The sequence below is a fragment of the Kitasatospora sp. NPDC096077 genome, from assembly GCF_040303245.1.
In the GTDB taxonomy this organism is placed as follows: domain Bacteria; phylum Actinomycetota; class Actinomycetes; order Streptomycetales; family Streptomycetaceae; genus Kitasatospora.
The window spans coordinates 169,062-219,657 of the sequence record NZ_JBEOSV010000008.1 but is presented as its reverse complement, the minus strand read 5'-3'; the positions used below and the strand labels follow the sequence as shown (position 1 = coordinate 219,657).

Annotated in this window: 43 protein-coding genes, 1 rRNA gene and 3 riboswitches (1 of these 47 running past the window's edge); of the genes, 28 read left to right on the top strand and 16 right to left on the bottom strand. The window is 72.9% G+C overall.

Translation table 11 applies throughout. From position 1 onward, the window contains the following. The 12 genes from rrf to ABTZ03_RS11260 form a co-directional block, all read left to right on the top strand. A 5S ribosomal RNA gene (gene rrf, locus ABTZ03_RS11315) occupies window positions 1–92 on the top strand; the annotation flags it as partial. 97 nt (window positions 93–189) lie between these two features. After that, window positions 190–807, top strand: coding sequence for a cardiolipin synthase ClsA (clsA, locus tag ABTZ03_RS11310; RefSeq protein WP_350512649.1), 618 nt, complete (start codon window positions 190–192; stop codon window positions 805–807). A gap of 123 nt (window positions 808–930) precedes the next feature. Next, window positions 931–3,426: a sugar phosphate nucleotidyltransferase gene (locus ABTZ03_RS11305; RefSeq protein WP_350512648.1), complete on the top strand. Its 2,496-nt coding sequence runs from the start codon at window positions 931–933 to the stop codon at window positions 3,424–3,426. Window positions 3,427–3,617: 191 nt separating this feature from the next. Then, entirely contained in the window at window positions 3,618–4,670 is a 1,053-nt protein-coding gene (locus ABTZ03_RS11300; RefSeq protein WP_350512647.1) for a DUF881 domain-containing protein, read from the top strand. After that, a complete protein-coding gene (locus ABTZ03_RS11295) occupies window positions 4,667–4,999 on the top strand; it encodes a small basic family protein (protein ID WP_030062488.1) in 333 nt (110 codons plus the stop codon). Before ABTZ03_RS11300 ends, ABTZ03_RS11295 begins: the two co-directional genes overlap by 4 nt. After that, window positions 4,992–6,128 carry a DUF881 domain-containing protein gene (locus tag ABTZ03_RS11290; protein ID WP_350512646.1) on the top strand — a complete coding sequence of 379 codons (1,137 nt, stop codon included), beginning with the start codon at window positions 4,992–4,994 and terminating at the stop codon, window positions 6,126–6,128. The genes ABTZ03_RS11295 and ABTZ03_RS11290 overlap by 8 nt, the downstream gene beginning before the upstream one ends. 226 nt (window positions 6,129–6,354) lie before the next feature. Further along, window positions 6,355–7,236: a double zinc ribbon and FHA domain-containing protein gene (locus ABTZ03_RS44230; protein ID WP_502894434.1), complete on the top strand. Its 882-nt coding sequence runs from the start codon at window positions 6,355–6,357 to the stop codon at window positions 7,234–7,236. 191 nt (window positions 7,237–7,427) lie between these two features. Continuing rightward, on the top strand, window positions 7,428–8,123 hold the full coding sequence (ftsR, locus tag ABTZ03_RS11280; RefSeq protein ID WP_350512659.1) for a transcriptional regulator FtsR: 696 nt from the start codon (window positions 7,428–7,430) through the stop codon (window positions 8,121–8,123). 97 nt (window positions 8,124–8,220) lie between these two features. Then, window positions 8,221–8,697: a bifunctional nuclease family protein gene (locus tag ABTZ03_RS11275; RefSeq protein ID WP_030062493.1), complete on the top strand. Its 477-nt coding sequence runs from the start codon at window positions 8,221–8,223 to the stop codon at window positions 8,695–8,697. Window positions 8,698–8,921: 224 nt separating this feature from the next. Further along, window positions 8,922–9,566, top strand: a complete 645-nt coding sequence (locus ABTZ03_RS11270; RefSeq protein WP_350512644.1) for a MerR family transcriptional regulator — start codon at window positions 8,922–8,924, stop codon at window positions 9,564–9,566. 103 nt (window positions 9,567–9,669) lie between these two features. Continuing rightward, window positions 9,670–10,392 carry a SanA/YdcF family protein gene (locus ABTZ03_RS11265; RefSeq protein ID WP_350512643.1) on the top strand — a complete coding sequence of 241 codons (723 nt, stop codon included), beginning with the start codon at window positions 9,670–9,672 and terminating at the stop codon, window positions 10,390–10,392. A gap of 72 nt (window positions 10,393–10,464) precedes the next feature. After that, window positions 10,465–11,850: a DNA polymerase IV gene (locus tag ABTZ03_RS11260; protein WP_350512642.1), complete on the top strand. Its 1,386-nt coding sequence runs from the start codon at window positions 10,465–10,467 to the stop codon at window positions 11,848–11,850. A 154-nt stretch (window positions 11,851–12,004) separates the two neighbouring features. Here ABTZ03_RS11260 and ABTZ03_RS11255 read toward each other — a convergent pair whose 3' ends face one another. Both ABTZ03_RS11255 and ABTZ03_RS11250 read right to left on the bottom strand, forming a co-directional pair. Next, complete coding sequence (locus ABTZ03_RS11255; protein WP_350512641.1) at window positions 12,005–13,498, bottom strand: MFS transporter; 1,494 nt, start codon at window positions 13,496–13,498, stop codon at window positions 12,005–12,007. Window positions 13,499–13,690: 192 nt separating this feature from the next. Then, window positions 13,691–14,788 carry a PRC and DUF2382 domain-containing protein gene (locus ABTZ03_RS11250; protein WP_350512640.1) on the bottom strand — a complete coding sequence of 366 codons (1,098 nt, stop codon included), beginning with the start codon at window positions 14,786–14,788 and terminating at the stop codon, window positions 13,691–13,693. Between the two features lie 223 nt (window positions 14,789–15,011). Then, window positions 15,012–15,115, top strand: a riboswitch (glycine riboswitch). A 1-nt stretch (window position 15,116) separates the two neighbouring features. Continuing rightward, window positions 15,117–15,248, top strand: a riboswitch (glycine riboswitch). 104 nt (window positions 15,249–15,352) lie between these two features. Between ABTZ03_RS11250 and gcvP the strand changes: the two genes are divergently transcribed. Then, window positions 15,353–18,253 carry an aminomethyl-transferring glycine dehydrogenase gene (gene gcvP / locus ABTZ03_RS11245; RefSeq protein ID WP_350512639.1) on the top strand — a complete coding sequence of 967 codons (2,901 nt, stop codon included), beginning with the start codon at window positions 15,353–15,355 and terminating at the stop codon, window positions 18,251–18,253. 149 nt (window positions 18,254–18,402) lie between these two features. Here gcvP and ABTZ03_RS11240 read toward each other — a convergent pair whose 3' ends face one another. Together ABTZ03_RS11240 and ABTZ03_RS11235 are read right to left on the bottom strand one after the other, a co-directional pair. After that, window positions 18,403–18,594, bottom strand: coding sequence for a DUF5999 family protein (locus ABTZ03_RS11240; protein WP_350512638.1), 192 nt, complete (start codon window positions 18,592–18,594; stop codon window positions 18,403–18,405). 435 nt (window positions 18,595–19,029) lie between these two features. Beyond that, window positions 19,030–19,602, bottom strand: coding sequence for a hypothetical protein (locus tag ABTZ03_RS11235; protein ID WP_350512637.1), 573 nt, complete (start codon window positions 19,600–19,602; stop codon window positions 19,030–19,032). 377 nt (window positions 19,603–19,979) lie between these two features. On the opposite strand from ABTZ03_RS11235, the gene ABTZ03_RS11230 reads away from it, so the two are divergent. Together ABTZ03_RS11230 and ABTZ03_RS11225 are read left to right on the top strand one after the other, a co-directional pair. Beyond that, the gene (locus ABTZ03_RS11230) at window positions 19,980–21,494 is read left to right on the top strand and encodes a glutamate-cysteine ligase family protein (protein ID WP_350512636.1); all 1,515 of its coding nucleotides are present in this window, start codon (window positions 19,980–19,982) and stop codon (window positions 21,492–21,494) included. A 96-nt stretch (window positions 21,495–21,590) separates the two neighbouring features. Then, window positions 21,591–22,379 carry a CPBP family intramembrane glutamic endopeptidase gene (locus ABTZ03_RS11225; protein ID WP_350512635.1) on the top strand — a complete coding sequence of 263 codons (789 nt, stop codon included), beginning with the start codon at window positions 21,591–21,593 and terminating at the stop codon, window positions 22,377–22,379. Here the strand turns inward: ABTZ03_RS11225 and ABTZ03_RS11220 are convergent. The 6 genes from ABTZ03_RS11220 to ABTZ03_RS11195 all read right to left on the bottom strand — a co-directional run bounded on the left by ABTZ03_RS11220 (window position 22,369) and on the right by ABTZ03_RS11195 (window position 28,024). Continuing rightward, on the bottom strand, window positions 22,369–22,899 hold the full coding sequence (locus ABTZ03_RS11220) for an HAD domain-containing protein (RefSeq protein ID WP_350512634.1): 531 nt from the start codon (window positions 22,897–22,899) through the stop codon (window positions 22,369–22,371). The two genes, ABTZ03_RS11225 and ABTZ03_RS11220, sit on opposite strands and share 11 nt — an antisense overlap. Window positions 22,900–22,999: 100 nt before the next feature. Beyond that, the gene (locus tag ABTZ03_RS11215) at window positions 23,000–24,283 is read right to left on the bottom strand and encodes an MFS transporter (protein ID WP_350512633.1); all 1,284 of its coding nucleotides are present in this window, start codon (window positions 24,281–24,283) and stop codon (window positions 23,000–23,002) included. Window positions 24,284–24,389: 106 nt separating this feature from the next. Then, a complete protein-coding gene (locus tag ABTZ03_RS11210; protein WP_350512632.1) occupies window positions 24,390–25,091 on the bottom strand; it encodes a dienelactone hydrolase family protein in 702 nt (233 codons plus the stop codon). A gap of 57 nt (window positions 25,092–25,148) precedes the next feature. Then, window positions 25,149–26,561 carry a sugar porter family MFS transporter gene (locus tag ABTZ03_RS11205; protein ID WP_350512631.1) on the bottom strand — a complete coding sequence of 471 codons (1,413 nt, stop codon included), beginning with the start codon at window positions 26,559–26,561 and terminating at the stop codon, window positions 25,149–25,151. Between the two features lie 115 nt (window positions 26,562–26,676). Next, on the bottom strand, window positions 26,677–27,336 hold the full coding sequence (locus ABTZ03_RS11200) for an FMN-binding negative transcriptional regulator (protein WP_350512630.1): 660 nt from the start codon (window positions 27,334–27,336) through the stop codon (window positions 26,677–26,679). 13 nt (window positions 27,337–27,349) lie between these two features. Next, window positions 27,350–28,024: a pyridoxamine 5'-phosphate oxidase family protein gene (locus ABTZ03_RS11195; RefSeq protein ID WP_350512629.1), complete on the bottom strand. Its 675-nt coding sequence runs from the start codon at window positions 28,022–28,024 to the stop codon at window positions 27,350–27,352. 34 nt (window positions 28,025–28,058) lie between these two features. Between ABTZ03_RS11195 and ABTZ03_RS11190 the strand changes: the two genes are divergently transcribed. Both ABTZ03_RS11190 and ABTZ03_RS11185 read left to right on the top strand, forming a co-directional pair. Continuing rightward, window positions 28,059–29,396, top strand: a complete 1,338-nt coding sequence (locus tag ABTZ03_RS11190; RefSeq protein WP_350512628.1) for an aminotransferase class I/II-fold pyridoxal phosphate-dependent enzyme — start codon at window positions 28,059–28,061, stop codon at window positions 29,394–29,396. A 159-nt stretch (window positions 29,397–29,555) separates the two neighbouring features. Continuing rightward, window positions 29,556–30,767, top strand: coding sequence for a GDSL-type esterase/lipase family protein (locus tag ABTZ03_RS11185; protein ID WP_350512627.1), 1,212 nt, complete (start codon window positions 29,556–29,558; stop codon window positions 30,765–30,767). A 58-nt stretch (window positions 30,768–30,825) separates the two neighbouring features. On the opposite strand, the gene ABTZ03_RS11180 is transcribed toward ABTZ03_RS11185, so the two are convergent. After that, the gene (locus ABTZ03_RS11180; protein ID WP_350512626.1) at window positions 30,826–32,184 is read right to left on the bottom strand and encodes an NAD(P)/FAD-dependent oxidoreductase; all 1,359 of its coding nucleotides are present in this window, start codon (window positions 32,182–32,184) and stop codon (window positions 30,826–30,828) included. Window positions 32,185–32,414: 230 nt separating this feature from the next. Here ABTZ03_RS11180 and ABTZ03_RS11175 point away from each other — a divergent pair, with 230 nt between their 5' ends. From ABTZ03_RS11175 to purB, 4 genes are all read left to right on the top strand, one after another. Further along, complete coding sequence (locus ABTZ03_RS11175; protein ID WP_350512625.1) at window positions 32,415–33,170, top strand: HipA family kinase; 756 nt, start codon at window positions 32,415–32,417, stop codon at window positions 33,168–33,170. Next, window positions 33,167–33,583 carry a DUF3037 domain-containing protein gene (locus tag ABTZ03_RS11170; protein ID WP_350512624.1) on the top strand — a complete coding sequence of 139 codons (417 nt, stop codon included), beginning with the start codon at window positions 33,167–33,169 and terminating at the stop codon, window positions 33,581–33,583. The genes ABTZ03_RS11175 and ABTZ03_RS11170 overlap by 4 nt, the downstream gene beginning before the upstream one ends. Window positions 33,584–33,691: 108 nt before the next feature. Next, window positions 33,692–34,147, top strand: a complete 456-nt coding sequence (locus ABTZ03_RS11165) for a MarR family winged helix-turn-helix transcriptional regulator (protein WP_350512623.1) — start codon at window positions 33,692–33,694, stop codon at window positions 34,145–34,147. Window positions 34,148–34,284: 137 nt separating this feature from the next. Further along, window positions 34,285–35,715, top strand: a complete 1,431-nt coding sequence (purB, locus tag ABTZ03_RS11160) for an adenylosuccinate lyase (protein WP_350512622.1) — start codon at window positions 34,285–34,287, stop codon at window positions 35,713–35,715. A gap of 17 nt (window positions 35,716–35,732) precedes the next feature. Here purB and ABTZ03_RS11155 read toward each other — a convergent pair whose 3' ends face one another. Next, on the bottom strand, window positions 35,733–37,496 hold the full coding sequence (locus tag ABTZ03_RS11155; protein ID WP_502894433.1) for an MFS transporter: 1,764 nt from the start codon (window positions 37,494–37,496) through the stop codon (window positions 35,733–35,735). A gap of 98 nt (window positions 37,497–37,594) precedes the next feature. Next, window positions 37,595–37,769: riboswitch (cyclic di-AMP (ydaO/yuaA leader) on the top strand. 2 nt (window positions 37,770–37,771) lie between these two features. Between ABTZ03_RS11155 and ABTZ03_RS11150 the strand changes: the two genes are divergently transcribed. Together ABTZ03_RS11150 and ABTZ03_RS11145 are read left to right on the top strand one after the other, a co-directional pair. Next, entirely contained in the window at window positions 37,772–38,395 is a 624-nt protein-coding gene (locus ABTZ03_RS11150; protein ID WP_350512620.1) for a M23 family metallopeptidase, read from the top strand. A 544-nt stretch (window positions 38,396–38,939) separates the two neighbouring features. Beyond that, window positions 38,940–40,475: an APC family permease gene (locus ABTZ03_RS11145; RefSeq protein ID WP_350512619.1), complete on the top strand. Its 1,536-nt coding sequence runs from the start codon at window positions 38,940–38,942 to the stop codon at window positions 40,473–40,475. A gap of 28 nt (window positions 40,476–40,503) precedes the next feature. On the opposite strand, the gene ABTZ03_RS11140 is transcribed toward ABTZ03_RS11145, so the two are convergent. From ABTZ03_RS11140 to ABTZ03_RS11125, 4 genes are all read right to left on the bottom strand, one after another. Further along, window positions 40,504–41,223 (bottom strand): DUF2470 domain-containing protein, encoded by a 720-nt coding sequence (locus ABTZ03_RS11140; RefSeq protein ID WP_350512618.1) that lies wholly within the window; start codon window positions 41,221–41,223, stop codon window positions 40,504–40,506. Between the two features lie 141 nt (window positions 41,224–41,364). Further along, the gene (locus tag ABTZ03_RS11135; RefSeq protein WP_350512617.1) at window positions 41,365–41,784 is read right to left on the bottom strand and encodes a RidA family protein; all 420 of its coding nucleotides are present in this window, start codon (window positions 41,782–41,784) and stop codon (window positions 41,365–41,367) included. A 32-nt stretch (window positions 41,785–41,816) separates the two neighbouring features. Further along, on the bottom strand, window positions 41,817–42,566 hold the full coding sequence (locus tag ABTZ03_RS11130) for an IclR family transcriptional regulator (RefSeq protein ID WP_350512616.1): 750 nt from the start codon (window positions 42,564–42,566) through the stop codon (window positions 41,817–41,819). A 37-nt stretch (window positions 42,567–42,603) separates the two neighbouring features. Continuing rightward, window positions 42,604–43,737, bottom strand: a complete 1,134-nt coding sequence (locus tag ABTZ03_RS11125; protein ID WP_350512615.1) for a sugar kinase — start codon at window positions 43,735–43,737, stop codon at window positions 42,604–42,606. Between the two features lie 185 nt (window positions 43,738–43,922). On the opposite strand from ABTZ03_RS11125, the gene ABTZ03_RS11120 reads away from it, so the two are divergent. The 5 genes from ABTZ03_RS11120 to ABTZ03_RS11100 form a co-directional block, all read left to right on the top strand. Then, window positions 43,923–45,305, top strand: a complete 1,383-nt coding sequence (locus tag ABTZ03_RS11120) for a type III PLP-dependent enzyme domain-containing protein (RefSeq protein ID WP_350512614.1) — start codon at window positions 43,923–43,925, stop codon at window positions 45,303–45,305. Next, a complete protein-coding gene (locus ABTZ03_RS11115; protein WP_350512613.1) occupies window positions 45,305–46,936 on the top strand; it encodes an N-acyl-D-amino-acid deacylase family protein in 1,632 nt (543 codons plus the stop codon). Before ABTZ03_RS11120 ends, ABTZ03_RS11115 begins: the two co-directional genes overlap by 1 nt. Further along, window positions 46,933–47,604 (top strand): bifunctional 4-hydroxy-2-oxoglutarate aldolase/2-dehydro-3-deoxy-phosphogluconate aldolase, encoded by a 672-nt coding sequence (locus ABTZ03_RS11110; protein ID WP_350512612.1) that lies wholly within the window; start codon window positions 46,933–46,935, stop codon window positions 47,602–47,604. The genes ABTZ03_RS11115 and ABTZ03_RS11110 overlap by 4 nt, the downstream gene beginning before the upstream one ends. Window positions 47,605–47,837: 233 nt before the next feature. Next, entirely contained in the window at window positions 47,838–49,430 is a 1,593-nt protein-coding gene (locus ABTZ03_RS11105; RefSeq protein ID WP_350512611.1) for an alpha-amylase family glycosyl hydrolase, read from the top strand. Window positions 49,431–49,584: 154 nt separating this feature from the next. Continuing rightward, on the top strand, window positions 49,585–50,596 hold the 5' portion of the coding sequence (locus tag ABTZ03_RS11100; RefSeq protein WP_350512610.1) for a hypothetical protein. 65 nt of this gene lie beyond the right edge of the window; 1,012 of the gene's 1,077 nt are visible here — the first part of the coding sequence; it begins with the start codon at window positions 49,585–49,587; its stop codon lies beyond the right edge, outside the window.

Here is a 50,596-nt window from a genome sequence, read left to right as displayed (position 1 = left end):
CGCCCGGTTACATTCCGAACCCGGAAGCTAAGCCTCACAGCGCCGATGGTACTGCAGGGGGGACCCTGTGGGAGAGTAGGACGCCGCCGAACAATCATTCAAGAGAAGCCCCCGCCGGGTGAACCGGGCGGGGGCTTTTCTGTTGTAAGGTCAACGTGCATTGTCGTGACACAGGACAGGAGGCCCCGGGTGGAGGTCCAGGAGACGCGGGTCCAGACCGATCGGGTCTTCACGATTCCCAATCTGCTGAGCATGGCCCGGTTGGTCGGCGTTCCGCTCTTTCTCTGGCTCATCCTGTGGCCGGCCTTCGGCGGGCCGAAGAACGACGGTTGGGCGCTGCTGATCCTGATGCTGAGCGGGATCAGTGACTACCTGGACGGAAAACTCGCCAGGCGGTGGGGGCAGATCAGTCGGGTGGGACAGCTGCTGGACCCGCTGGCGGACCGGCTCTATGTGCTGTCCACGCTCGTCGGATTGACGTGGCGTGAGTTCCTGCCGTGGTGGGTGACGGCGATTCTGATCGCTCGGGAACTCTTTATCGCCTCGCTGCTGCCCCTGCTGAACAGGCACGGTTACGGGCCGCTCCAGACGAGTTTCCTGGGGAAGGCCGCGACCTTCAACCTGATGTACGCGTTTCCGCTTCTGCTGCTCGGCGGTATCGACAGCTGGATCGCGCGGCCGGCCGAGGTCGTGAGCTGGGCCTTCATCTGGTGGGGGACCACGCTGTACTGGTGGTCGGCGATTCTTTACGCGGTTCAGGCACGGCAGATCATCAAGGGCTCCGCGGGCTCGGCGTCCACAGCCTGAGACGTGATCTGAGAGAAGTCCCACGCCGCCCCGGTGCGTCGGACGATACCTTCCGGGTAGAGAACCCTCTGGAACGGTTTGATGGACCTGTAGGTCCACACCGCGAAGGAGGACGCACCCGTAATGAAAGCCGTAGTAATGGCAGGGGGCGAGGGCACCCGACTCCGCCCGATGACCTCCAGCATGCCGAAGCCGCTGCTTCCGGTCGCCAATATGCCGATCATGGAGCACGTGCTTCGGCTGCTGAAGCGGCACGGCCTCTCCGACACCGTCGTCACCGTGCAGTTCCTGGCGTCACTCGTCAAGAACTACTTCGGTGACGGCGAGGAACTGGGCATGCACCTCACGTATGCCCATGAGGAGACGCCGCTCGGCACTGCGGGGAGTGTCAAGAACGCCGAGGACGCGCTCCGGGACGATTCCTTTCTGGTGATCTCCGGTGACGCGCTGACCGACTTCAATCTCTCCGAATTGATCGACTTTCACCGCAGTAAGAACGCACTGGTCACGGTCTGTCTCACCAGGGTGCCGAATCCCCTGGAGTTCGGTATCACGATCACGGACGAGGACGGGCGGGTCGAACGCTTCCTGGAGAAGCCGACCTGGGGGCAGGTCTTCTCCGACACGGTGAACACCGGTATCTACGTGATGGAGCCGGAGGTCTTCGACTACGTCGCGGCGGGTGAGTCCGTCGACTGGTCGAGCGACGTCTTCCCACAACTCCTGAAGGAGGGCAAGCGGGTCTACGGCTACGTCGCCGAGGGCTACTGGGAGGACGTGGGCACCCACGAGAGCTACGGCAAGGCCCAGGCGGACGTCCTGGAGGGCAAGGTCGAGGTCGAACTCGACGGTTTCGAGATCTCGCCGGGCGTCTGGGTGGCCGAGGGTGCGGAGGTGGACCCGGAGGCGGTGCTGCGCGGGCCGCTGTACATCGGGGACTACGCCAAGGTCGAGGCCGGCGTCGAGATCCGCGAGCACACCGTGCTCGGCAGCAACGTCGTGGTCAAGCGCGGCGCGTTCCTGCACCGGGCGGTGGTGCACGACAACGTGTACGTCGGGCCGCAGAGCAATCTCCGCGGCTGTGTGGTCGGCAAGAACACCGACGTGATGCGGGCCGCTCGGATCGAGGACGGCGCGGTGATCGGCGACGAGTGCCTGGTCGGCGAGGAGTCGATCATCGGGGCGAACGTCCGGGTCTACCCGTTCAAGACCATCGAGGCCGGCGCCGTCGTCAACACCTCGGTGATCTGGGAGTCGCGCGGCCAGGAGCATCTGTTCGGCGTCCGTGGCGTCTCGGGCATCCTGAACGTCGAGATCACCCCGGAGCTGGCCGTGCGGCTGGCGGGCGCGTACGCGACGACCTTGAAGAAGGGTGCCACCGTCACCATCGCGCGTGACCACTCGCGTGGTGCTCGTGCGCTCAAACGGGCGATGATTTCGGCGCTGCAGACCTCCGCGATCGATGTCCGCGACCTGGAGAACGTGCCGATGCCGGTGGCCCGGCAGCACACCGCGCGGGGGAGTGCGGGCGGGATCTTCCTGCGGACCACGCCGGGGGTGCCGGACTCGCTGGACATCCTGTTCTTCGACGAGCGCGGGGCGGACCTCTCGCAGGCCGGGCAGCGCAAGCTCGACCGGGTCTACGCCCGCCAGGAGTACCGGCGGGCCTTCCCCGGCGAGATCGGGGACCTGACCTTCCCGTCGAGTGTGTTCGACTCCTACGCGGGCAACCTGCTGCGGACGGTGGACACCACCGGGGTCCGGGAGGCCGGACTGAAGGTCGTGGTGGACACCGCGCACGGTAGCGCCGGGCTCGTGCTCCCCAGCATCCTCGGTCGGCTCGGGGTGGAGGCGCTCACCGTCTCCGGCGGGCTGGACGAGGCGCGGCCGACCGAGGACGCGGAGACCCGGCGGGCCGGGCTGGCCAGGCTGGGTGAGCTGGTGGCCTCCTCGCGGGCGGCCTTCGGGGTGCGGTTCGACCCGGTCGGCGAGCGGGTCGCGTTCGTGGACGAGCTGGGCCGGGTGATCGACGACGACCGGGCGCTGCTGGTGCTGCTGGACCTGGTCGCGGCCGAGCGACGCAGTGGCCAGGTGGCGCTGCCGGTGACCACGACCCGGATCGCCGAGCAGGTCGCCGCGTACCACGGCACCCAGGTCATCTGGACCACGACGACGCCGGACGACCTGGCGAAGGCGGCCTCCGCCGAGGGCACGGTGTTCGGCGGTGACGGGCGCGGCGGCTTCGTGGTGCCCGAGTTCAGCGGGGTGCTGGACGGTGCTGCGGCCTTCGTCCGGCTGGTCGGCCTGGTGGCCCGGACCCAGCTCACGCTGAGCCAGATCGACGCGCGGATCCCGCAGGCGCACATCCGGCGCCGGGACATCGCGACGCCCTGGGCGGCGAAGGGCATGGTCATGCGCTCGGTGGTGGAGGCGGCCGGCAGTCGGCGGCTGGACACCACCGACGGCGTCCGGGTGGTCGAGGCGGACGGTCGGTGGACCCTGGTGCTGCCGGACCCGGCCGAGGCGATCACCCATCTGTGGGCCGAGGGCCCGGACGACGAGGCCACCGACGCGCTGCTGGACGAGTGGGCGTCGGTGGTCGAGGGTGCGGGGCGATGATGCTCTGACCGGATCGGTCCGCTGATCGGACCGATCCCCGAACGGCGGGGCGTGCGGCTTGGTCCGTACGCCCCGCTGTCCGTTTTCACGTCATTCGGAGCGGTCCTGCACCATTCGTCGATGTGTGCGACGTGTGTGCAGCTCAGGGGCCGTGCGCCGGGGGCCTCCGGCGTCATGGGACGATGGTCCGCATGCCAGCGACGCCGACGCCGAGTGCCCCGAACGGACGGTACAACCGCCCGGACGCCTCGATGTCCCTGCTGACCAATGTGATGGACCACAGCCTGGACGAGGGGTACGCCGAGGCGGCCGCGGCCCGGGGCGGTGCACAGGACAGTCGGATACCCGGGACGCTGAAGGGCCTGCTGACGCTGGGTGCCGGGTTGGCGCTGGTCGGGGCGGTGGTGACGGTGGGCGCGGTGAACGCGCACAAGGCCGAGCCGACGCTGGCCAAGGAACGGGACGCGCTGATCCACCGGATCAACGACAGCAACGGCGCGGCGGACCTCCTGCAGAAGGAGGTCCAGGACCTGCGGCGCAAGGTCGACGACACTCAGCAGCAGGCGCTGGCCTCGGGTGACGGCGGGTCCGTCGCGCTGACCGGTGACGTGGGGCTGGGGGAGGTCACCGGGCCCGGTGTGAAGCTGGTCCTGGAGGACGCGGCGGGGACGGGCGGCGGGGGTAACGTCGACCCGCGGGCCGGGCAGGGCTTCTCCAACAGCGGCCGGCTGCGCGACCGGGACCTGCAACTGGTGGTGAACGGTCTGTGGGGATCCGGCGCGGAGGCGGTCTCGATCAACGGGCAGCGGCTGACCGCGCTCTCCGCGATCAGGGCCGCCGGTGAGGCGGTGCTGGTGGACAACCGGCCGCTGGTTCCGCCGTACAACATCCAGGCGATCGGGGACGGGCCCAAGCTCCTGACCGCCTTCGAGAACGACATGGCCGGGCAGTACCTGCGGCTGCTGGAGGAGAAGTACGGCATCAAGTCGACGCTCTCCGCGCAGAAGAGCCTGACCCTGTCGGCGGCGGTGGGCGTGACGCTGCGGACCGCCCAGCCGGTCACGCCCGAGCCCTCGCCCTCGGCGAGCCCCTCGGTCACCCCGGGCGGGAGCCCGTCGGCCGGCCCGGGAACCTCGCAGAGCCCCAGCGCGTCCGTTTCACCGTCCGCGACCAGCGGTCCGCCCGCGAAGCGGCGGCCGACCGGCGGATCCGCCAAGACCACGACAGGAGCAGCTAGACCGTGATTGCCGTACTGGGTCTCGTGATCGGGGTGGTCGTCGGCCTCTTCGTCCAACCCGAGGTGCCCGACGCCGTGGTGCCCTACCTGCCGATCGCGGTGGTGGCGGCGCTGGACGCGGTGTTCGGTGGCGTCCGGGCGATGCTGGACGGGATCTTCAACGACAAGGTCTTCATCGTCTCGTTCCTGTCGAACGTGGTGGTCGCGGCGCTGATCGTCTTCCTTGGTGACCAGCTGGGCGTCGGCTCGCAGCTGTCCACGGGCGTGGTCGTCGTCCTCGGCATCCGCATCTTCTCCAACGCGGCGGCGATCCGGCGCCATGTCTTCCGTGCCTGAGCCGGGCCGCGAGGAGGCGGCGAAGGACGGGGGGAGGAAGGCGGCGGAGCCGGTGGTCGGGGCGACCGGGACCGACCAGGAGTCCGAAGCCGTGGTCGAGGCCGCGTCGGCGCCGGTGGAGTCTGACGCTGAGGCTGAGCTTGAGGCCCGGGCGGAGGAGCCGGAGCCCTCCGAGCCGTCGACGCCGGTGAAGCCGTCCGAGCCGTCCGAGCCGTCCGCGCTGTCCGAGTCGTCGGAGCTGACGGTGCGGCTGACCAAGGCGGCCGTTCCCGTGCCCCCGCCCGCGCCGGAGCGGGAGCCGGGGCACGAGGCGGTACCGAGCTCTGAGGCTGAGGTTGAGGCCGACGAGCCGTCGGAGGGCGCCGGACCGGAGGCCGTCGAGGAGCCGCCCGCCGCGGACCGGAGCGCCGGTCGGCGGCGGTTGAAGGCGGCGCTGTGGCCGCCGAGGCTGTCGCGCGGCCAACTCGTGGTGGCGCTGCTGCTGTTCTCGCTCGGCCTGGGGCTGGCGATCCAGGTGCGCTCGACCAACGACCACCACAACCAGCTGCGCGGGGCCCGGCAGGAGGACCTGGTCCGGATCCTCGACGAACTGGACAGTCGTCAGCAGCGTCTGCAGCAGGAGAAGGCCGAGCTGGAGCAGTCCCTGGGCAAGTTGGAGAACAGCTCCAACCAGGCCAAGGAGGCCCAGGAGCAGACCAGGAAGAAGATGACGGAACTGGGTGTGCTGGCCGGTACGGTCAAAGCCACAGGTCCGGGCATCGTACTCACGGTCGATGATCCCCAAGGGCAGGTGAAGGCAGATATGCTGCTGGACACCCTGCAGGAACTTCGAGCGGCGGGGGCGGAGGCGATTCAGATCAACGATGTGCGCGTGGTGGTCAACACCTACTTCACCGACCTCTCGGGCGGCGGGGTGCAGATCGACGGGAAGAAGGTCTCGCAGCCCTATCGGTTCACCGTCGTGGGGAACCCGCAGGATCTGACGCCCGCGCTGAACATCCCGGGGGGCGTCGTCCGTACCCTGGAGAGCCACCAGGCGCGGGCGACGATCGCCCAGCAGCAGAAGGTGGTCGTCGACGCCCTCGTCGATCTGAAGACGCCGCAGTACGCCAAGCCGGCTTCGAAGTGACGGGGCGCTCGACGAACGGCCCGTCACGGGCGGGCGGCACCCGGTGCGGGGTGTCGTCGTCGCTTAGGGGAGACTGGTTCGCACCAGTACGCTCCGTAGCAGCAAACGCCGCACCAACCGTCGGAGTACCACTCCAGCAGGCCCGGGCCGCAACCGGGCCCGCCGCCTGTCCGAGGTTCTCACCCTGCCCCGCGGGCGGGTCTGTCACACGCAAGGGGATTCGCCCGTGAGTTTCTTCTCGAAGTTGTTCGGTCGCAACAAGGGTCGCGACGCGGCCGCCGTCGAGGCGCCCACCGCGCGGCACCGCCGGTCGGACGACGAGCCCGCCGTGCCGGGCATGCGCCCCGCTCCCGAGGCCGGGCCGTACGCCGGACAGCAGCTGTACCGGGACGGTGCCGCCGCCCAGTACGCGGGCAATCCGGCGGGCTACGGCGCGTCGGTTGACCCCTCCGGCGACCCGCGCATAGGTTTCCCGTCAGGACCCTCAACCTCTGGTGGAGGGTTTGCCCCGGACCCGTACGCCGGGCACAACCCGTCGGGTGTGCCGCGCCAGGAGGCTGTGAACATGGCTGGCCCCACTCCGTGCCCCAGGTGCGGCAACCAGAACCCGGCCGCGGCCCGCTTCTGTTCCAACTGCGGTACCGCGCTGCGTGGGGGTCTGCTGCCGGAGGGGGCGGTGGAGACCACCTCGACGATCTCGATCTCCGGCCTGGAGTCGTACGACCCGTCCGCCACGACCGGCACCGGTACCACGCCGGCGCTGTCGGCCGAGGTGCTGTCGGCGATCGACGCGCTGCCGCCGGGCTCGGCCCTGCTGATCGTCCAGCGCGGCCCGAACTCGGGCAGCCGGTTCCTGCTGGACTCCGACGTCACCACGGCGGGTCGTCACCCGCAGGGTGACATCTTCCTGGACGACGTCACGGTGTCCCGGCGGCACGTGGAGTTCCGCCGCACCCCGGCCGGCTTCAGCGTCGCGGACGTGGGCAGCCTGAACGGCACCTACGTTAACCGGGAGCGGATCGACGAGGTGGCGCTGAACAACGGCGACGAGGTGCAGATCGGGAAGTACCGGCTGGTGTTCTTCGCCGGCCACAACCGGGGGTACTGAAACCAACGTCGGCAGGAGCCCGAGTGAATACGAATACCCCTTCCTCTTCTCTCGGGGCGACCAACCCTGCGTCGTCGTCCGGTCCGCAGGCGGACCGCGGCGGGCGCGGGGTGGTCGCGGGCCCCAGGCAGCCGGTCCGGCCGGTCCGGCCGGACCGGCCCGCCGGGCGGCGGCGCGGCGCCGACGAACTGCTGAGCATCGGCGCGGTGCTGGCCTTCCTGCGCGACGACTTCCCCGAGGTGACCATCTCCAAGATCCGCTTCCTGGAGGCGGAGGGGCTGGTCGAGCCGCAGCGCACCCCGTCGGGGTACCGCAAGTTCAGCCCGTCCGACGTGGAACGGCTGGCCTACGTGCTGCGGATGCAGCGCGACCACTACCTGCCGCTGCGGGTGATCCGCGAGCACCTGGACGCGATCGAGCGCGGTGAGGCCCCGCCCGCGCTGCCGTCCGCGGCCGACACCCGGCCCGGGCCGCTGGAGGAGGCCGACCGCGAGCTGGTGGCCTCGGCCGAGGTCCCGCCCGGGGTCCGGCTGGGCCGGGCCGAGCTGCTGGCCGCCGCCGAGGCGGGCGAGCCGGAGCTGGCGGAGTGGGAGTCGTACGGGCTGGTCGTGCCGGGTCCGGACGGCGGGTACGACGGGGAGGCGCTGCAGGTGGCCCGGTTGGTCGCCGAGCTCGGCCGGTACGGCCTGGAGCCGCGGCACCTGAGGGCGATGAAGGCGGCGGCGGACCGCGAGATCGCGTTGGTGGAGCAGGTGGTGGCGCCGCTGCGGCGGCACCGGAACCCGCAGACCCGGGCGCACGCGGAGGCCACCGCGAGGGAGCTGGCGACGCTGTCGGTACGGCTGCACGCGGCCATGGTCCAGGCCGGTCTGCGCAGCCGTGGATAGTCTCCGAAGCGTCCCCGGCCGGACCGGTGCACCGCGCTGACCAGCGGCGTCGGTCCTGCGCTTTCATATCCGGGGTCGGAGCCATAGGGTTGCCTGTGTGAATGAGCTCGACGTCGTGGGTGTCCGAGTGGAGATGCCTTCCAACCAGCCGATCGTGCTGCTGCGGGAGGTCGGGGGGGATCGATACCTGCCGATCTGGATCGGCCCCGGCGAGGCGACCGCGATCGCCTTCGCCCAGCAGGGCATGACTCCGGTGCGCCCGCTGACGCACGACCTGTTCAAGGACGTCCTGGAAGCGCTCGGCCAGCAGCTCACCGAGGTCCGGATCACCGACCTGCGGGAGGGCGTCTTCTACGCCGAGCTGGTGTTCGCCGGCGGGGTCGAGGTGAGTGCCCGGCCGTCCGACGCGATAGCACTCGCGCTGCGCACCGGCACGCCGATCTACGGGAGCGAGGAGGTGCTCGCCGAGGCGGGCATCGCCATCCCGGACGAGCAGGAGGACGAGGTCGAGAAGTTCCGCGAGTTCCTCGACCAGGTGTCGCCCGAGGACTTCGGCGGCGGCGGTCCGCAGTAGTGCGGACGGGGCCGGTCGGCCCTCGCGCGTGGCGTTTTGCCAAAAACCGTCCACTTACCCACACTAGGGGCACGAAAAACCACTCTCCTGAGTGATGTGGTTTGTCTGGCCCGGCGTGGCGATCGTTGACGGGTCATAGGGGACTGCCTACCGTCAGGAGTGGCTGTCCGGGTGACCGATGCCCGCAGTCGGGTTGCCCGCAGCACGAGTGGACGGAGGTAGGCATGAGCAGCACCGGCGATGACGCGGCCGTGGGAGGCCTGTGCGCCGTGCACATGCCGCGCACCGCTCACAGCGTGTCGGACCTGCCCAGGGTGGGCCGGTTCCCGGCCGTGCAGCCGGGACAGCCCGCGATCGAGCGACTGGCCCCGACATCCGAACTGGTCGGCTTCCGCGGCCCGACGGCCTGTGCGGCGGCCGGCATCACCTACCGCCAGTTGGACTACTGGGCCCGCACCGGACTGCTGGAGCCCAGCGTCCGGACCGCGTACCCGGCGACCAGTCAGCGGCTCTACAGCTTCCGTGACGTCCTGCTGCTCAAGATCGTCAAGCGGCTGCTCGACGCCGGCGTCTCGCTGCAGAACATCCGGGTGGCCGTCGCCCATCTGCAGGCCGCCGAGCAGGCCGATCTGACCGGGCTGACGCTGATGTCCGACGGTGCGACGGTGTACGAGTGCACCACGGCGCAGCAGGTGGTCGATCTGCTGAAGGGTGGTCAGGGGGTGTTCGGCATCGCGGTGGGAGCGGTCTGGCAGGAGCTGGAGCTGACCCTCGGTCGGCTGCACGCGGAGCGGACCGACACCGGCGAGACGCTGGTCGGCAGCGACCCGGCGGACGAGCTGGCGCAGCGGCGCAACCGGGCGGTCTGACCGGCCGGACGATCGTTTCGACGGGGCCGCGGGCCCGGACGGGGAACCGTTCCGGCCCGCGGCCTCGTCGTGTTGCCTGGTGAAACGATCGAGGGAGGGGCACGTGGGGGTCGGCACCGGGATATCGGAGCTGCTGCGACGCCGGGCCGGGGGGATCCGGGCGCGGTTGCGGGAGCGCCGGACGCAGCGCCGGGTCTTCCAGGCGACGACGCTGCTGTGCTCGTTGGCGCTGGCGCCGAGCGCCTGGCTGTGGTGCGCGGCGGGGGACCGGGTGGGCACGGTGGAGAGTGCGCCGTCGGCGCCGGTGGCGGTGGTCTTCGGGGCCGGGCTGGACCAGGGCAAGCCCTCGCCGTACCTGGAGCACCGGCTGGTGGCGGCGCTGGACCTGTACCGGGAGGGCAAGGTGAAGGCGATCCTGGTGACCGGGGACAACGGGCGGGTCCAGTACGACGAGCCGGACGCGATGTACCGCTACCTGACCGAGCACGGGGTCCCGGCGGACCGGGTGGTCCGGGACTACGCCGGCTTCGACACCTGGAACTCCTGCACCCGGGCGCACCGGGTCTTCGGGGTGGACCGCGCGGTGCTGGTCAGTCAGGACTTCCACGTCCGGCGGGCGCTGGCGCTGTGCGAGGCGGCGGGCATCCGCTCGTACGCGGTCGGGGTGCCGGAAGCGCACGACTCCACCTGGCTGTACGGCGGGCTGCGGGAGGTCGCCGGGGCGGGCAAGGCGGCGGTCAACATGGTGCTGCGGCCGGACCCGGTGTTCCTCGGGCCCAAGGAGGACGGCATCCCGAAGGCGCTGGCGGAGGCGGCGAAGCAGTAGCGGCGGGCGGCCGACCCCCGGGCGACGGCCGGGTTCGTACGCACTGTCGGACCCGTGCGCGATGATCGGCGGGTGCGATCTCTGCCGAGCATCATCCACCTCGACATGGACGCCTTCTTCGCCGCGGTGGAGCAGGCGGCCAAGCCGAGCCTGCGCGGCAAGCCGGTGATCGTCGGAGGGCTGGGCGGGCGCGGGGTGGTCTCCACGGCCTCGTACGAGGCGCGCAGGTTCGGGGTGCACTCGGCGATGCCGATGGCGCAGGCGCGCCGGTTGTGCCCCAACGCGGCCTTCCTGTCCGGGCGGTTCGAGGCGTACCGGCAGAACAGCGAGATCGTGATGGGGCTGCTGCGCGGGCTGTCGCCGCTGGTGCAGCCGCTGAGCCTGGACGAGGCCTTCGTCGACCTGGAGGCCGGTCCGTACGGTCCGGTGCTGGCGGAGGCGGACCACGAGACCGGGGAGCGGCTGGTGCTGGCCCTCGCGGAGGACCTGCGGGCGGACATCCACCGGTTCACCGGTCTGACCGGCTCGGTGGGGGCGGCGGGCTCCAAGCTGATGGCGAAGATCGCCTCGGAGCAGGCGAAACCGGACGGACTGGTGCTGGTCGAGCCCGGGCAGGAGCGGGCCGTGCTGGGGCCGATGCCGGTGCGGGCGCTGCCCGGGATCGGGCCGGCCACCGAGCAGGTGCTGCGGCGGGCCGGGCTGAGCACGGTGGCCGACCTGGCGGATGCCGGTGAGGCCGAGCTGGTGCAGCTGCTGGGGCGGGCGCACGGCGCCGGGATCTTCCAGATGTCGATAGGGCTGGACGAGCGGCCGGTGGTGGCCGATCAGGACGCCAAGTCGGTCTCGGTGGAGGACACCTACGAGGTGGACCTGGCCGACCGGGACCGGGTGCTGCGCGAGGTGGACGCCCTGGCCGGCCGCTGTGTGCGGCGGCTGCGGGCGGCCGGGCGCTCGGGGCGGACGGTGGTGCTCAAGGTGCGGCGGTTCGACTTCTCGACGCTGACCCGCTCGGAGACCCTGGGCGGGCCCACCGACGACGAGGCGGTGATCACCGCGACGGCGCGGCGGCTAGCCGAGCAGGTGGACATCACCGGCGGGGTGCGGCTGCTCGGGGTGGGCGTGGCCCAACTGGCGGACTACACCCAGGAGGACCTGTTCGCGCAGGCGCTGCGGGAGGAGGCGGCGGAGCACGCCGAGGAGGTCGAGGCGGCGGTGGCCGAGGAGGAGCCGGAGGAGCCCGTGGTGCGCCGCTGGATGCCCGGCCAGGACGTCCGGCACAGCGAGTGGGGGCCGGGCTGGGTGCAGGGCAGCGGGGTGGGACGGGTGACCGTGCGGTTCGAGACGCCGTGGAGCGGGCCGGGCCGGGTGCGGACCTTCGGGGTGGACGATCCCGCGCTGGAGCCGGCCCGGCCGCTGCCGCTGCGGCAGGTCGAGGATCCCGGTGGGGCGGGGGAGTGAGGCGGGGCGGGGAACGCGGAACGGCCCCACCCGGTGGGAAGTACCGGGTGGGGCCGCATACCGTGCCGGACCCCGGACGGTCGTGATGCCCTCGCGACCGAGTGGGGGCCGGGCCCGCGCGTCCTGTCCCTGAGCGCGCGGGCCGGACGCCTCGTCAGGCGTCGGTCTTGGCCAGCTCGGGGCTGGAGTCCTGCCGGGCCGGGCCGCCGGTGACGGCGGTGACGGCGGGCTTGGCGGTGCGGATCAGGAAGGGGACGACGCCGGCGATGATGCAGACGACGGCCGTGGTCCAGAACGCGTGCTTGTAGGCGTCCAGGGTCGGGATCTGCACCGGGAGCTTGATCGGGAACTTCATGGTGTCGCCGGTCAGGATGGCGGTCATCACGGCGGTGCCGATCGCGCCGCCGACGGTGCGGAGCACGGAGTTCATGCCGTTGGCGATGCCGCTCTGCTCGACCGGGACCGCGCCGTTGATGAAGGCGGGCATCGCGGCGAAGGCGAGGCCGATGCCGAGGCCGAAGATGGCGGAGGCGGTGTAGATGTCGCCCTCGGCGCTGTGGCGCAGGGCCAGGTAGGCCATCGAGATCGCGCCGAGGACGCCACCGAGGACCAGCGGCAGGCGGGGGCCGCGGCGGGAGATCATCATGGCGCCGACCGGGGCGGCCACCATCGAGCCGATGGCGGACGGCAGCAGCATCACGCCGGCGTGCAGGACGGTCGCGGTGAAGCCGTAGTGGGCCAGCTTCTCCGGGGTCTGGGCGAAGTTGCTGATGACCATGAACGAGCCGTACATGCCGAAGCCGATGAGCAGACCGGCCAGGTTGGTGAAGGCGACGGCCGGGCGGCCCATCATCTTGAGGTCGACCAGCGGGTGGGCGACCTTGGTCTCGATGACGCCCCAGACCAGGGCGAGCACGGCGGCGACGGCGAACAGGCCGAGGGTCTTGGTGGAGGTCCAGCCCCAGTGGTTGCCCTGGCTGACCGCGACCAGCAGCGCGGAGAGCCAGGCGGCCAGGGTGACGGCACCGAGCGGGTCGGCGCCGCCCTCCTTGTCGATGACCGGGTCGGACGGCACCCGGAAGGCGACCAGGGCGACCGCGAGCAGGCCGAAGGCCAGGCCCATCCAGAAGATCGACTTGTAGTTCCAGTGCTCCAGCAGCAGGCCGGTGGCGACCAGGCCGAGGCCGGAGCCGACGCCCATCGAGGCGCTGATGGCGGCGACGCCGCCGGTCACCTTCTGCTTGGGCAGCTCGTCACGGACGATGCTGATCGCCAGCGGCATCACGCCACCGCCGGCGCCCTGGAGGACGCGGGCGACGATCAGCCAGGTGAAGGAGTGGGTGCTGACCGCCAGGGCCGAACCGGCGACCAGACCGGCCAGCGAGATCAGCAGCATGGGCTTGCGGCCCCGGAGGTCGCCGAAGCGGCCCAACAGGGGAGTCAGCACGGCCGCGGACAGCAGGTTGGCGGTCATCAGCCAGGTGATGTTGGACCCGGAGACGTCCAGTTCCTTGGCCAGCGACGGCAGGATCGGAACGACCGCGGTCTGCACCACGCTGAACGACAGCATCGCCAGGATGAGGGCCGGCAGGACCCGGGCGTTGCGCTGCTTCTCGGCCGCGGTGGTGGGCTGTGGTGCCTCACTCACGGTTGCTTCCTCCCGTACATAGTGAATGAACTGAAGTAACTCTGCCGGGAGATACTTCAGAGTGTCAAATATCGAGTGGTTAAGATTTGGCAAAGGCGAAGGTTCCGCTTGGCGTACCGGGGGGGTGACGGGTGGTCGGGCACGCGGAGGGCCCCGGACCGGAGTCCGGGGCCCTCGGGAAGGCGGAGGTGATCAGGCCAGCGGGCGCAGGGCGGCCGGGCGGGCGCCGTCGGCCACGTGGGTGGCGTGGGCGGTCGGTTCGGCCGGTTCGGCCGGGGCGTCGGCGGCGGGGGTGTCGTCGTGAACCTCGACGTGCTCGCGGCGCAGCTCGTCCCGGACCACCTCCTCCGCGGTGTAGCGCTCGACCACCAGGCGGACCCGCTCGATCGGGGCGAGGTACTTGCGGACCACCGGTCGCTCCTCACGGAGGGTGACCTCCTCGACCGCCTCGGCGATCTCCTTCTCGCTGAGCGAGGCGCGCTCGGCGTCGCTGACCGGCATCCGCTCCACCCGGACCCGCTCGCGGACCACCGGGACGCGGCGCTCGACCTGCTCGCTGGTCACGTACTTGCGCAGCTTCGCGGTGCCGAGGACGTGCCACTCGGTGGTGATGTCCAGGCGCTCCTCGCGGCAGGTGATCTCGATCGGGCCGTTGGGGGCCGAGGCGGCGGCGGTGCCGTTCGGTGCGGGGGCGGCCGCGGTCGGGGCGGGCCGGGGCTTGGTCTCGACGACCGGGGCGGCGGCCTCGGTGATCGCCGGGCCGGCGGCCGTCGGTGCGGGGGTGCTGAGGGTCCGCACGGGGGCCTCCGGGGCGGTGTGGGTGCTGGTGTTCGAGTTGGTGGTCGTCGTCATGGTCGGGCCGGCCTCGGGGGAGTGGAGGGACAGCGGTTTGGCGGCCGCGGCGGCCGAGGTGGTGCCGAAGTCGAGGTCGGGCCGCTCGTCCCGGCCGGTCCGGTCGGCGGACGGGCGGCCGTCCAGCGGGGTGTCGAGGCCGTAGTAGCGGTAGAGCTGGAGCTCCTGGGCGGGCGACAGGTGCTGGCCGACGCCGAAGTCCGGCGAGTCCTTGACCAGCGACTTGTCGTACGGCACCCGGAGCTCGTCGCCGGAGAACTCGCTCGTGGTGAGCGGGACGAAGGCGTCCCGGCCGAAGATGCCGGTCCGGACGGCCGCCCACTCCGGCTGCCCGGTGGCGTCGTCCAGGTACACCTCGTCGACCGTGCCGATCTTGTCTCCGTTGCGGTCGACCGCCTTGTGGCCGATGAGGTCCCGGGGGTCGATGTCGGTCTGCACTCTTTCCTCCAAGCGCTGCGGCTGCGGAACTCCCGCAGGAAAGGCGGCCGGAGCACCCGTTCCGTCCGCCACTTCACACCAAAAGGCATGAAACGGACGGGCGCGAGCGGGGTGCGGCCGGACGGGTTCGCGCTGAGCCGTCCGGGGGACGCGCGTAGACCCGGAGTGACCCGACGCACCCGTGATCGGAAGGCCTCCCGCTGGTACCCTGGGCCCCGACCGCCGAGCCCGCTCGGGAGAGTCCTCGGCAGCGAAAACCGCTGGTCGAGGCGCCGAAGGAGCAACTCCTCCCCGGAATCTCTCAGGCATCCGTACCGTGCGGGATAGGTCACTCTGGAAAGCAGGGCAGGACCGTCGGCGCGGGAGCCGACGGCCACCACCCTCACCGACGGTGCAAGCCGACGGTGCGCCACAGCGCGCCGTGCGGGCGAAGCTCTCAGGTCCCGATGACAGAGGGGGAGGCCTTTCGGGTCCGCCCGCCCAGGTCGGTCCGCTGTCCGCAGCGGCGTTGGCCGGCCGGCGAGCGCACCCCAGCCGGTCCGTGACCAGGAGGCCTCGACCACCATGAACGCCCAGCCGAACGCGGGACGCCCCACCGGCGCCTCGACCCTCACCGAGCTTGAGCTGGCCAGCCCCTTCGAGAACCGCCACATCGGCCCCGACGCCGCCGCGCAGGAGAAGATGCTGGCCTCGGTCGGCTACGGCTCGCTGGACGAGCTCGCCGCCACCGCCGTTCCCGAGGCCATCCGCTCCATCACCGCCCTCGACCTGCCCGCCGGTCGCAGCGAGGCGCAGGTCCTCGCCGAGCTGCGCGAGCTCGCCGCCCGCAACCAGGTGCTCCAGCCGATGATCGGCCTGGGCTACTACGGCACCTTCACCCCGCCGGTGATCCTGCGCAACGTCATGGAGAACCCGGCCTGGTACACCGCGTACACCCCGTACCAGCCGGAGATCTCGCAGGGCCGCCTGGAGGCGCTGCTCAACTTCCAGACCCTGGTCTCCGACCTGACCGGTCTGCCGACCTCCGGCTCCTCGCTGCTGGACGAGGGCACCGCGGCCGCCGAGGCGATGGCGCTGGCCCGTCGCGTCACCAAGGTCAGGGGCGGCGTCTTCCTGGTCGACGTCGAGACCCTGCCGCAGACCGTCGCGGTGATCAACACCCGGGCCGTGCCGACCGGTGTCGAGGTGGTCGTCGCCGACCTGTCCGAGGGCATCCCGGCCGAGATCGCCGAGCGCGGCGTGTTCGGCGTGCTGCTGCAGTACCCGGGCGCCACCGGCGTGGTCCGCGACCTCGCCCCGGTGATCGAGCAGGCCCACGGGCTGGGCGCGGTCGTCGCCGTCGCCGCCGACCTGCTGGCGCTGACCCTGCTCAAGTCCCCGGGCTCGCTGGGCGCCGACATCGCCTGCGGCACCTCGCAGCGCTTCGGCGTGCCGATGGGCTTCGGCGGTCCGCACGCCGGCTACCTCTCGGTGCGCGCCGAGTACGCCCGCTCGCTGCCCGGCCGCCTGGTCGGCGTCTCCGTCGACGCCGACGGCAACCGCGCCTACCGCCTGGCGCTGCAGACCCGCGAGCAGCACATCCGCCGCGAGAAGGCCACCAGCAACATCTGCACCGCCCAGGTGCTGCTCGCCGTGATGGCCTCGATGTACGCGGTCTACCACGGCCCGGACGGCCTGGCCGACATCGCCCGCCGCACCCACCGCTACGCCGCAGCCCTCGCCGAGGGCCTGCGGGCCGGCGGCGTGGAGCTGCTGCACGGCGAGTTCTTCGACACCGTCACCGCCGTCGTCCCGGGCCGCGCCGCCGAGATCGCCGCCGCCGCCCGCGCCAACGGCATCAACGTGCACCAGGACGGCGCGGACCGGATCTCGGTCTCCACCGACGAGACCACCACCCGCGAGCACCTGGCGGGCGTCTGGGCCGCGTTCGGCGTCCACGCGGTCGAGGCCGCCGAGAACGCCGACGCGCTGCCGGCCGCGCTGCTGCGCGAGGACGAGTACCTGACCCACCCGGTCTTCCACAGCCACCGCTCGGAGACCGCCATGCTGCGCTACCTGCGCCGCCTGTCGGACCGGGACTACGCGCTGGACCGCGGCATGATCCCGCTGGGCTCCTGCACCATGAAGCTCAACGCCACCACCGAGATGGAGGCGGTCACCTGGCCGGAGTTCGGCCAGCTGCACCCCTTCGCGCCGGTCGACCAGGCCGCGGGCTACCTGACCCTGATCCGCCAGCTGGAGCAGCAGCTCGTCGAGGTCACCGGCTACGACGCCGTCTCGATCCAGCCGAACGCGGGTTCCCAGGGCGAGTTGGCCGGCCTGCTGGCCGTCCGCGCCTACCACCATGCCAACGGCGACACCCAGCGTGACGTCTGCCTGATCCCGTCCTCGGCGCACGGCACCAACGCCGCCTCCGCGGTGATGGCCGGCATGCGCGTGGTCGTGGTGAAGACCCTGGTCGACGGCGACGTGGACGTCGAGGACCTGAAGGCCAAGATCGAGCAGCACCGCGACAGCCTCTCGGTGCTGATGGTCACCTACCCGTCGACCCACGGCGTGTACGAGACCCAGATCACCGACATCTGCGCCCTGGTGCACGAGGCCGGCGGCCAGGTGTACGTGGACGGCGCCAACCTGAACGCCCTGGTCGGCCTGGCCAAGCCGGGCAAGTTCGGCGCGGACGTCTCGCACCTCAACCTGCACAAGACCTTCTGCATCCCGCACGGCGGCGGCGGCCCGGGCGTCGGCCCGGTCGCGGTGCGCGCCCACCTGGCGCCGTACCTGCCGAACCACCCGCTGCAGGAGGAGGCCGGCCCGGCCACCGGCGTCGGCCCGATCTCGGCCGCGCCGTGGGGCTCGGCGGCGATCCTGCCGATCTCCTGGGCGTACGTCCGGCTGATGGGCGGCGAGGGCCTCAAGCACGCGACCCAGGTCGCGGTGCTGAACGCCAACTACATCGCCAAGCGCCTGGCCCCGCACTTCCCGGTGCTCTACACCGGCCCGGGCGGGCTGGTCGCGCACGAGTGCATCATCGACCTGCGTCCGCTGACCAAGGAGACGGGCGTGACGGTGGACGACATCGCCAAGCGCCTGATCGACTACGGCTTCCACGCGCCGACGATGTCCTTCCCGGTGGCCGGCACGCTGATGATCGAGCCGACCGAGTCCGAGGACCTGTACGAGATCGACCGCTTCTGCGAGGCGATGATCGAGATCCGCGGCGAGATCGACAAGGTCGGCTCGGGCGAGTGGGCGGCCGACGACAACCCGCTGCGCAACGCCCCGCACACCGCCGCCACGCTGGCCGGCGACTGGGCGCACGGCTACTCGCGGCAGGAGGCGGTCTTCCCGGCGGGCGTGAACCCGGCGGACAAGTACTGGCCGCCGGTGAGCCGGATCGACGGTGCGTACGGCGACCGCAACCTGGTCTGCTCCTGCCCGCCGCTGGACGAGTACGGCGTCTGATCGGACGCGCGGTCATGGGGCAGGGCCCCGGCAGAACGTTTCTGCCGGGGCCCTGCCCTTCGCGCTGGTCGTCGTGCCAGGCGCCGGACCCGGTCCGGCGGGGGTTCGGGCCGGCCGGGTTCGCTCCGACGGGCTCGGGCCGCGTGGGCTCAGGCCGCGTGGGCGACGGGACGGCGCGGGGCGATCACCCGGCCGTCGGGCAGCAGCTCTCCGGTGTCCTCGAACAGGACGACGCCGTTGCAGAGCAGGCTCCAGCCCTGCTCCGGGTGGCAGGCCACCGGCTCGGCGGCCTCGCGGTCCGCGGACTCGGCCGACGGGCACTCAGGACGGTGCTGGCACATACGCGTACCCTCGCTTCGCTCTGCGATCCTCCCCGTGGTGCGGTCCCCGGAGGTCGAGCCGTCCGGAGCCGCCGTGGTGGTCGGATCCTGTCCGGGCGCCGACCAGGTGTTGACCGGCGCTCAAGTGGGTAGGACAGGTGGTCCTTCCACGCTGGTTCCCAGTGTCGGCATCTGCGGACGCGCGCGCAGGGATTTCGTGACATGCGCCACAACTCCCGGGCAGAGATCACCCGTTCAGGTGGGGCCGGAGGGAAATCGCGCACGGTCGGGTCAGTCGGGGCATGACCCGGTGGGGTCATGGCCGGTGGCCCGTCCAGGTGGTAGCCGTTCGGGTGAGGCCGTCAGGAGGCCGTCAGGGGGCCGCCGGGTGGGGCCGGAGAGCACGGCGAAGGGCCGCCGGGCGGACTGCCCGGCGGCCGGTGCGGTGGCGCGGGCTCAGGCGGAGCCGAGCAGCAGCGGTCCGGCGAGCGGTGTGCGGGCCAGCAGCGGGAGCAGCTCGGCGGCCGGGTAGGCGCGGTGCGCGGTGACCCCGAGCGGGGCCGGGGCCAGCGGGATCAGCAGATCGGCGGACGGGTCGGCGTCCGGGCTGTGCAGCCAGAGCGCGGTGGCGTACTGGCCCGGGAAGGTGAGCAGTCTGGGCTGGCGGCGGGGGCGGGAGCTCTGGGCGAGCTGCCAGGCCTCGCGCAGCGCCCGGACGGTGGAGGAGAGGTAGGGGCCGGCCGTGAAGTGGGAGAAGGTGTGGCCCTCGGGGCTCTGCACCACCTCGGCGGCGGCGGCCACGTCGGGGCCGTCCTTGATCAGGAAGCGCCAGCCGGTCCGGCGGGCGGCGGGGAGTTCGGGGCGCGGGCCGTCCAGGACGTGCACCGCGAGCGGGTGTGCCGGGAGCAGTGGACCGGTCGGGTGACGCAGCGCTGCGGCCGCGGGCTGGCGCAGCGCGGTCTCCGAGTCGAGCGCGCCCAGGACCGCGCGCAGCGCGCTCGGCGGGGGCTGGGGGGTCTGCAGGGTCATGGCGGGGTCCGCCTCTCCAAGCGAGATCGGCGTGCGAGTGCGGCATACCGGCGCGGCGCGGTGCGTCTTCGGTGACGGGGCCCGGCCTTGTCCGGTTGTGCAGGATCGCGGTGCCGGCGCGGTCGCCGCCGTCGACGAGGGACTCGGGGCGGGAACGGACCGGTCGGCACGCAGTGCGAACTCAGCGAACTTCATCGAACAAATGCGCAGGGTGATCTGTTTATCACAGGCAGTGGTGCCGGGCAAGTCTACAGATGGTCTGAATATCCGTCAGTTTCCTTGCATTGCAAGCCAGTACGCGCGTTCGGGTATCGATCTTCGAGGTGGGCATGATGCTGGCACGGTCGACCGGCCGGGTGTCTCAGGAGGAGGGGACCGTGGGCGAGAAGGTCGTGGCGACTCGGGCGGACCTGGCGGACCGGCAGCAGTACCGGCTCAAACTCCAGGCCTGTCTGGACGCGCTCGGGCGGATGTTGCGCGAGGACCGTTTCGACCGGCCGCGGGCGGTGATGGGGCTGGAGATCGAGCTCAACCTGGCCGACGAGCAGGGCCTGCCGGTGATGCGCAACGCCCAGGTGCTGAGTGCCATCGGGTCCAGCGACTTCCAGACCGAGCTGGGCCAGTTCAACATCGAGGTCAACATCGTGCCGCACCGGCTGTGCGGGCACGTCTTCGAGGAACTGCGCGAGGAGATCGACACCGGACTCCGCTACGCCGACCGGCAGGCCGCCGAGGCCGGCGCCCGGATCCTCATGGTGGGCATCCTGCCGACCCTGGAGAACGACCACACCGGGCTGGAGGCGATGAGCCACAACCAGCGGTACAGCCTGCTCAGCGACCAGATCCTGGCCGCCCGGGGGGAGGACATCGCGCTGGACATCGAGGGCGTCGAGCACCTCCAGCTGGAGTCGATCACGATGGTCGCCGAGGCCGCCGCGACCTCGCTGCAACTGCACCTCCAGGTGACCCCGGAGCGGTTCTCCTCGGTGTGGAACGCCGCCCAGGCGATCTGCGGGCCGCAGCTCGCGCTCGGCGCCAACTCCCCGTTCCTGTTCGGCCGTGAGCTCTGGCGGGAGACCCGTCCGGTGCTCTTCCAGCAGGCCTGTGACACCCGTTCGGCGGAGCTCAAGGCCCAGGGCGTGCGCCCGATCACGTGGTTCGGCGAGCGCTGGGTGGACTCGGCGTACGACCTGTTCGAGGAGAACCTGCGCTACTTCCCGGCGCTGCTGCCGATCTGCGACGACGAGGACCCGCTGAAGGTGCTGGCCTCCGGCGGCGCGCCCCGGCTCGCCGAGATGCGGCTGCACAACGGCACCATCTACCGGTGGAACCGGCCGGTGTACGACGTCGCCGGCGGGGTCGCGCACCTGCGGGTGGAGAACCGGGCGCTGCCGGCCGGTCCGACGGTCGCCGACACCCTGGCCAACGCGGCCTTCTACTACGGACTGGTGCGGGTGCTCGCCGAGCAGCCCCGGCCGGTCTGGACCCGGCTGCCGTTCGAGCGGGCGGACGAGAACTTCCGGCAGGGCGCCCGGTACGGCATCGACGCGGTGTTCCAGTGGCCGCGCCCCGGCCGGGCCGGCCGGGCCGGCCGGAGCGGCGGACTGCAGACGGTGTCGGCGGTCGACCTGGTCCTCAACGAACTGCTGCCGATGGCCCACCAGGGACTGGACGAGTGGGGCGTGGAGCCCGTCGATCGGGACCGCTACCTGGGGATCATCGAGCAGCGCTGCCTGCGCCGCACCAACGGCGCGGCCTGGCAGAGCGCCACCTTCCACCGGCTGCGCGAGCGGTACGGGATGGACCGTCCGGCCGCGCTCGCCGCGATGACCAGGCGCTACGCCGAGCACATGCGGGGCGGCGAGCCGGTGCACACCTGGCCGGTCGGCTGAGCCGCCCGCCCGCTGTGTCAGGATGATCGCTCCGGTCGTCGGCCGACCGCCGGAGCCATCACCTGCTCGCCGCAGGATCCGTCTGCTGGAGCGCCCGTGACGACCCGCCCGACCGTGCCGGAGACCGCGCGGCCCGACCGCCGCCTGCTCGGGGCGGAACTGCTGATCGTCCTCGGACTCTCGCTCGGCGCCAGCGGGATCAGCGCGCTGATCAGCTTCGCCGGCTCGCTCACCGCGCCGATCCAGCTCGGGCAGCAGGTCGCGACCCTGAACGGCTCGCACGCGCCCGGGCGGCCCTGGCTGGACCTGGTCTGGCAGCTCTACTACATCGGGCGCGGGCTGATGCCGGTGGTGCTGGTCGGCTACCTGCTGGTGCGCGAGGGCGCCTCGCTGCGGGTGCTGGGCTTCGACCTGCGGGAGAAGCTGCGCGACCTCGGCCGGGGCGCGGGCGTCGCGGCCGCGATCGGCGGCTCCGGGCTGGTGCTGTACCTGGTCTCGCAGGCGGCCGGGTACAACCTGACGGTGGCGCCCTCGGGGCTGCCGGACGTGTGGTGGCGGGTGCCGGTGCTGGTGCTGTCGGCCTGGCAGAACGCCGTCCTGGAGGAGGTCGTCGTCCTCGGCTACCTGCTGCGCCGGCTGGGTCAGCGGGGGTGGTCCTGGCCGGCCGTGGTGGTGGCCAGTTCGGTGCTGCGCGGCTCGTACCACCTGTACCAGGGGGTCGGCGGGCTGGTCGGCAACATGGTGATGGGGGCGGTGTTCTGCCTGCTGTACCGGCGTTGGGGGCGGGTGATGCCGCTGGTGGCGGCGCACGCGCTGATCGACACGGTGGCCTTCGTCGGGTACGCGCTGCTCGCCGGGCACGTCAGTTGGCTGCCTACCCCCTGACGGCCGTTCCGCCGGCTGACAACGACAGGGCGCGCGGCGGACGGCTGAGCAGCCGGTCGACGTGCCGGCGCTCCAGGCCCTGGCCGGGGTCGATCGGCAGCAGCAGGCGGTCGCGGCGCCAGAGCGAGCGGCGGACCAGCCGGGACGGGATCACGTCGTCCACCCAGGCGAACGGTCGGCCCTCGGCGTAGCGCAGCAGCGGGGCCCACTTGCGGGCGGAGAACAGCTCCATCAGCGGGACGCGCGGGTCGCCGGGGTGGGGGACGTCACCGGTGAAGCGGACGAAGGGGAGCGGGTCCAGGCCGATCGCCGGGGCGATGTGGGTGTTGGCGTGCTCCTCCCAGGTGGTGGCCCAGACCAGCTCGTACGTTCCGGAGAGCTCGCGCAGCCAGGCGCCGTGCTTGGCGGCGAGCAGGACGGCGTAGCCGAGCAGGGTGTGGGAGTCGAACCCGGCGTCCGGATGCGGACAGACCGGGTTCAGCACCCCGTCGACGTCCAGGAACAGCAGTGGCTTAGGCACCGGTGGGCCCCCCAGGTGGATGGTGTTTCCTACCTGGTCGGACGAACCATTCGCACCGGTGGTTGCTCGGCAGCGGGCGCACGCGGGGCGCACAGGGCGCTCACGGCGTGGGCGTGGGCGCGACGGCGGGCACCGGTGCGTCCGCGGTGCTTCGGTGCGGGTCCCGGCGGGAGAGCCGGCGGACCTGGGGGTCGATCAGCACGAGGGCGCTGAGCAGCAGGCAGAGCCCGGCGCAGGCCCAGAGCGCGCCGGACAGGCCGAGCACGACGGCGGCGGGGCCGGCCAGCGCGGTCCCGATCGGGGCCAGCGAGTAGGAGCCGAGCTCGTCGTAGGCGGTGACCCGGGAGAACATCTCCTCGGGGATCTCCTGCTGGAGCGCGACCATCCAGTTGACGCCGAAGACCGTGACGCCGACGCCGGAGAGGAACATCGCGGCGATCAGCAGCGGGAGCGGGAAGCGGGCGGCCAGGGCGAGGGCGGGCAGCCCGAAGAGGAACACGCCCCAGTTGCCGACCAGCAGGATCCGGCGGGGACGCCAACGGACCATCAGCAGGCCGGTGGCCACCAGGCCGAACCCGTAGGCGGACATCGCCAGGCCCCAGTCGGTGGCGCCGCCCAGGTACTCGTTGGCGTACGTCGGCCCGTACACCGCCTCGACCGCGTTGATGCAGGCGATCAGGACGGCGAACTGCAGCACGATCACCCAGAGCCAGCGGCGGGAGGAGAACTCCCGCCAGCCCTCGCGCAGGTCGCGCAGCATGCTGCCGCCGGAGGGGGCCGGCGCGGACTCGGGCTCCAGGAGGAAGCGCAGGGCGGCGGAGAGCAGGAAGCAGAGGGCGTCCAGGGCGAGCACCCAGCCGGGGCCGACGGCGGTGGTGAGCGCTCCGCCGAGGGCGGCCCCGCCGATCTGGGCGGCGTTCTGGCTCATCCGGAAGACCGAGAACGCGCGGGTGGCGTGCTCCTGGGGGACGGCCTGCATGATCATTCCGCCGGCCGCGGGGGCGTAGAGGGCGTAGCCGGCGCCGCCGGCGGCGGAGAGCACCAGCAGCTGCCAGAGCCGGACGTCCCCGGCCAGCACCAGGGCGGCCAGCACGGCCTGGGCGACGGCGCTGAACAGGTTGGCGCCGACCATGATCCGGTGGCGCGGCAGCCGGTCGGCGAGGGTGCCGCCGAGCAGCAGGAACAGGACGGTGGGCAGCAGGCGGGCGGCGGTGACGTAGCCGACCTCGGCGGTGCCGCCGCCGTTGCCGAGGACGGCGAACGCGGTGGCGATCGGGGCGCCGGCGTTGCCGAGGCCGCTGATCACGGTGGCGGCGGTCTGGATGCGGAAGTTGCGGCTCGCCCAGGCGAGGCGGCGGGCGGGCGGCGGGTGTGGGGTGGGCACCCGGGTGACTATGGCCGGAGTTCGTACAGGTGTCCATCGGGTTTCGCAGCTGCCCGGTGGCGTGGGCGGGAGCGGTCCCGGGCGTGGGCCGGAAGCGCTCCGGGGGTCAGCCGAGGTGGCCCCAGAGGAAGGTGAGGGTGCGTCGCCAGGCGGTCCGGGCCTGGAGGGCGTCGTAGCCGCCGAGCGGGTTCTCGTCGTTCATGAAGGCGTGCCCGGCCGGGTAGAAGTGGATCTCGGGGCGGACGTCGGTGGCCTCGCCGATCCGGATCGCGGCCTCGTCCACGGCGGCCATCGGGATCGAGCGGTCGAGCTCGCCGAAGTGGCCGAGGACGTGGGCGGTCAGGCCGCGGTAGTCGAAGTCGGGGTCGGGCGGGAGGCCGTAGAACGGGACCACCGCGGCCACCCGGTCGCCGGCCCGGGCCGCCAGCATCAGGGCGAAGCCGCCGCCCATGCAGAAGCCGACCGCGCCGACCGCGTCGCCGACCACGCCGTCCAGCGAGAGCAGGAAGCCGACGGCGCCGAAGAGGTCCTCGACGGCCCGCTCGACCGGGAGTTCGCGCTTGAGCCGGGCCGCCTCGGCGCTGTCGTGGGTGGTGGCGCCGCCGAACAGGTCGGGGGCGAGCACGGTGAACCCCTCGGCGGCGAAGCGGTCGGCCAGGTCGGCGACGTGCGAGGTGAGCCCCCACCACTCCTGCACCACCACCAGTCCCGGCCCGATCCCCTGCGGGGGGCGGGCCAGGTACCCGTGCGCGGTGCGGCCGTTGCTCGGGAAGGTGACGTTCTGCCGGGAGCCGCCCTGGTCAGGCATGGCTACCTCTCGGTGGGTCGGGCCGCGTGCGGCGGGGGAGGGGGAGCGGGCGGGGACTCAGCCCATCTCCTCCAGGGCGCGGCCCTTGGTCTCCTTGATGCAGAAGGCCACGAACGGGATGGAGAGCAGCGCGAAGGCCGCGTAGATGATGTACGTCGCGGAGAGGTTCCAGTCGGCGAGGTCCGGGAAGCTGACGGTGATCGCCCAGTTGGCGATCCACTGGGCCGAGGCGGCGACCGACAGGGCCAGCGCGCGGATCCGGTTGGGGAACATCTCGCCGAGCAGCACCCAGACCACCACGCCCCAGGAGAAGGCGAAGCAGAGCACGAACACGTGCGCGGCGATCAGGGCGACGGTGGCGTGGGTGTTGTCGAGGGTGGCGGTGTCGCCGGTGCCGCTCCGGTAGGAGAAGGCCCAGGCGGCCGTGGCCAGGGCGAGGGCCATCCCGATGGAACCGGCCAGCGCCAGCGGCTTGCGGCCGATCCGGTCCACCAGGACCATCGCGATCACCGTGCCGATCACGTTGATGATCGAGGTGGAGAGGCTGATCAGCAGCGAGTTGGACTCGTTGATGCCGACCGACTGCCAGAGGAAGGAGGAGTAGTAGAAGATCACGTTGATGCCGACGAACTGCTGGAACACCGAGGCGCCGATGCCGACCCAGACGATCGGCAGCAGACCGAAGCGGCCGCCGAGCAGGTCCTTGAGCCGGGGTTTGTGGGAGGACTCCAGCACCTGGCGGATCTCGGCGACCCGGGCGTCCAGGTCGACGTCCTCGCCCTCCACCTCGACCAGCACCTTGCGGGCCTGCTCCTCGCGGTGGTCGGCGATCAGGTAGCGCGGCGACTCCGGGATGGAAAGGGCCATCAGGCCGTACACCAGGGCCGGGATGGTCTCGACGCCGAGCATCCACTGCCAGGCCTGGATGCCGCCGAGGTGGCCGGTGGACTCGCCGCCGGCGGCCTGGTTGAGCGCCCAGTTGGCGAGCTGGGAGACGGTGATGCCGAGCACGATCGCCATCTGCTGGAAGGACGCGAGCCGGCCGCGGTAGGCGGTGGGGGCGACCTCGGCGATGTAGGTGGGGGCGATCACCGAGGCGATGCCGATCGCGACGCCGCCGACCACGCGCCAGGCGGCCAGCGCCTCGATGTTCGGCGGGAACATCGAGCCGATGCCGCTGGCCGCGAACAGCACGGCGGCCAGCAGCATGGTGCGGACCCGGCCGAGGTGGTCGGCCAGCCGTCCGGCGGCCACCGCGCCGACGGCCGAGCCGAGCAGGGCGATGGCCACCACGAAGGCGGTGGTGCCGTGGCCGACCTCGAAGTGCTTCTGGATGCCGGTCACCGCGCCGTTGATCACGGCGCTGTCGTAGCCGAACAGGAAGCCGCCCATCGCGGCGGCCGCCGAGATGAAGATGACGTGGCCGAGGTGGGCCTCCCCGGACGCCCCTGGGCTGTGGACTGTGGACAACGCGCGCTCCCCGAGGTGGACGGGCCCGCTCCGACGGGCGGGCAGGACTCGTCTCACATTCGAGCAGCGCGGCGGCCGACCTGCCCGGGCTGGGCGCCGATCGGGTGAAACGGGGTCAGTCGACGGCGCGTCCGCTGGCCGCGCGCCGCTGATGGCGCCGCAGCAGTTCGGTGCGGGCGGCGGCGTCCTGGTCGCGGCGCAGCGCCGGGCCGTTCGCGCGCTCGGCGAGCCGCCCGGCGATCGCCCGCTGCTCCTCGGCCGGCTTCTTGTCGTCGTACTTGAACTTGGCGCGGACCTCGCGGACCGTCAGTCGGAGTCCGCGCAGGCCGGGCAGCAGCCGGGCGAGCTCGTTCGGGCCGGGGACCACCCGGAAGTCCGGGGTCTCCGGCTGGAAGTGCGCCAGCTGGCGGTTGAGGATCTCCGCCTTGCCGGCGGCGGACTCGACCACCTCGGCGGTGCAGTGGAAGTGCACCGAGGCGTAGTAGCTGGTGGGCGTGCCCGGCTCGCCGCGCCAGTGGCCGGGGGCGAAGGCGTAGCCGTCGGTGACCGCCAGGGTGACGTTGGGGTCGGCCCGGACGGCGGCCAGCAGCGGGTTGGGCGCGGCGAGGTGGAGCAGGATCTCGCCGCGCTCCTCGTCCAGCAGGAAGTGCGTCGGGACCAGCACCGGGCCCTCGCCGGGGCGGCCGTTGGCGGCGAGCAGGCCGAAGTCGCGGCCCTCGGCGAGCCAGGCCCGCCACTCGTCCTCGTCACCGCGGTCCCAGGATCTGATCAGCATCGGAGGGTTCCGTTCAGCGCGGGAAGCGGTGCATGTGTGCCGGGAGCGGGACGGTCGCGTCGTGAGGTTCGGGGGTGCCGTACACGGTGCGGACCGGGACGATGCCGGACCAGTGCGGCAGGTCGGCGTCGGCCGGGTCGTCGTTGGCGCCGTCCGAGCGGGTCTTGGCCGAGACCTCGTCCAGCTCCAGCCGGATCACGGCGGTGGCGGCGAGCTCCTTGGGATTGGCCGGGCGGACCTCGCCGGAGCGGCCGGGGACGACCTGGTCGACCAGGGCGGCCAGGGCGACGTCCAGCTCCTCGGGGTCGGTGACCTGGTGGGCGGTGCCGTGGGCGACCACCGAGCGGAAGTTCACCGAGTGGTTGAACGCGGACTTGGTCAGCACCAGGGCGTCGACGTGGGTGACGGTGACGCAGACCTGGAGGCCCTGCTCGTCGGCGGCGCCGCGCAGCGGGCGGCTGCCGGTGGAGCCGTGCAGGTAGAGCCGGCTGCCGACCCGGGCGAAGATCGTGGGCAGCACGACCGGGGCGCCGTCGGCGACGAAGCCGAGGTGGCAGACGAAGGCATCGTCCAGGACGGCGTGGATCGCCTCCTGTTCCCAGGTGGCGCGGTCCTTGTAGCGGGTCGGGGTGGTCCGGGGGGTGCGGGCGTAGGTGGACCCGTGGGTGTCTTCAGGGCTCGCCGACATGACAACCTCTATGTACTAGTGCATAATCGTGTTTGTGCTAGGAGACTATCCGCTGAAAGGGCGACGCGCCAGCGAAATCGCGGCCCACATCGAACAGGGCGTGAGCAGCGGGCGGCTCGCCCCCGGAACCGCGCTGCCTCCGCTGCGCGACCTCGCCGCCGAACTCGGCGTCAACCCCAACACCGTGGCCGCCGCCTACCGGCTGCTGCGCGACCGCGGCGTGATCGAGACGGCCGGCCGCAAGGGCAGCCGGATCCTGCCCCGGCCCGCGCTCACCCCGCGCGACCAGATCCGCATCCCCGTCCCCGCGCACGCCCGCGACCTCGCCAGCGGCAACCCCGACCCGGCGCTGCTGCCCGACCTCGGCCCGGCCCTGGCGGCCGCCGCCGAGGCCGCCAGGGCCGAGCCGGTGCTCTACGGGCACCCGCGCCTCGACCCCGGACTGCACGAACTCGCCCGCGGCTCCTTCGAGGCCGACGGGCTGCCCGGCGGCCCGATCGCGGTCGCCTCCGGTGCGCTGGACGCCGTCGAGCGCACCCTCGGCGCCTGGCTGCGCCCCGGCGACGCGGTGGCCGTGGAGGACCCGGGCTGGGGCAGCCTGCTCGACCTGCTGCCCGCGATGGGGCTGCGGCCGGTGCCGGTCCGGCTGGACGACGAGGGGCCGCTGCCGGACGCGCTGGCCGGGGCGCTGGCCGAGGGTGCCCGCGCGGTGGTGGTCACCAGCCGGGCGCAGAACCCGACCGGTGCGGCGGTCGGCGCGGAACGGGCGGCGGAGCTGCGGGCCGTCCTGGCCGAGCACCCCGGGGTGCTGCTGATCGAGGACGACCACGGGCACGGCATGGTCGACCAGCCGTACCGGTCGCTGGTCGGCGCCGGGCCGCAGCACTGGGCGGTGGTGCGTTCGGCGGCCAAGGCCTACGGGCCGGACCTGCGGGTGGCGGTGATGGTCGGTGACGAGGAGACGGTCGGCCGGGTCTCCGGGCGGCTGCGGCTCGGCGCGGGCTGGGTCAGCCACCTGCTGCAGCGCACCGTCGTCGAGCTGTGGCGTGCCGACGCGGTGCCGGTCGCGAGCCTGGCCGCGACCTACCGGGCGCGCCGGGACGCGCTGTTGACGGAGCTGGCGGCGCGCGGCATCGAGGCGCACGGGGCGAGCGGGCTGAACGTCTGGGTGCCGGTGCCGGACGAGACCTCGGCGCTGGCGGCGCTGGTGCAGCGCGGCTGGGTGGCGGCGCCCGGAGCGCGGTACCGGATCCAGTCGCCGCCCGGGCTGCGGTTCACCGTCGCACGCCTGGACCCGGCGGACGCAACGGAACTGGCCAACGATCTGGCAGCGGTTCTGGGAACGGACGGTGTCGACACCCGGCTGGTCTGAACCCGTCGGTAACAAAGCGGGAAACCTGCTGCAGGTGCCTAGCGGTGACCGGCGCGGCCATGCCATCTTCCTTTGCGCCACCGGCCGGCGGCCCACCCTCACACCCAGGCGTCTCCCCGCCCCCGAAACGCGGGGAGACCGAGCCGCAGGAGTTCCGCCGTGCCCGAAAACGGTTCGAGCATCACCCGCAGTACCCGCCGCCCCGCCCGACGGCTGCTCGCCGCGGCCCTCGCCCTGCCGCTGACCGTGGCCGGGCTGGCCGTCGCCGCGCCCGCCTCGGCGGCTCCGGCCGCTCCGGCGGCGCGGGCGGCGGTGCCGAGCGGGCCGACCGCCAGCGTCGCGCTCGGCGACAGCTACATCTCCGGCGAGGCCGGGCGCTGGCAGGGCAACTCGGCCGGCGGCAGCGCCGACCACAACGGCACCGACCGGGCCTGGAACGGGAGTTCGGCCGACCCCTCGCTGGTGTACGGCGCCACGGCGGCGAGCGGCTGCGACCGCTCCGACGTCTCCGAGGTGCTGGGCGCCTCGACCGTCGCGCAGAACCGGATCAACCTGGCCTGCTCCGGGGCCGTCACCGCGAACGTCTTCCGCGCCGCCGACGGCGGCCAGTCGCTCAAGGGCGAGGCCCCGCAGGCGGACCAACTCGCCACCGTGGCCCGGCAGAACGACGTCAAGCTGATCACCCTGTCGATCGGCGGCAACGACCTCGGCTTCTCCGGGATCATCTCCGACTGCGTGCAGGACTACCTGATCTGGAACTCGTACTGCCACGACTCCGCGCAGTCCCAGATCGACTCGCAGCTGCCGACCGCGATGGCCGGGGTCGGCAAGGCGGTCGACGAGATCCGCGCGGTGATGTCCGACGCCGGGTACGCGCAGTCGGACTACCGGCTGGTCCTGCAGTCGTACCCGTCGCCGATCCCGCGCAGCGCCGAGATGCGCTACCCGGAGAGCGGCTGGACCCGCTCGGACACCGGCGGCTGCCCGTTCTGGAACGCGGACGCCGACTGGGCCCGGGACTCCATGGTGCCCCAGATCTCCAAGGCGCTGGCCGGGGTCGCGGCGGCCAAGGGGGCGCAGTTCCTGGACCTCTCGAACATGCTGCAGGGCCGCGAGGTGTGCTCCACCGCCACCCAGCAGCCGACGGCCGGCTCCGCGCCGTCCGCGACCACCAGCGAGTGGGCGCGGTTCCTGGACGGCGGGCTCAACACCACCCAGGGCGTGCTGCAGGAGTCGATGCACCCCAACTACTACGGGCAGGCGGCGCTCGGCAGCTGCCTGAGCCAGCTGTGGGCCCGGCCGACCGGCAACTACGCGTGCGACAACACGGCCGGGCAGGATGCGAGCGGGATGTACCTGACCGCGGAGTGACCCGGACGCGCCGTCGCCCCCTCACCGATCCGGTGAGGGGGCGACGGCACGGGCGTGGTCAGCCCTTGGCGAGCAGGGACTGGGCGTGGGCGCGCACCTGATCCTTCGTCAGATAGGCGTCGGTGTACTCGAAGTCCTGCAGCCGGGCGGGCTGGCGGGCCAGGAAGCCGGTGCGGACGAAGTCGTCTCCGGCGGTCGCGTTGAGCAGCCAGTTCGCGCCCACCCGGAACTTCGCCACATTGGTGCGCATCGCCATGATGTGGTAGCCGCGGGCCACCAACTGGGCGGGCACGCCGCGCAGTTCGATGCCGAGCGGCTTGGACACCGCGTCCTTGCCACCGAGGTCGACCACCAGGCCCAAGTCCTTGTGGTAGTACGGCTCCAGGGGCTGGCTGCGGAGCGAGGCGATCACGTTGTCCGCCACCGCGCGGCCCTGGCGGGCCGAGTGCTGGGCGGTCGGCGGGCAGACGGCTCCGTCGCCCTTGGCCAGGTCGGGGACGGCGGCCGCGTCGCCGAGCGCGAACACGCCCTCCAGCTGCGGCACCCGCATCTCCGCCGTCACCGCGATCCGGCCGCGGACCGTCTCGGCGTCCAGGGTGCCGATCAGCGGGCTGGCGGCCACGCCGGCGGTCCAGATCAGGGTGCGGCAGGGGAGCACCCGCCCGTCGGTGAACTTGACCGTCTCGGCGCCGACTTCGGCCACCGAGACGCCCAGCGACACCTCGATGCCGCGCTCCCGCAGCACCTCCAGGGCGGCGATACCGAGCGCGTCGCCGAGTTCGGGCATCAGCTTGGGGGCGATGTCGATCAGGTGCCACTTGATCTGGCGGGCGTCCAGGCGCGGGTAGCGGCGGGCGGCGGCGGTGGTCAGGCGCTGCAGGCAGGCGGCGGTCTCGGTGCCCGCGTAGCCGCCGCCGACCACCACGAACTGCAGCCGGGACTCGCGTTCGCGCTGGTCCAAGGTGGCCGAGGCGAGGTCGAGTTGGGCGATCACGTGGTCGCGGACGTAGGCCGCCTCGGCGAGCGTCTTCATGCCGCGGGCGTAGTCGGTGAGGCCCGGGATGTCGAAGGTGCGGGTGATGCTGCCGGGGGCGAGCACCAGGACGTCGTACTTCTGCGCGATCACCTCGTCGGTGATCTTGCGGACCACGCACACCTTGGCGGCCGGGTCCACGCCGATGGCGCCGCCGGGGACGATGTGGGTACGGCGCAGGCTGCGGCGCAGCGAGATCGCGACGGACTGGGGGGTGAGGACGCCGGCGGCGACGTGCGGCAGGAGGGGGAGGTAGAGCTGGTAGCTGAACGGCGTGACCAGCGTGATCTCGGCCTCCGAGGGCGAGAGCTTGTGTTCGAGGCGGCGGGCGCACTCCAGGCCTGCGAAGCCGCCGCCCACGATCAGGATCCGAGGTCGTTCCATCGCTCATCCCTTTGCCGTGCGGGTCGTACCGGAAGGTCCCCATTACTGTCCGCCACACTCGCACGGAGCAGCGGGGGCTGCCACCGGGGTGGGGCGCTGGGGGGAGGGGGTAAGGGGAGGGGCGCGGGTGGGGTGCGGGGCGGACGGGGAGCAGTGGTGAGAGGCCGTGGGTGACGGGGTGTGGGCCCGGTGCGCACGGGGGTGGGTGGTGCACCGATAAGCTGTCGGGCGTGCTCCCCGAGGTGACGGCGATCCGGTACGTGACGCCACTGCGAGAAGGCGGCTCGATGCCGGGCCTGGTCGAGGCCGACGACCGGCGGCTGTACGCGCTGAAATGGGTCGGCGCGGCGCAGGGCCGGAAGGCGTTGGTCGCGGAGGTGCTGGCCGGGGAACTGGGGCGGCGGCTCGGACTGCCGGTGCCGGAGCTGGTGACGGTCGACCTGGACCCGGTGCTCGCGCGCAGCGAGCCGGACCACCAGGTGCAGGACCAGATGCGGGCCAGCGGCGGGACCAACCTCGGGATGGCCTTCGTCAGCGGCGCGTTGAACTTCGATCCGCTCTGCTTCGACGTGGACTCCGAACTCGCCGGGCAGGTGCTCTGGTTCGACGCGCTGATCGGCAACGTCGACCGCTCCTGGCGCAACCCCAACCTGCTGGTGGCGACCGGCGGGCTGCGGCTGATCGACCACGGCGCGAGCCTGATCTTCCATCACAACTGGGCCGGCGCGGCCGGCTGGGTGCGCCGCCCGTACGACGCCTCCGACCACGCGCTGCTGCGCGCCCGGCCGGACCTGGCGGCGGCGGACAAGGCGCTCGCGCCGCTCGCGGAGGCGGCGATCGAGGCGGCCGTGGCGCAGATCCCCGAGGTGTGGCTGGTGGACGAGTTCGGCTTCGACTCGCCCGAGGACGTGCGCGCCGCGTACCGGGCCCAGCTGACCGAGCGACTGGCCGGTCCGCGCGACTGGCTGCCGGAGGTGTCCGCATGACCGGGCCGCTGTCGGCCGCGCTGCCGGCCGTCGTCGAGCTGCACGACTACGAGTACGCCGTGATCCGGGCGGTGCCGCGGGTCGAGCGGGGCGAGTGCGTCAACGTCGGGGTGCTGCTGTACTGCCGGCAGGCCGCCCATCTGGCGGCGCGGACCCACCTGGACCAGGCCCGGTTGCTGGCGCTGGACCCGGTGGCGGACGTGCAGGGGGTGCGCCGGGCGCTGCAGGGCATCGAGGCGGTCTGCCTGGGCGGCCCGCCGGCCGGTCCGGCGGCTTCGGACAGTCCCGGGCAGCGGTTCCGCTGGCTGACCGCGCCGCGCAGCGCGATCGTCCAGCCGGGGCCGGTGCACACCGGGCTGACCGCGGACCCGGAGACGGAGCTGCGGCGGCTGTTCGACCAGCTCGTGCTCTGACCGTCGGCGCCCTGCTCGTCCCCCGATCGGGGGAGTGTGAGACGGCTCGCGGACGGTTGCCGTGCTCAAAGCTTGAGTTGCTGAAGCACTCGGCCGTACGCTGACCCCATGGGTTCGACCTCGACGACGACCGTACCGACCAACGCCGATCTGATGGAGGCGCTGGCCGCCGTCGGCGCCGCGTACTTCCAGGACTTCGCGGCGGCCGCGGCCCGGCACGGGCTGTCCTCCTCCCAGGCCAAGGCGCTGGGCTCGGTCCAGGAGCCGGTGCCGATGCGGGCGCTGGCCGGACGGCTGGGCTGTGACGCGTCGAACGTGACCGGGATCGTGGACCGGCTGGAGACGCTGGGCCTGGCCAACCGGGAGGCGGCCGCCGGCGACCGCCGGGTGAAGATCGTGGTGATCACGGACGAGGGCCGGGAGATCCTCAACCGGATCCGCGGCGAGATGGCCCGCACCCACCAGGCCTTCGAGGCGATGACCGACGAGCAGCGGATCGCGCTGCACTCGATCTGCGGGCAGGTCCTGCCGGTGCTGGCCGGACGGGCGGGCGGCGCGCAGTAGCGGGGCCGTGTCCCGGTTCGGGCGGGGCCGGGTGTCGGCCGAAGCGGCGGCCGTGCCCCGGCCCGAGCGGGGGCCGCGCGCAGGCCCACCCCATCCGCTGACGGTCGGCGTGACCTCGGCTGTTACTCTTGCGAAGCGTGAGCGCGAAGCCCCAGATCCCCAATGTCCTGGCCTCCCGGTACGCCTCGGCGACCCTGGCCCAGCTGTGGTCCCCCGAGCACAAGGTGGTCCTTGAGCGCCACCTGTGGCTCGCCGTCCTGAAGGCCCAGCAGGACCTCGGTGTCGAGGTTCCGGCGACCGCCGTGGCCGACTACGAGCGGGTGATCGACCAGGTCGACCTCGGCTCGATCGCCGCCCGTGAGCGGATCACCCGCCACGACGTGAAGGCCCGGATCGAGGAGTTCAGCGAACTCGCCGGCCACGAGCAGATCCACAAGGGCATGACCTCCCGGGATCTGACCGAGAACGTCGAGCAGCTGCAGATCCGCCAGTCGCTGGAGCACGTCCGGGACCGTACGGTCGCCGTCCTGGTGCGCCTGGCCGGCCTGTCCGCCCAGCACGCCGAGCTGGTCATGGCCGGCCGCTCGCACAACGTGGCCGCGCAGGCCACCACCCTGGGCAAGCGCTTCGCGTCGATCACCGACGAGCTGCTGGTCGCCTTCCGCCGGCTGGAGGAGCTGATCGCCCGCTACCCGCTGCGCGGGATCAAGGGCCCGGTCGGCACCGCCCAGGACATGCTGGACCTGCTCGGCGGCGACACCCAGAAGCTGGCCGAGCTGGAGCGCCGGGTCGCCGGCCACCTCGGCTTCGAGAACGTGCTGACCAGCGTCGGCCAGGTCTACCCGCGCTCGCTGGACTTCGAGGTGCTCACCGCCCTCGTCCAGCTGGCCGCCGCGCCGTCCAGCCTGGCCAAGACCATCCGCCTGATGGCCGGCCACGAGCTGGTGACGGAGGGCTTCAAGGAGGGCCAGGTCGGCTCCTCCGCGATGCCGCACAAGATGAACACCCGCTCCTGCGAGCGCGTCAACGGCCTGGCCGTCATCCTGCGCGGCTACGCCTCGATGACCGGCGAGCTGGCCGGCGACCAGTGGAACGAGGGCGACGTCTCCTGCTCGGTGGTGCGCCGGGTCGCGCTGCCGGACGCCTTCTTCGCCTTCGACGGCCTGCTGGAGACCTTCCTGACCGTCCTGGACGAGTTCGGCGCCTTCCCGGCCGTGATCGAGGCCGAGCTGGACCGCTACCTGCCGTTCCTGGCCACCACCAAGGTGCTGATGGGCGCGGTGCGCGCGGGCGTCGGCCGGGAGACCGGGCACGAGGTCATCAAGGAGCACGCCGTCGCCTCCGCGCTGGCGATGCGCGCTGGCGCTCGGGAGAACGAGCTGCTGGACCGCCTCGCCGCCGACGACCGGATCCCGCTGGACCGGGCCGCGCTGGACGCGCTGCTGGCCGACCGGCTGTCCTTCACCGGGGCGGCCGGGGCGCAGGTCGCCGAGGTGGTCCGCCAGGTGGAGGCCGTCGCCGCGGCCTACCCGGAGGCCGCCAAGTACGCGCCCGCCGACATTCTCTGACGTAGCGTCAGCATCGGTCAGTCGTCCGACGAGGGCCCCGTCGCCGTTCCGGTGGCGGGGCCCTCGGGCGTCCGGGGGCGGCCCGGGTCGAGCGGCGGGGTGGTGGTGGCGCACGGCCAGTCGCAGTTCGGCTCGGCCACCGGGTGCTCCTCCTCGGGGGCGAGCACGTTGCCGCGGATGGTGGTGAAGGCGATCAGCCCGCCGCAGACCAGCAGTCCGGCGCAGATCAGCATCGCGGTGTGGAAGGCGGAGTCCACCGAGGCCGGCACCCGGTAGGCGTCGCCGCTCAGCCCGGCCAGCGCCGGGAGGGCGGCCACCGCGAGCAGGCCGGCCGCGCGGGCGGCGGCGTTGTTCACCCCGCTGGCGATGCCCGCGTGCCGCACCTCGACGGCGGCCAGCACGGTGGCGGTCAGCGGGGCCACCAGCAGCGTCATCCCGGAACCCATCACCGCGACGGCCGGCAGCACGTCCGCCCAGTAGGAGGAGCCGGGACCGGTGCGCAGCATCAGCAGCACCCCGGCGGCGCACAGCAGCGGGCCGACGGTGAGCGGGATGCGCGGGCCGATCCGCTTGCCGAGCCGCCCGGCGCGCGCGGACAGGGTCAGCATCAGCACCGTGATCGGCACCAGCGCGAAGCCGGAGACCAGCGGGGAGAAGCCGGCGACGATCTGCAGCTGCACCACCAGCAGGAAGAACACCCCGCTGAACGCCGCGTAGACGCACAGGGTGACCAGGTTCACGGCGGTGAACAGTCGGGAGGAGAACAGCCCGAGCGGCAGCATCGGGTCGGGCGCCCGCCGCTCCACGGCCACGAAGGCCGCGCCCAGCAGCAGACCGGCCACGCCGGTGACCCAGACGGCGGGGGACAGGCCCTCCCCGGCGGCGGTGAGCGCGTAGGTGATCGCGCCGAGGGCGAGGGCGGCGAGCAGGGCGCCGGGCACGTCGAAGCGGCCGGCGGCGGACTCGTCCCGGCTCTCCGGGACGTAACGGGAGGTCACCGCGATCACGGCGGCGGCCAGCGGCAGGTTCAGCAGGAAGATCCAGCGCCAGCCGGGGCCGTCCACCAGCCAGCCGCCGAGGAAGGGGCCGACGGCCGCCGACACCCCGCCGAGGCCGGACCACAGGCCGACCGCGGCCGAGCGGTCGTCCGGGTGGAAGACGGCCTGGAGCATCGCGAGCGAGCCCGGGGTGAGCAGCGCCCCGCCGATGCCCTGGACGGCGCGGGCGGCGATCAGCACGTGGATGGTCGGGGCGGCGGCGCAGGCCGCCGAGGCGGCGGCGAACCAGACCACGCCGATTAGGAAGACCCGGCGCCGCCCGTAGCGGTCGCCGAGGGCGCCGCCGAGCAGGATCAGGCCCGCCAGGGTGAGCAGGTAGGCGTTCAGGGTCCATTGCAGGGAGGCGAGGGTGGCGCCGAGGTCGGCGCCGATCCGGGGCAGGGCGACGTTCACCACGGTGCCGTCGAGCATCGCCATGCTGGAGCCGAGCACCGTTGCGAGGAGGACCCAGCGACCCTGTGCGCTGCCCAGGCGCAGGGTGCCGGCGTGAGAGGTGGCCACGGGTCGAATCCTGTGCCCACGGGGGTGTACGTGACAAGGGTCACCGGGCGGTGTGTCGGCCGGTGACGGTGGGTGGTCCTCCGGTCGCGCGGTGCCGCGCCGGTCGGCGCAGGGTCGTGGATCAGTGGCTCCGGGTGAACGGATCGTGCACGGACCGTACGGCGGATCATGCGGAGGGTTACCGCGGGGGCGGGATCGGCCGCCGTTTCGAGAGATCGACATTGCTTCACCCGAACGGATGAGTTTTAGTTCAGCGACCGCCCGGCCAGCCCGGACGGATCCGCCGGGTGGAACGCCGAGTCCTGCCGCTGCCGGGTGGCTCGCAACGAACTCTGTACGGCAGGAGCGGGGGACCCACAGGTAAGTCGCCGGACCGGAGTTCGCGCTTTCACAGCGCGGACCACCAGGACCGGCTCGGGGTGAAGCCGCGCATGCGGCCGGGCAACTCCAGCCCGAACCCGACAGCTCACCTCGCAGGCGTCGGAGAGGAAAATTCCATGCCTGCACAGGCTCGTCGTATCGCCCTGCCCCGTGCCGCCCGCATCGGCATCGCCGCCGCCGTCACCGGCGTCTCGTTCGTCCTGCCGCTCGTGACCGCGATGAACGCCCAGGCGACCAGCACCCCGGCCGCCGTCGTCGTGGCCGCCCCGGCCGCTGTCGCCGCCGCCCCGGCCGCCGCTGCTCCGGCCGCGGTCGTCCCGGCCGCCGTCACCTCCGGCTACGTCGCCCCGCTCGCCGCCCCGGTGCTGGGCGAGGCCTACGGGGTGGCGGGCGCCATGTGGGCCTCCGGCCACCACACCGGCCAGGACTTCGTCTGCTCCACCGGCACCCCGCTGCGCGCCGTCGCCAACGGGGTCGTGGTGAAGGCCGCCTACGACGGCGCCTACGGCAACGAGGTCGAGCTCAAGCTCGCCGACGGCAAGTACGCGCAGTACGCGCACCTCTCTTCGATCGGCGTGAAGGTCGGTCAGTCCGTCGCCACCGGTCAGCAGATCGGCTACTCCGGTGCGACCGGCAATGTGACCGGCCCGCACCTGCACTTCGAGGTCCGGACCGGTCCGGACTACGGCTCGGACATCAACCCGGTCAGCTACCTGCGCGCGCACGGCGTCGCGCTCTGAACCACCGGCTCCCGCCGGGATTCCTGAACCACCGCTGGTGCGGGGCGAATCGACCACCCGGGATGGTCATGTCGGGTGACCGCTCGACCGGGTGATCGCCGCACCGGTGGATCTGGTCTTGTCCGGCCGATCTTGCCGGGCGCGCGACGCCGGGCATCCCGCCTGGACGCACGCCCGAATCGTCCAAGTACGTCCAGTACGAGGCCGACTCGGGCGCACGCCCAGCCGGGCGCCCAACGCCGCGCGCTGATCCGCCAAGATCGGCCGGACAAGACCTGGGCGCGGGTCACGCCCACGGCCGGCCCCGGCCGTACGAGAACTCTCGTGCGGCCGGGGCCGGCTACCGTCGTGTCCGGAGTCCTCGTCGGCTCCGGCGTCCCCGGCGCTCCCGGGCCGCGTTCGACGGCTCGAACATGGCGTCAACTCCGCAGGTTCTTCGGATGATCTGTGGTTCCGTGGGCCGTGCCCCGCCGCGCGATCCTGTCCGCAGTCAGCGCCCGGCCGGTCCGACGGGCGGGCGCGCCCGGGTGGACGAGGAGGCCGGATGACCGTCCGGAGCGGGGACGCGGTCGGGCCGCGGGTCGGGTCGGACGGGGTCGACCGGCTGAAGGCGGACTCGGTCGGTCTGCCGGGCGTGGTGTTCATGGCGGTCGCCACCGCCGCCCCGATCACCGCGATGACCGGGAACCTGCCGATCATCATCGGGCAGGGCAACGGGGCCGGGGCGCCCGCCGCGTACGTCCTGGCGACCGTGGTGCTCACGGTCTTCTCGGTCGGGTACGTGGCGATGGCCCGGCACATCACGGCCGCCGGGGCGTTCTACGGGTACGTCTCGCACGGGCTGGGCCGGGTGGCCGGGATGGCGTCGGGGCTGCTCGCGCTGCTGGCGTACATCGTCTTCGAGGCCTCGGTCATCGGCTTCTTCGCCTACTCGCTGCGCGGGCTGGTCCGTTCGCAGGCGGGCGTGGACCTCGACTGGGGCTGGTACGCACTGGTCGGGCTGACGGTGATCGGGGTGACGGCCTGGTTCGACCTGCATCTGACGGCGAAGGTGCTCGGGGTGGCGCTGCTGCTGGAGATCGCGGTGCTGGGCGCGGTCTCGCTGGCCGTGCTGGCCGCCGGCGGCGGGCCGGACGGGATCGTGCTCGGGGCCGTGAGTCCGCTGAACGGGCTGAAGGGAGTGGGGAGTTCGGGCACGGCGGCGGCCGGGGTGGGGCTGGTCTTCGCGTTCTGCTCCTGGGTGGGCTTCGAGTCGACCGCGATGTACGGGGAGGAGTCGCGCGACCCGAAGCGGGTGGTGCCGCGGGCGACCATGGTGTCAGTGGTCGGGATCGGCCTGTTCTACGTGTTCGTCTCCTGGATGATCCTGTCCGGCAATGGAGTCGGGCACGCCGTCGCGGTGGCCGCCGGTGCGGTGCCGGGCAAGGACGGGAACAGCCTGTTCTTCGACCCGCTGGGCGAGCACCTCGGGGCCTGGGCGGTCACGGTGTTCCAATGGCTGGTCGTCACCGGCTCGTTCGCCTGCGCGATAGCCTTCCACCAGTGCGCCGCACGGTACTTGTACGCGATCGGGCGGGAGGGGCTGCTGCACCCGGCACTCGGCCGGACCCATCCGCGGCACGGCTCGCCGTACGTCGCCTCGGTCGTGCAGTCGGCGGTCGCGGCCGGGCTGGTGCTGGCGTTCCTGCTGGCCGGGATGGATCCGTACGTCCATCTGTACACGCTGCTGGCGCTGTTGGGGACGATGGCGATCCTGGTGGTGCAGACCCTGTGCTCCTTCGCGGTGGTCGGGTACTTCCACGTGCAGCGGCGGCACCCGGAGACCGCGCACTGGTTCCGCACCCTGCTGGCTCCGCTGGTCGGCGGGGTGGCGATGGGCGCGGTGGTGGCGCTGCTGGTGGCCGACCGGGGGGCGGTGGCCGGGGCGGCGGCGGGCACCCTGGTGTTCCGGCTGATCCCGTACCTGGTGATCGGGGTGTTCCTGGTCGGGATCGGAACGGCCTTGGTGCTGCGGCGGGTTCGGCCGGAGCTGTACGCGCGGATGGGGCGGATCGTGCTGGAGGACGCGGTGGAGCGCTGAGCGGGGCGGTGCCGGGTGGGCGGCGGGGTCAGTGCCGGTGGGCGGGCAGGCCGTGCTCGGCGGCGCTCAGCAGGGCGTGCATCCGGTGGCCGAAGTCCTCGGTGTCGCAGGCGGGTTCGGGGAAGACCAGGCGGACGTCGCGGTGGCCGTGCGGGTGGTCCAGGCGCAGGACCAGGCCGTGCCGGTCCAGGGCCAGCGGGCGCACGTCCGGGTTGCCGGTGAGCAGGGCCGGGTCGAGCAGCCGGGTGAGCAGGTCGAGGGCGTCGGCGTGGTCGTCGGCCAGGTGGGTGAGCAGGGCGGCCTCGTGCCGGGCCAGCGGGTCGGGGACGGCGTGGGCGAGGTCCTCGGCGGTGAGCGCGCTGGTGCCGTACGGGGTGGACAGGACGGCGTGGGCGACGTCCACCCGCAGGTGCACGCCGAGGCCGTCGTCGGCGAGGTGGGCCAGGTGCAGTCGGCCGGCCAGGGTGAGCCGGGCGCGGACGCGGTGGCGCACGGCGACGGGGGAGACGTCGGTGACGTCGAGGACGACGGCCAGGCCGTCGGTGGCACCGGCGGCGGCCGTGGTGAGCGGGGCGTCCAGCGGGAGGCACAGGCGCAGCCGGGAGCCGTGCACGGAGACGGGGGCGTCCAGGTCGTGGCGCTCGCCGAGGGCGCGGACGGTGAGCGAGGAGGTCGCGCTGAGCAGGCTGTGGACCCGGTCGGCGCTGGTGGGCTCGGGCACCTCGGTGTCGCCGGTGGGGTGGCTCATGGGCGGACCTCCTGTTGGTTAGGTGAGGCTAACCTAATGTCCGCGCGAGGGTGTGGCAAGTACGGGGTGCGGCGGGTGCGGGGTGCGGCGAGGGCCCGGACGCGGGGTGGCGTCCGGGCCCTCGTGGCACTCGGCGGTGGGTCAGGCGACCACGGCCTGGGCGTCGATCTCCACCAGCATCGGCTCCTGCGGCAGCTCGACGAAGATCGTGGTGCGGCACGGCTTCACCCCGCCGGGCTCGATGTTCTCGTCGATGAACTCGGCGTAGACCTCGTTCATCAGCGGGAAGTCCGCGCGCTTGGTGAGGTAGACCCGGAACATCACCACGTCCTCGATGGTGGCGCCGCCCGCCTCCACGATGGCCTTGACGTTCTCCAGGGTGCGGCGGGTCTGGGCCTTCACGTCGCCGTGGTGGAGGTACTCGCCGGTCGCCGGGTCCTGCGGGCCCTGGCCGGAGACCTGGAGGATCGGGCCCTTGCGGACGCCCTGGGAGAACATCCAGGCCGGGGCCGGGGCGCCGTCGGTGCGGATCTCGATCTTGTCGGACTTGTCGGAGGACATCGGGTTCCTTCGGTGCGGTGGTTGACGGTGGGTCAGTTGTGCTCGGGGCGGCCGCAGTCGGCCGAGACGGCGCGGGTGGTGGCGAGCAGCTGCGGGAGGAGGTCCAGCACCTGCTCGTACGGGAGGAGGACGTCGGGCACGGAGATCGAGGCGGCGGCGATCACCCGGCCACTGGCGTCCCGGATCGGGGCGGCGACGCAGTTGATGAAGGCCTCGTGCTCGGCGTGGTCCTGCGCCCAGCCCTGGGCGGCGACCTTCTCCAGCTCGGCGAGCAGCGCCTCGGGGGTGGTGAGGGTGCGTTCGGTGTGCGGGGTGAAGTCGATCCCGGCCACCACCCGGCGCCGCTCGGGCAGCGGGAGGTCGGCCAGCAGCACCTTGGAGACCGCGGCGCTGTGCAGGGCGGCCCGCAGACCGATCCGGGAGTACATCCTCACCGGGTGGCGGGAGTCGTACTTGTCGATGTAGACCACCTCGCCGCCCTCGTAGGCCGCCAGGTGCACGGTCTGGCCGGTGGCGGAGTTCAGCTCGGCGAGGTGCGGGGCGGCGATCCGGCGGATGCCGCGCTGCTCCAGGGCCAGGCCGGAGAGGGCGAACAGGCCCGCGCCGAGGTGGTAGCGGTAGGCCGCGTCGCGGTAGACGAACCGTTCCTCCTCCAGGCTCTGGAGCAGCCGGAGCACGGTGGTCTTGTGCACGCCGAGGACCTCGGCCAGCTGGTCGAGGGAGCGCTCGCCCTCGCCGAGCTGGGCGAGGATGCGCAGGGCGCGGGTGACGGTCTGGCTCATCGGCCTCTGGCTCCGGTCGGGTGGCTGGGGTGGCGGCTCATTCTGCCCGGGCCGGGGTGGTCGGAGCGGACAGGGCGGGGGACGCGGGCGGGGCGGGGGAGGCCGGAGCGGGCAGGGCCGGGGAGGTGATGCCCCGGGCGGTGACCCGGGTGGCCGCCCAGTCGGCGGGGGAGGCGTCCAGCAGGGCGGTGACCACCGGGGCGGGCGGCAGCTCGGCCTGGTCGCCGGGGGCGGTCAGCGCGCAGGCCGCGCCCAGGTGGCCGAGCCGCAGCCGGCGGCGCTGGTCCAGGCCGTGCAGGGTGCCGGCCAGGTACCCGGCGGCGAAGGCGTCGCCCGCGCCGGTGGCCTCGACCACGTCGACGGTCAGCGCCGGTTCGGCGACCGCCGTGCCGTCCCGCCCCAGGGCGGTGACAACCCGGGCGGCGTCCTTGACCACCACCGTCGCGGGGGAGGGGAAGCGGCGGCGCAGCTCGGCCGGCTCGCCGGTGCCGAAGGCGGCCTCGGCCTCGTCGGCGCCGAGCAGCAGCAGGTCGGCGGCGTCCAGCAGGGGCGGCAGCACGGCCGGGTCGCGGTCCCGCCAGAGCGCGGGGCGCCAGTTGAGGTCGAAGCTGACCAGCCGCCCCGGGCGGCGGTCGGCGAGCAGGGCGCGGAGCAGCTCCAGGCAGCCGTCGGAGAGCGCCGCGGTGATGCCGGACAGGTGCAGCAGTCGGGCGCCCGCCAGCAGTCGGGCGGCGGCCGGGTCGGCGAGCAGGGCGGGGGAGAGCGCGGCGGCCGCGGAGCCGCGCCGGTGGTAGTGCAGCCGGCTGCGCCCGGGGCCGAGGTCGTGCCGGTGGCCGGTGGCGCCGCCGACCTCCTTGAGGTAGAGGCCGGTCGGGCGGTGCGGGTCGACGGTGACGCCGGAGACGTCCACGCCGCGGGCGGCGACCTCGGCGAGCAGACGGCGGCCGAAGCCGTCGTCGCCGACCCGGCTGAGCCAGGCGGTCGGCACGCCGAGCGCCGCCAGTGCCCCGGCCACGTTGGACTCGGCGCCGCCGACGGACAGCCGGAAGTTCTCCACGGCCTCCAGCGGCCCCGGGCGGTCGGGCAGCAGGACGGCCATCGACTCGCCCACGCACACGGCCGTCGGGGGAGGACCGGGGCGGGTCGGCCCCGGGTTGTCCGGTCGCGGCATCTGCTGGGCTCCTCGTCTGCGGTGGCCGGCTGTCGACCCTTGACGGCGGTTCGACTCCGTTGGCGGTTCGACCCCGTTGCCGGTTCGACTCCGTTGACCGTGATCCGGCGCCGATGCTAGAACCGTGGTGCCAGCATGTGCAACCCTCGTTGCACATGTTGCAACACGGCGGATGGAGGAAGACGGTGGAGCAGACCTTCGCAAGCGGCGACGGTTCGGCGGGCGGTGCTTCGGCGGGGGGTGCTGCGACGGGCGGCGCCTCGGCGGGCGGTGCCGCCTTCGCGAGTGCCGCGGCCGGACCGGGGATCGCCGAGGGCGCGGTGGCGGCGCTGGCCGACGAGACCCTCGACTGGCGCTTCAAGGCCGCCCCGCCGGAGAGTTGGGGGCGCACCGTCCGCGAATGGCTGGCCACCGGGCCGACCCTCTCCGGGCTCGGCACCCCGTTGCTCACCCTCGACGGCGCCGCGCTCGACCACAACGTCCGCACCATGGCCGACTGGTGCGCCAAGGCGGGCGTCGCACTCGCCCCGCACGGCAAGACCACCATGGCGCCCGAGCTCTGGCGGGCCCAACTCGCGGCCGGCAGCCACGGCATCACCCTCGCCAACCTGCCGCAGGTGCGGGTCGCCCGCGCCTTCGGCGTCCAGCGGATCCTGCTCGCCAACACCCTGCTCGACCCGGCCGGACTGGCCTGGCTGGCCGCCGAACTGGCCGCCGACCCGGGCTTCGCCTTCCTCTGCTGGACCGACTCCACCGAGGGCGTACGGCTGATGGACGAGGCGCTGCGCGCCGCCGGGGCCGAACGGCCGGTCGAGGTGCTGGTCGAACTCGGCGGCCCGGGCGGGCGCACCGGTGCGCGCGGCGTGGACACGGCCGTCGAGATCGCCGCCGCCGTGCTGCGCGCGCCCACCCTGCGGCTGGCCGGCGTCGGCGGGTACGAGGGCGCCCTCGCCCATGACGCCACCGCCCAGGGACTGGCCACCGTCCGGAGCTACCTCCGGGCGCTCGGCGAACTGCACGGGCGGCTGGCCGGCTCCTACCCCGACGGCGTGCCGCCCGTGGTGTCGGCCGGTGGCAGCGCCTACTTCGACCTGGTGGTCGAGGAGTTGGCCGCGCTGCCGGAGGCGCTGGTGGTGCTGCGTTCGGGGGCGTACATCGCCCACGACGACGGGTTCTACCGGGGCATCTCGCCGCTCGTCCGCGGCGCCGGCGGGGCGCCCTTCCGCGGCGCGCTGCACGGTTGGGCCCGGGTGGTCTCCCGGCCGGAGCCGCAACTGGCGCTGCTGGACGCGGGCAAGCGCGACCTGCCCTTCGACGAGGGCCTGCCCGAGCCCCAACTAGTGCGCGGTGGAGTCGATTTGATCGGGACGCCGGCCCGGATCACCGCGCTCAACGACCAGCACGCCTTCCTGCGCGAGGCGGGCGACCTGGCGCCGCTCGGCGCGGTGCTGCGGCTCGGCGTCTCCCACCCGTGCACCGCCTTCGACAAGTGGACGGCGATCCCGGTGCTGGACTCCGCGGACGAGGCCGAGCCGAAGGTCACCGGGCTGGTCAGGACGTTCTTCTGATGAGCGGGAGACCGGTGCCGTCGACCACCGTCTTCAAGGGGGCGACGGTGGTCGACGGCACCGGCGCCGAGCGCTACCGGGCGGACGTGCGGATCGCCGACGGGCTGATCGCCGAGATCACCGAGCCCGGTGGCGGAGCGGGGGGCGCGACGGAGGTGGACGCCGACGGGCTGGTGCTCGCCCCCGGCTTCATCGACATGCACGCCCACTCCGACCTCGCCCTGCTGCTCGAACCCGAGCACCCGGCCAAGGTCACCCAGGGCGTCACCTGCGAGGTCCTCGGCCAGGACGGCCTGTCCTACGCCCCGGTCGACGACACCACCCTGCCCGCGCTGCGCCGCCAACTGGCGGGCTGGAACGGCGATCCGGCGGACTTCGACTGGGACTGGCGGGACGTGGCCGGCTACCTGGACCGGATCGACCGCACCCGGGTCGCCGTCAACGCCTGCTACCTGGTCCCGCACGGCTCGCTGCGGATGCTCGCCATGGGCTGGCGGAACCGCCCGCCCACCCCGGCCGAACTCGACCGGATGCGCCAGGTGCTGGCGCAGAGCCTGCTGCACGGAGCGGTCGGCATGTCCAGCGGCCTCAGCTACACCCCCGGGATGTACGCGGACACCGCCGAGCTGGTCGAGCTGTGCACCGTGGTCGCGGCCTACGGCGGCTTCCACGCTCCGCACCAACGCTCGTACGGCAAGGGTGCGTTGGAGGGCTACGCGGAGATGGTGGAGATAGCCCGGCGGTCCGGCTGCGCGCTGCACCTGACCCACGCCACGATGAACTTCGGCGTCAACCGGGGTCGGGCCGGCGAGCTGCTGGCGCTGGTCGACCGGGCGCTCGCGGACGGAGTCGACCTCACCCTGGACAGCTACCCCTACCTGCCCGGCTCCACCACCCTGGCCGCCCTGCTGCCGAGTTGGGCCACCGAGGGCGGACCGGACGCGACGCTCGCCCGGCTCGCCGACCCGGCGGACCGCGAACGGATCCGCACCGCCATGGAGGAGCAGGGCAGCGACGGCTGCCACGGCGTGGTCGCCGACTGGGCCACCGTCCAGATCTCCGGAGTCCGTTCGGCGGAGCTCGCGGGGGTGGTCGGCCGGACCGTCGCCGAACTCGCCGCCGAGCGGGGGAGCGGCGGGACGGAGGTCTTCCTCGACCTGCTGCGCCGGGACGAGTTGGCCACCACCATCCTCCAGCACGTCGGGCACGAGGAGAACGTCCGGGCGGTGATGCGCCACCGCGCCCACACCGTCGGCAGCGACGGACTGCTGGTCGGGGCCCGGCCGCACCCGCGGGCCTGGGGCACCTTCCCGCGCTACCTGGGCCACTACAGCCGGGAGTTGGGGGTGCTCACACTGGAGGAGACGATCGCCCGGATGACCGGTCGGCCCGCCGCCCGGCTGGGGCTGGACCGGCGCGGCCGGATCGCCCCCGGCCACCACGCCGACCTGGTGCTCCTCGACCCCGAACGGGTCCGGGACGCCGCCACCTTCGAGCAACCCCGGCTGCCCGCCGAGGGGATCGAGTACGTGTACGTCAACGGCACCGCCGTCGTCCGGCAGGGACGCACCACCGGCGCCCGGCCGGGGCGTGCCCTGCGCCGCACCGACCGAGGGACTCTGGCCCGATGACCGAGACAACTGAGACAGCCGAGACGGCCGAGACGGCCGGTACGGCCGACCTCTCCGAACTGTGGGACGACCCGGTGATCGCGGTGGTCCGCGCGCCCCGGATCCCGGATGCCGCCGCACTGTGCGCCGCACTCGCCGAGGGCGGCATCAGATTCACCGAATTCACCTACACCACACCGGATGTGACGGACCATCTGGAGATCGCGGCCGCGGCCGGGTGGCGGGTCGGGGTCGGCACAGTGCTCACCGCCGAGCAGGCCGAGCGCGGGATCGACGCCGGGGCGTCCTTCCTGGTCACCCCCGGCTGCCGGCCCGAGGTCGCGGAGGTCGGACGGGCCCGCGGGGTGCCGGTGGTGCTGGGGGCGCTCACCCCGACCGAGGTGGCCCGGGCGGTCGACCTGGGCGCCGCGGCCGTCAAGATCTTCCCGGCCCGGTCCTTCGGTCCCGGCTACTTCAAGGACCTGCGTGGCCCGTACCCGGACGTGCCGCTGGTGGCCTCGGGCGGGGTGAACGCGGGCAACGCGGCCGAGTTCCTGGCCCAGGGGGCGCTCGCGGTGTGCGCGGGGACGGACGTGGTGCCGCCGGCGGCGGTGGAGGCGGGGGACTGGGCGGAGATCACCCGGCGGGCGCGGGCCTTCACCCGGGCCTGTGCGGCGGGGGCGGCGTAACGGGCGCGGGCGGCGTAACGGACGGGGACGGCGTAACGGGCAGGGCCGGGCGGGCCGGTCGGGAGGGGCGGGGTGCGCGGGTCGGGCGGCGGTTCCGTGAAGGTGTGAGGCGGGCTGTCGGGACGGCCGGGATTGGACGAGAATCGGTGGCACCCGGCTCGGCCCGGCCCCTCGTTACTCGGCCCGGCCGCTCGGCCCGTACGGCTCCCGGACCCGGCAGGAGGACCCGCCCCATGACCTCGACCCGCCCCGGCCCCGACTGGCTGGCCGACGCCGTCCTGTACCAGATCTACCCGCAGAGCTTCGCGGACTCCGACGGCGACGGCATCGGCGACTTCGCCGGCATCACCGAGCACCTCGACCACCTCTCCTGGCTGGGCGTGGACACCGTCTGGCTGAACCCCTGTTTCGCCTCTCCCTTCCGCGACGCCGGGTACGACGTCACCGACTACCTCACCCCGGCGCCGCGCTACGGCCGCACCGAGGACCTGGTCGCCCTGGTCGAGGCCGCCCGCCGTAAGGGCATCCGGATCCTGCTGGACCTGGTCGCCGGGCACACCTCCGACCGGCACCCCTGGTTCCTGGCCGCCGCCGAGGACCCGTCCGACCACCGCTACATCTGGTCCGACCGGCCGGTGGAGGGCTTCGTCGCCTCGCCCGGGAGCCGTCCGGGCTGGTACCGGCCGAACTTCTTCGACTGCCAGCCCGCCCTCAATTTCGGCTACGCGCGCAGCAGTTCGGTGGAGCCCTGGCGCCAGTCGGTGGACGCCGAGGGCCCGCGCGCCAACCGTGCGGCGCTGCGCGCGATCATGGCGCACTGGCTGGGCCTCGGCGTGGCCGGGTTCCGGGTGGACATGGCGTACTCGCTGGTCAAGGACGACCCGGGCCGGGTCGAGACCGCCAGGCTCTGGACCGGACTGCGCGACTGGCTGGACCGGACCCACCCGCAGGCCGCGCTGTTGGCCGAGTGGGGCGAGCCGGCCGCCGCCGTCGCCGCGGGGTTCCACGCGGACTTCTTCCTGCACTTCGGCGGGGAGGACCACGGGCTCCCTCTGAGGTCCCTGTGGAACAACGACGGCGGGACGGTGGAGGAGTTCTGGCACCAGGGGCCGTGCTACTTCGAGGCGGAGGGGCGCGGCACCCCGCAGACCTTCCTGGACGCCTGGCGCTCCGCCGCCGAACTCACCGAGGGCGCCGGGCACATCGTGCTGCCCACCGCCAACCACGACTTCTCCCGGCTCGCCACCGGCCCGCGCACGGGTGCGCAACTCGCCCCGGCCTTCGCCTTCCTGCTCACCTGGCCGACCCTGCCCGCGGTGTACTACGGCGACGAGATCGGGATGCGCTACCTGCCGGGGCTGCCGGACGTCGAGGGCAGCGTGCTCGGACCGCGCTTCAACCGGGCGGGCTCGCGGACCCCGATGCAGTGGGCGCCGGGCCCCTCGGCCGGGTTCTCCACCGCGCCGCCCGAGCGCTGCTACCTGCCGCCGGACCCGGACCCGCACCGGCCCGACGTGCTCTCCCAGCGCGCCGATCCGACCTCGCTGCTGCACACCGTCCGGCGGCTGATCGCGCTGCGCCGCGCCCATCCGGGGCTGGGCGCGTCCGGCGGGGTGGAGGTGCGGCAGGCCGGGTACCCGCTGGTGTACACGCGCTCCGGGCGGTACCTGGTGGCGGTGAACCCGCGCCGGGAGCCGGGGGCGGTCCGGCTGGCGGAGGGGCTCGGCGGGGGCGCGGTGCGTCCGCTGGAGGTGCAGGGCGTGCGGGTGGTGGACGGCGAGCTGCGGGCGGACGGCTTCTCGTACGGGGTGTTCGAGCTGGGCTGAGCCCCGCGGCGTGACTCGGGGGTGCGGCTCGGGGCCCGGCTTCCGATCACTGTCGGACGGTTGTAAGCTGCATCCGTAGACGGTTGCATTTGCCACCTGTATTGGTTGTATTTGCCACCCTCAAGAAGAGCTTCCGGAGGACGGTACGAACGCCATGAGCACACCCCAGACCCCCGCCGCAGCGCCCACCCCGGGGCACTCGCTCAAGCACCTCGCCGTCCACCTGATCACCCCGCTGCTGATGTGCCTCGGCATGGCGCTCGCCTACCAGGGCGCCTTCCACCAGCCGGAGCCCCACCACCTCAAGGTCGCCGTCGTCGGCACCGGCGCCCAGGCGCAGGGCCTGGCGCAGACCGTCCAGGAGAAGGCCGGCGCCGCGCTGGACGTCCGGAGCGTCCCCGACCGGGCCACCGCCGAGCGGCAACTGCGCGACCGCGACCTCGTCGGCGCCTTCGTCCCGGACGCCAAGAGCCCCGAACTGATCGTCGCCAAGGGCAACTCGGACACCTCGGTGGTGGCCGCGACGGCGGTGTTCACCAACGTCACCGACCGGCAGGGCGTGCCGCTGCACGTCACCGACCTCACCACCCCCGCCAAGGGCGACCCGACCGGCCAGGGCCTGTTCTTCCTGCTGGTCGCGCTGAGCATCGGCTCCTACGCCAGCGTCGCGGCGATCGGCGCCGCCGGGGCCGGCCTGTCCATGCGGATCCGGGCGCTGGTCGGGGTGGCGGTGTCGCTGGTGGTCAGCGTGATCGGGATCGTCACCGCCGGGCCGGTCTTCCACGTCGTCGACCACTCCTACGCCGCGATCTGGGCGCTCGGCTGGCTCTACTCCGCGGGCATCGTGCTGATCGGCATCGGTCTGCACAGCTTCCTGAAGAAGTGGACCACGCTGGCGCTGATGGTGCTGTTCGTGATGCTGAACTTCACCTCCTCCGGCGGCATCTACCGGCCGGAGCTGCAGAACGGCTTCTTCGGCGGCCTGCACGGCTTCTGGACCGGCGCCGGCTACCTGGAGGGCGCGCGCAGCATCCTCTACTTCGACGGTGGCGCCGGCCTCGGCGGCCACCTGCTCACCCTGCTGGTCTGGCTGCTGCTGGGCGGGGCGGCCCTGGTCGCCGCGGCGATGTACGAGGGCCGCGGACGCCGCCGGGGCGAGACGTCGG

Excerpts from the sequence above, each read along its gene's own strand:
- ABTZ03_RS11300 (WP_350512647.1), top strand. The coding sequence starts at position 3,618 with ATGCCAGCGACGCCGACGCCGAGTGCCCCGAACGGACGGTACAACCGC.
- ABTZ03_RS11240 (WP_350512638.1), bottom strand. The coding sequence starts at position 18,594 with ATGTGCCAGCACCGTCCTGAGTGCCCGTCGGCCGAGTCCGCGGACCGC.
- gcvP (WP_350512639.1), top strand. The coding sequence starts at position 15,353 with ATGAACGCCCAGCCGAACGCGGGACGCCCCACCGGCGCCTCGACCCTC.
- ABTZ03_RS11180 (WP_350512626.1), bottom strand. The coding sequence starts at position 32,184 with ATGGAACGACCTCGGATCCTGATCGTGGGCGGCGGCTTCGCAGGCCTG.
- ABTZ03_RS11195 (WP_350512629.1), bottom strand. The coding sequence starts at position 28,024 with ATGTCGGCGAGCCCTGAAGACACCCACGGGTCCACCTACGCCCGCACC.
- ABTZ03_RS11150 (WP_350512620.1), top strand. The coding sequence starts at position 37,772 with ATGCCTGCACAGGCTCGTCGTATCGCCCTGCCCCGTGCCGCCCGCATC.
- ABTZ03_RS11170 (WP_350512624.1), top strand. The coding sequence starts at position 33,167 with ATGACCGGGCCGCTGTCGGCCGCGCTGCCGGCCGTCGTCGAGCTGCAC.
- ABTZ03_RS11125 (WP_350512615.1), bottom strand. The coding sequence starts at position 43,737 with ATGCCGCGACCGGACAACCCGGGGCCGACCCGCCCCGGTCCTCCCCCG.
- ABTZ03_RS11115 (WP_350512613.1), top strand. The coding sequence starts at position 45,305 with ATGAGCGGGAGACCGGTGCCGTCGACCACCGTCTTCAAGGGGGCGACG.
- ABTZ03_RS11270 (WP_350512644.1), top strand. The coding sequence starts at position 8,922 with ATGAGCAGCACCGGCGATGACGCGGCCGTGGGAGGCCTGTGCGCCGTG.
- ABTZ03_RS11140 (WP_350512618.1), bottom strand. The coding sequence starts at position 41,223 with ATGAGCCACCCCACCGGCGACACCGAGGTGCCCGAGCCCACCAGCGCC.
- ABTZ03_RS11235 (WP_350512637.1), bottom strand. The coding sequence starts at position 19,602 with ATGACCCTGCAGACCCCCCAGCCCCCGCCGAGCGCGCTGCGCGCGGTC.
- ABTZ03_RS11165 (WP_350512623.1), top strand. The coding sequence starts at position 33,692 with ATGGGTTCGACCTCGACGACGACCGTACCGACCAACGCCGATCTGATG.
- ABTZ03_RS11210 (WP_350512632.1), bottom strand. The coding sequence starts at position 25,091 with ATGCCTGACCAGGGCGGCTCCCGGCAGAACGTCACCTTCCCGAGCAAC.
- ABTZ03_RS11200 (WP_350512630.1), bottom strand. The coding sequence starts at position 27,336 with ATGCTGATCAGATCCTGGGACCGCGGTGACGAGGACGAGTGGCGGGCC.
- ABTZ03_RS11130 (WP_350512616.1), bottom strand. The coding sequence starts at position 42,566 with ATGAGCCAGACCGTCACCCGCGCCCTGCGCATCCTCGCCCAGCTCGGC.
- ABTZ03_RS11105 (WP_350512611.1), top strand. The coding sequence starts at position 47,838 with ATGACCTCGACCCGCCCCGGCCCCGACTGGCTGGCCGACGCCGTCCTG.
- ABTZ03_RS11110 (WP_350512612.1), top strand. The coding sequence starts at position 46,933 with ATGACCGAGACAACTGAGACAGCCGAGACGGCCGAGACGGCCGGTACG.
- ABTZ03_RS11155 (WP_502894433.1), bottom strand. The coding sequence starts at position 37,496 with ATGTCGATCTCTCGAAACGGCGGCCGATCCCGCCCCCGCGGTAACCCT.
- ABTZ03_RS11305 (WP_350512648.1), top strand. The coding sequence starts at position 931 with ATGAAAGCCGTAGTAATGGCAGGGGGCGAGGGCACCCGACTCCGCCCG.
- ABTZ03_RS11145 (WP_350512619.1), top strand. The coding sequence starts at position 38,940 with ATGACCGTCCGGAGCGGGGACGCGGTCGGGCCGCGGGTCGGGTCGGAC.
- ABTZ03_RS11135 (WP_350512617.1), bottom strand. The coding sequence starts at position 41,784 with ATGTCCTCCGACAAGTCCGACAAGATCGAGATCCGCACCGACGGCGCC.